Here is a 55,905-nt window from a genome sequence, read left to right on the forward strand (position 1 = left end):
TATAAATCATAATTGGCACTGGCTTTACAAGCACCCTGTTGAGTTCTCAAAGAACAACCACACACCGACCAGAAGCCCCACCTCAGTGGAACCCCGTTTCGGGGCAACCGCTCAAACCTACTTGGTCGAGTTTTCATTGTCAACCTCGCGTTTGAGGTGATCAATGTGGCTCGTCCGGATCCACGATGACGCACGCCGAACTCGGCGGTCGTTTCTATCGTGGGAAGCCGCAGACCGGCCGATCGCCGCTTCGCGGCTCTCCGCCCGGCTCCTGCCGGCTTCGAAACTCTACCCGGTCGGCTTCGCGTTCGCAACCCCGTATCCGGAGTGTTCCGCACCGCCCGATCCTCAGTCTCGCTCGGCGTCTCCGCCACGAGCCTGGCGCCCGTTCTCGGCCGGTTTGTCCGACCTCCCCCGTGCAGAGAGAAAGTTACGCGGACAGCCCGGAGAAGGCAAATCAGGGTTCATCACTGGTTTGGACGAGCGACGCGCAACCGACCCCGGCGCTGCCCGGGACGCGGGCCGCCTCGACGTGCCAGAGTGTCAGACATGGATGAGTCCGGGCGCGGTGCCACGGTGTTCGCCGAGGAGGCACTACTCGGCCTCCTCGGGTCGTTCTGGCAGCTGGTCATCGGCGCGCTTGTGCTTGTCGTACTCGTGCTCTCGGTGGGACGGCTGGCCCGACGGGGCAAGTCCCGCATGACCACCGCGCTGCTGATCACCGCGGCGGCCATCGCCGGCTTCGCGGTGATCGGCGTTCTACTCGAAGGCTGAGGGCTCAGATTCGGCAGCCCAAGGGTTCAGAGCCGTCGGTTGGCCAGGCTGGGCAGCTCGGCCCGGATCGCGGCGAGCCGGTCGAGGTCCAGGTCGACGACGGAGACCCCCGCGCCGTCCGGCAGCTGGGCGATCACCGTCCCCCACGGGTCGACCACCATGCTGCGCCCGAAGCAGGTACGACCAGGCTCGTGGTCACCGGTCTGGCCGGCCGCCGCCACGAAACACTGGTTCTCGATGGCCCGGGCTCGCAGCAGGACCTCCCAGTGGTCCCGCCCGGTGTGCATCATGAACGCGGCCGGCACCACCAGTAACTGCGCCCCGCCGTCGGTGGCGAGCAGCCGGTACAGCTCGGGGAAGCGCAGGTCGTAGCAGATCGACAGACCGACCCGTAGCCCCTCGACGTCGACCACCACCGGTTGCGCCCCGGGCGCGACACTCGCCGACTCCCGGTAGGAGACCCGACCGGGGATCTCCACGTCGTACAGATGGATCTTCCGATAGCTCGCGGCCAGGCTGCCGGACCGGTCGAAGACCAGCGAGGTGTTCCAGGTGTGGTCTGGATCCGGGCCGGCCTCGTGGAACGAACCGGCCACCAGCCAGATGCCGAGCCGCCGGGCGACCCCGGCGAAGAAGTCGCCCACCTCCCCGTCCACCGGCTCCGGTTCGGGCAGTCCAGCGGCGGGGCCGAGGTAGTCGACGTACTCCGGGAGGACGGCGAGATCCGCCCCGCCGGCGGCGGCGCGCTCCAGCAGGGCCTCCGCCGCCGCCAGATTGGCCTTACGGTCGTCTCGGGCGTTGAGCTGGCAGACGGCGACACGCATGAGCCAAGGGTACGGCGGAAAGGCCGCAGGCGGACAGCCTCAGGGTGGCGGACAGGCGATGTGGTGCTGCCGCGGTGGCCACGGTCGGGCAGCTCCGAACGCGGTCACGCCGGCCGGCTCATGACTGAGCGGCCGGCGTGACGCGGGGAGGATCAGGCGGACTTCTCTTCGCGGTCCCGCCGGGCCCGTCGGCCGGTGAACTCGCGCGGCACGATCGTGGGGTTGACGTTTTCCAGGACGACCTCGCGGGTGATCAGCACCCGGGCGGCGTCGGGGTTGCTCGGCACCTCGTACATCGCGGAGAGCAGGACCTCCTCGATGATGGCCCGCAGACCGCGGGCACCGGTGCCGCGCAGCATCGCCTGATCGGCGATGGCTTCCAGGGCCGGCTCGTCGAACTCGAGCTCGACCCCGTCCAGCTCGAACAGGCGCTGGTACTGCCGGACCAGGGCGTTGCGTGGCTCGGTGAGGATCCGCACGAGTGCGCTGCGGTCCAGGCTCCGAACGTTGGTGATCACCGGCAGCCGGCCGACGAACTCCGGGATCAGCCCGAACTTGAGCATGTCTTCCGGCATGACCTGGCTGAAGATGTCGTCGGTCGACCGCTCGGACACCGACCTGAGCCGGGCGCCGAAGCCGGTGCCGCCCTGCCCCGTGCGGGACTCGATGATCTGGTCGAGGCCGGCGAACGCGCCACCACAGATGAACAACACGTTGGTGGTGTCGATCTGGATGAACTCCTGGTGTGGGTGCTTACGGCCACCCTGCGGCGGCACGTTGGCCACCGTGCCCTCGAGCATCTTGAGCAGGGCCTGCTGCACGCCCTCACCGGAGACGTCGCGCGTGATCGACGGATTTTCCGACTTGCGGGCGATCTTGTCGACCTCGTCGATGTAGATGATGCCGGTCTCGGCGCGCTTGATGTCGTAGTCGGCGGCCTGGATCAGCTTGAGGAGGATGTTCTCCACATCCTCGCCGACGTAGCCCGCCTCGGTCAGCGCGGTGGCGTCGGCGATGGCGAACGGGACGTTCAACATCCGGGCGAGGGTCTGCGCCAGGTGGGTCTTACCGCAACCCGTCGGGCCGAGCAGCAGGATGTTGGACTTGGCCAGCTCGACGGCGTCACTGCCGGAGCCCGGCGCGCCGGCCGCCTCGGCCTGGATCCGCTTGTAGTGGTTGTAGACCGCGACGGCGAGCGCCTTCTTGGCCTGATCCTGGCCCACCACGTAGGTGTCGAGGAACTGGCAGATCTCCATCGGCTTGGGAAGCTCTTCCCACTTCACCTCGCCGGACTCGGCCAACTCCTCTTCGATGATCTCGTTGCAGAGATCGATGCACTCGTCGCAGATGTAGACCCCTGGGCCCGCGATGAGCTTCTTGACCTGCTTCTGCGACTTGCCGCAGAAGGAGCATTTCAGTAGGTCGCCGCCGTCACCGATCCGTGCCACCTACGTTCTCCCTGCACTCATCGGCCGGAGACCCGGCCCTGACCTGCGGACGCTGCGCGCCGCCCGGCTTAGTTCGCCTCACCGGCCCAACCGGCGAAGCGGTACGGACCCGACGTTACCCGCTGGCGGGGCATTCTCCGACCCCCAAAACGGGTGTGTCAGAGGTCGGCCGGGAACGGAGCCCCGGCCAACCTCTGACCCGGTACTGCTCAGCGGGCGGCGTTGGCCGCCAGCAGACCCTTCTTACGACTGGTCAGGATCGTGTCGACCAGCCCGTACTCCTTGGACTCCTCGGCCGTCATGATCTTGTCACGGTCGATGTCCTTGCGGACCTGCTCGATCGGGCGGTTGCAGTGGCGGGACAGCATGTCCTCCAGCTGCGTACGCATTCGCAGGATCTCCCGAGCCTGGATCTCGATGTCCGAGCCCTGCCCGTAGCCGCCCTCGGTGGCCGGCTGGTGGATGATGATCCGCGAGTTCGGCAGAGCCATCCGCTTACCCGGGGTGCCCGCCGAGAGCAGCACAGCCGCCGCGCTGGCGGCCTGCCCGAGGCAGACCGTCGAGATGTCCGGACGGACGTACTGCATGGTGTCGTAGATCGCCGTCATGGCGGTGAACGACCCACCCGGCGAGTTGATGTACATGATGATGTCGCGGTCCGGATCGGTGCCCTCGAGCGTCAGCAGCTGGGCCATCACGTCGTTTGCCGACGCGTCGTCCACCTGGACGCCGAGGAAGATGATCCGGTCCTCGAAGAGCTTGTTGTACGGGTTCGACTCCTTGACCCCGTACGACGTGCGCTCGACGAACGACGGCAGCACGTAGCGGTTGTGCACGGCCGCGAACTGGGGCGGCAGGCTCAGATCAGTCATCGTCAGCTCCTCAGCTCAGGGTCCCGGCGCCATCCGGAACCTGAGCGGCTCCGATGATCACCTTGTCGATGAAGCCGTAGTCCATGGCCTCCTGCGCGGTGAACCAACGGTCCCGGTCCGAGTCGGCCTCGATCTGCGACTGGTCCTGACCGGTGTGGTGCGCGACCCGCTCCTGGAACATCCGCTTCGTGTAGAGCATCTGCTCCGCCTGGATGGCGATGTCGGACGCCGTGCCGCCCAGACCGCCGGACGGCTGGTGCATCATGATCCGCGCGTGGGGCAGGGCGTAACGCTTGCCCTTGGTGCCCGCGCAGAGCAGCAGCTGGCCCATCGAGGCAGCCATGCCCATCGCCACGGTCGACACGTCGTTGTCGATGAACTGCATGGTGTCGTAGATCGCCATGCCGGAGTAGACCGAGCCACCCGGCGAGTTGATCCACAGGTTGATGTCGCGGTCCGGGTCCTCCGCGGCGAGCAGCAGCAGCTGCGCGCAGATGCGGTTGGCGACCTGGTCGGTCACCTCACTGCCCAGGAAGATGATGCGTTCCTTGAGCAACCGGTTGTAGACCGAGTCGTCGAGGTTGCCAATGGAGTCGCCACCGCGCGCGTCAATCGCCCGGAGCGACTTCTTGGGGATGTGCATGTCGGTCATGGCAGCCCTTCGCTCTCCGTACCGTCTTTCCCGACACTAACCGCTGTGCGAGGCGGCAGAGTCCCGGTCGGGGCAGTGTTCGCTCTCAGCGCAGCTGTCGGGCGTACCCGCGGCGCGGGCTTCCGGGCGTACCCCCGGCAGTGCTTGCTGCCCGGACGTACCCCGGCAGTGCTTGCTGCCGGGGCGTACCCCGGAAAGGGAAACGGCCGCCGTCCACCGCTCAGCGGCGGACGGCGGCCGCACCCGACGATCAGTGGTCGTGGTTGTGCTCCGCCTCGTTGGCGGCGCGCAGGGCGTCGAGGGTGACCTCGTTGCCGGCGGAGTCCTTGATCGTGATCCGCTCCATGACGGCCGCGAGCGCCTTGCCCCGCCGCACGTCGCCGAAGACGGCGGCCGCCGCGCCGGAGCGCACCAGCTGGTCGTAGTACTGCTGCGGAGCCATCCCGGCACGCTGCGCCCGGTGCACGATCTCGTGCCCGAACTCGTCGTCGGAGACCTGCACGTCCTCCGCGTCGGCGAGCGTGTCCAGCAGGAGCTGGACCTTGACGCCCTCGGTCGCCGCCTCGGTCAGCTCGGCGTCGATCTGCTCCTCGGTCTTGTCCTCGGCGGCGAGGTACTCCTCCATCGAGGCGCCGATCCGCTCCAGCTGGTCGACCATCGCCTGCTTGCGGCTCTCGACCTCCTCGCGGACGACACCCTCCGGGGCCGGGATCTCGGCGGCCTCGACCAGCTGGGCCAGCGCCTTGTCCCGAGCGGCGTAGATCTGCTCGACCTGCTTGCCCTGGGTGACCCGGGCGCGCAGGTCGCCGCGCAGCTCCTCGATCGTGTCGAACTCGCTGGCCATCTGGGCGAACTCGTCGTTCAGCTCCGGCAGCTCCTTCTCCTTGACCGTGCGCACGGTCACCGCCACCTCGGCGTCCCGACCGGCGAAGTCGCCGCCGACCAGCTGGGTGGTGAAGGTGGTGTCCTCGCCGGCGGCGAGGCCGACAACGGCCTCGTCGAGGCCCGGCAGGAGCTGCTTGCTGCCCACCTCGTGGGAGATGTTGCTCGCCTGGCCGCCCGGCACGTCCTCGCCGTCGACGGTGGCGTTGAGGTCGATCTGGACGTAGTCGCCCTCGACGGCGGCCCGCTCGACGGTCTTGAGGGTCGCGAAACGCTCCCGCAGGTTCTTCACCTGCTCGTCGATCTCGCTCTCGTCGATCTGCAGCTCGTCGACGGTCACCTCGATGGTGCTCGCGTCCGGGATGGTGATCTCCGGACGGACGTCGACCTCGGCGGTGAAGTTCAGCGAGTCACCGTCGTTGAACTCGGTGATCTCGACCTCGGGGCGCCCCAGCGTCTTGAGGTCGTGCTCGCGCACGGCGGCGAGGATGTTCTCCGGGATGGCCTCCTGGACCGCCTCGTTGAGGACGGTGCCCCGGCCCACCCGCTGGTCGATCACCGCGGTCGGCACCTTGCCCCGGCGGAAGCCCGGGACCTGGACCTGCGAACCGATCTCCCGGTACGCCTTCTTGAGGCTCGGCTCGAGCTCGACGAACGGCACCTCGATGGCGAGCCGCACGCGCGTCGGGCTCAGAGTCTCGACGGTGCTCTTCACAGGCGTACTCCTTGACGGATCTCAGTTGAGTCTGGGCGTGATTCAGCCCATCGAGTGTAGGCGAGCCGGCCTGACGCTCCGGCATCGCCCGGGGGCCGCACTGGGCGGCACCCGGTGCGGCCCGATCGCGGACGACAGTCGGGGTGGCGGGATTTGAACCCACGGCCCCTCGCTCCCAAAGCGAGTGCGCTACCAAGCTGCGCCACACCCCGTGGCGACGTGCAGTCTATGCCGTCGCCACGCCTCAGGTGGTGCCGGGGCATCCGCCACCCGGACAGAACGCCCGAAAACCACCATTCCTCCCTCACCGGGACCGTGCGGCCCGTACCGCCAAGATCCGCACAACATCCCTGACGTCGCGCGGATCTCAAGAGGGAGCGACGCGGCCTGGGGACGACGCGGCACCGCGGGGCGGTGGCACGGTTTCACGTCGGGCGACGGCATTGGGTACGCTGTAGGGGCGTCCCGTTTCGGCGGGGTGCACGCGGGCGTAGCTCAATGGTAGAGCTTCAGTCTTCCAAACTGACTACGCGAGTTCGATTCTCGTCGCCCGCTCCACACCCCTCCGGCCCAGGTCGGAGGGGTTTCTTTCCGATTCCGGTCCGCCCGGTGCGTTGTCTGCCGACACGGCCCCTGTCACCACGGGCGCGGGCAGCCGAGACTGTAACGATGTCGGACGATGGTGAAGGCGTGCTGGTGGTGCGACGCCTGCCGCATCTCGCCCTGCCCCCACGGGCCCTGTTCGGACTCGGCCTGCTGGCCGGTCTCGGCGCGGGGCTCCTGATCGCCTCGATCTTCTCGGATTCTTCTGGTGGTGGGCCACCGGCGCCATCGCGCTCGGCGTTGCCGCCCTCGTCCTGATGCCGCTCACGGCACGCCGCTAGCGGAGCGCCCACAGCTTCCCTTGACAGTTGTCGATCTATGCACTGGTGTAAGGACCAAGCACATCGACGTCCGTCACAGGAGGGCACATGATCGTCCGACGACGGTGGACAGCTGCCGCCACCACAGCGATCCTGTTCAGCGCAGTGTTGTCCCACCCCGCCCCCGGAGCGGCGGCCCCCGCCGCCCCGGCCGCCCCGATCACCCTGAGCGCCACCGAAACCGCGGTGGTCCGGGTCCAGCTCCGCGACCAGGCCCAGCTGGACCGGCTCGTCGCCACCGGTGCGGACCTGGCCAATCGGCCCCGTTCCCGAGACGGTCGGATCCTCGCCGACCTGGTGGTCAGCGGCACGCAACTCGCCGAACTGACCGCTCAGGGGGCGACGGCCGTGCAGATCGTGCAGCGCGCCGGGGACGGCAACCGGCACTACGCCGACAGCGTCCGCGCGGCGCAGGCCCGTACCGCCGCCGGACTGCGCGCCTCGGCCGCCGGCCAGCGGACCACCACCGCCGCGGCCGTGGACACCCTCCAGGTGCAGCAGGCGTACTGGTGGACCACGACCGGGCAGACGTTCCTCCAGGCCCAGGTTGCCACCACCGCCACCGACGACCCGGACGTGGAGATAACGGTCAGCTGGCGGACGGCGGACGGTGCCACCGGCTCGTTCCCGCTGTACCGGTTCGAGGACTCGGGCGAGTACCAGTACCACTACAACCTTCCCCAGCCGGTGCCGAACCGGCCGGTTCAGTTGACCGCCACCTCCAGCCTCGGTGGGGTCAGCCGGGCGGTCACGCCGGCGCTCTGGCCCAACGCCACCCCGCCGCCGCTGCCGGCCGGCTACCAGAAGGACTTCATCGACGCGTACCTGACGCCGGTGGACATCCAGGCACGGATCAAGCGGCTGGCCCGCCAGTACCGGGACCTCGTGGACGTGATCGACCTGCCGAACAAGACCCAGGGTTACCGGCGCACCGCCGCCGGCTACCTGGGCGACCCCGCGGTGGCCGCCGTGGTGGTCGAGTCGGTCCGCTTCGGCGACCAGAGCATGAACGGCGTGCAGGTGCGGACGGTCGACCCGGGCCGGCCGAACCGGCCGCTGACCGTCGGCTACCGCGACCGCGTCCTGACCGTGTCACTGGCCACCGACACCGCGGGCAAGACGGTGAGCACCACCGACGAGGTCGCGGCGGCGATCAACGCCCGGCAGCCGGACCGGTTCCGGGCCGTCGTCGAGGACGGCTCGGCCGGGCTGCCGATGCCCGTCGCCGGCCCGACCCGACTCGACGACGGCCTCCAGGGCACCGAGGTGCCGGCCCGACCGTGGACCGTGCAGGCGCTGCGCCTCGGCGTGCACCGGGACGGCTCCCGGGTCGGGGTGCTCGCGTACTCCCAGGAACACGCCCGGGAGTGGGCCACCCCACTGGTGACGCTGGAGTTCGCCGAGCGGATGCTGGCCAACGCCCGGACCGACCCGGCCACCCGTGAGCTGCTGGAGCAGGTCGACATCTTCGTCATCCCGACGGTCAACCCGGACGGCGCGAACTACTCGTTCAACGACTTCAACTTCCAGCGCAAGAATCTCGTCAACCACTGCACCGGGGCGGCCCGCGACCCGAAGAACCGCACCTCGTGGGGCGTCGACGTCAACCGCAACTACACCGTCGGGTCGTACTTCGACGGTTACGTGGGCGCCAGCGCCAACTGCCTGTCCGGCAACTACGCGGGCACGGCGGAGCTGTCCGAGGCGGAGAGCCGCAACGTGATCGCGCTCGCCCAGGACCACCCGAACATCAAGTTCGCGATGAACGTGCACTCCTACGGCGGGTACTTCATGTGGCCGCCGGGGGCGTACCGGGCCGACGGCAGGGTCACCCTGCCCCGGCCGTCGATCGACGAGTCGACGCTGTTCCTGAACAGCGCCCGGCGGATCGTCGGCGCCATCGCGCAGGAGCGCGGGACCGTCACCTGGCCGTCGCAGACCGGGCCGGTCGCCGACGTGCTCTACTCCGCCGCCGGCAACTCGGCCGACCAGCTCTACTACGAGCTGGGCATCTTCGCCTGGGACTTCGAGGTCGGCAACGACAGGTGGAACCCGGCGACCGGCCAGTGGGAGAGCGTCGGCTTCCAGCCGCCGTTCGACGAGGCGCACGGCGAGTCCCAGGAGTACGCCGGCGGCTTGGTGGAGCTGGTCCGGGTCGCCCGCGACTACGCCGCCGCCGAGGCGGCCGCCGGCTGACCCCGGGGTTCCCGTACCGCCGTCGGGGGTGGCCGACGGCGGTACGGGACCGCAGCGGTGCCGGTCGGTAAGCCGATGGTGATCACAGAGGTTGACGTGTTTTCATGTCAGGACGCCTGCGCCAACCCGGGACATTGATGACTGAGCAACCCGCACCTGATCACCTCATTGTGGTTGACGTGTTGCCGCAGGGCCTGAGCCACCTGCTACGCGACGAGGATCCGGAACTGGCCCGATGGATCGAGGAACTGGTCGCGACGCTGAAGAGTCCCCGGCAGACGACGCTGACCGGTTGGAACAGCTTCCTCGACCCCGGCGCCGACTCCACCTGACCCGGTCGGAGTTCATCCGGCTGGCCGACGGGCGGTCGGACCCGGCCTCCATCCGCGGTCTGCGGCGCGCGCAACGCAACCGCACGATGCTCATCCTGAAGAACCTCGCCGACACCGACGACGCGTTGGCGGCGTCGGCGCACCTGCTCGGCCAGGTCCACCGTCTCGATCCCGCCGCCGCGGACGTGCTGCTCGACCACCCGTGGCTGGCCGCCTGGGCGGTCGACCGCGTCCGGCACGGCGTCACCGGCCGACCGGACTACCTCCCGTTCGCGGCACTCGCGGCGGCCGCTCTCACCGGCTGGTCGGACGCAGCGGTACCGGTCACGCCGTACGCGGGGCTGGTGCCCGTGCCGGGGCTCGGAGTGCTGCGCCGACGCGGCGGCGGCACGACGGTGACACCGGCCGACCTGACCGGACGACAGTGGACGGCCACCCGCGGGTGGCGCTACGCCGACCAGTCGGTCACCCTCGACCTGCGCGTCGACGACCTGGACCCCTACCGCGACTGCTTCGGGTTGCCGGTCGCCGGCCGGCTCCCCACCCGGCGGGCCACGGAACTGGAGCGGTCCGTCGGGCACGCCTGGCACCTGCTCGTCGGGTACGCCCCGGGGCACGCTGCCGAGGTGGCCGCCGGGATCGGCACGCTCGTGCCGTTGGCCGGGGGCGCCCGGAGCGGGCACAGCGTCACGCACGCCGACGCCTTCGGGGCGTTCGCCGCCGACGTCGACCTCGACCCGGTCGATTTGGCCGTGACGATGGTGCACGAGCTGCAACACAGCAAGCTCAACGCCGTCCTCGGCCTGGTCCAGCTCTACGAACCGTCCGATCCGGCGCGCTACTTCGCGCCCTGGCGTCCCGACCCGCGCCCGATCGGCGGGCTGCTGCACGGCACGTACGCGTTCACGGCCGTCGCCGAGGTGTGGGCCGCGCTCGGCGCCCATCCCCCACTGGCAACCCAGGCCGTCGCGCGGTTCGCGGTGGTGCGGGCGCAACTGGAACGCGCTCTGCTGGAACTCGCCCGCGCCGGAAGTCTCACCGAGGCCGGGCGGCTGTGGACGGATCTCCTGACCGAACGAATCGGTCGTCTGGCGGCCGTGCCGGTTCCGGTGTCCGCCGACGCCGCCGGGCGGCGGACGGTGGCGGAGGCGGAGCGCGTACGTCGGCGGACGATCACCACCGGGTGAAAACCGCCGCTTCCCGGCGCGCGCTCGGCGGCGATCGACGCCGCCGGCGAGCGCGACGTCAGGTCAGCCCGACGGTCTCGATGTCGCACTCGATGCGCCGCTGCCCCCGCGCGGCGTCCACCTCCGGGTGGTCCGGCCCGAACAACGCCTCCAGCGCTGCGGCGGCCTCGTCGAGCAGCTCGCGGCCCCGGGCCTCCTCGCCGACCTCGATCAGATCGACGGCGGCGTTGACCGCGCAGTAGAGCGTGTACGGGTGCTCGGGCCCGCGCAGGCGACGCGAGTCCGCGAGGATCGCCTCGGAGAGCACCTGCGCCTGCTCCAGTCGGTGCGAGCGGACCAGATTGATCGCCTGCGCCGAACGGGCGCTCAGCAGGTACGGGTGGGTGGGCGGCAACGCCTCGCCCATCGCCTGGAGGGTGGCCGCACCCAACTCCCGGGCCTCCCGGTCGAAGTTGCGGGCCCGCAGGATCACCCCGAGGTTGACCGCGGCGCAGAGGGTGACCGGGTGCCGTTCCCCGAAGACCGCGCGGAAGGTGGCGTGCCCCTGGGAGGCCAGGGTGTACGCCTGCGTGGCGTCGCCCGCGGCGCGCATGGCGTTGGCGCAGGTCATGGCCGCCTCCGCAGTCAGCACGTGGTCGGTGCCGAAGCGGCGGGTCACCAGCCGGTAGTTGGCCGCGCCCTCGGTCACGGCGGCGTCCAGTCGACCGGTCTTGCGCAGGCAGGCGATGTGGATGCAGGTGGCACGCAGCACGGTGAGGTGTTCCGCGCCCAGCAGCGACCGCTGCACCGGCAGCGAAGTGTCGAGCAGTTCCAGCGCGTCGGCGTACCGGCCCAGCAGGTAGAGGTCGCGGGCCTGGGCCTCCTGGGCCAGCACCAGCGCGTAGGTGCCGTCCTCGGCCGCCGCGCCGGCGTGCCGTGCCACCTCGAGGTTGAGGGCGTACGCCCCCTCGAAGTCGCCGGTCAGGCGGAGGTTGATCGCCATCGAGTTCATCACGCGCAGCGTGCTCGGATGCCCGTCGCCGAGCACCCGCCGGTGCACGTCGAGGTTGCGCCGGTCCAGTTCGGCGGCGGCCGCGAAGTCGCCGATCCGTCGTAGGTCCGCGCCGACGCTGTTCGCCGCGCCGAGCGTGTACTCGTGTTCCTCACCGAGGCTGGTCCGCATCCGCTCCAGCGCCTCGAGACCGAACTCGGCCGCGCGCGGGTCGGCGAGCAGCCGCAGGGCGTCCGCGTACCGGCGCATTGCCAGCAGGGTCAGCGGGTCGCCGCTGCGTTGGCCGTCGGGACCGGGCTGGTCCCAGGCGGCCAGGATCTCCTCCGCGAAGTCCCGGCAGCCCTCGAAGTCGCCCAGGTTGTAGATGTAGCGCAGTTGGTCCATCGCGGTCCGGCGGGCGTCGAGGTCACCGTGGATCAGGCCGGCGACGCGGACGTGCGGCGCGATGTCGGCGTGGCGTGGCCAGGTGCTCCGGTCGTCCGGGAAGCCCGGGTTGGCCGCGGCCAGCAGCCGTCGGGCGTTGGTCAGCGCGCTGTCGTCGCCCTGCTCGGCGAGCCCTTCCCGCAGGACCGCCTGCACCAATCGGTGCACCTGCACGTGCCGGCCGGCGTTGTCCGCCTTCGCGAGCCCGAACGAGGCCAGTTGCCGGATGGCTCGGGCGATGTCGTTGCGCTCCTGCAGGCTGGTGCGCAGGGGTTCGTCCAACTCGGCCCGCCGACCCTCCCACAGCAGCCGCATCGGGACCGGTTCCGGGCTGAGGAAGGACAGCATCTGGATCAGCTGCGCGGCGGCGCGACTCTGCTCGCGTACCGCGGCGAGCGCCATCGACACCACCGTCAGCACGGTGCCCCGGTACTGCCGGGGCTGGCCCTCACCCAGTAGCTCCCGGGCGTGCTGCTTCAGGTCGAGGAGATATTCGTCGACCGACGACAGCATGGTGAGCAGCCAACTGGCGGCCTGTTCCAGGGCGAGCGGCAGGTCGCCAAGCTCCGCGGCGAGCCGCCGCGCGTCGTCAGCGGTGGTCGCCGGGCGCCGCTTGAGCAGCAGTTCCACGCTCTCGGCCCGGGTGAAGACATCGACGTCCAGGGTCAGGGCGCTCGCCGACCAGGCCATGTTCCGTGAGGTGACCAGGACGTGCCCCCGCTCGCCGACCAGGTTGGAGGAGGGCATGAGCGCGGCCAGCTCGTTCGGGTCGTCGGCGTTGTCGTAGACCAGCAGCCAACTGAGCGAACTCGTCGACAGGGAGTCGAGCACGGTCCGCACGGTCTGCTCCAGGCTGGTGCTCGCCGCCAGGCCGAGCCGTTCGCCCAGGGCCGCGATGGAGGTACGCACCGCGCTGAGGTCCTCGGCGGCCATCCACCAGATCAGCTGGTAGCGGTCCGCGTACCGGTAGGCGAACTCGACCGCGAGCTGGGTCTTGCCGACCCCACCGACACCACGCAGAGCCGCTTCCGGCAGCACCGAGGCCCGGTGCTGTGACGAGAGCAGCTCGTCGAGCTCGACGAGCTGCTTCTCCCGGCCGGTGAAGTACAGGTTGCGCGGTGGAACGCCGCCCCGAATGAGAGTCCGGGATCGCTGGGGCGTCGTCTCCTCGATGATGATCGTCCTGCGCATGTCGGATTCAGGTTCCTCTCCACCGGCCTCGACCGGTGCCGCCTGGTGCGGGGATCGTAGCGACGTCCAGTGCGCCTTCGCAGCCACGCGCACATCGTCGAGGTCGGCGGGGGTGAGCCGCAGGGCCGCTGCCGCCTCCCGCAACCACTGCTGCACCGGCTTCCCGTCCGACTCCAGGCCGGCGAGGACCAGGCCCGCCAGCGCCACGGCGGCGGGGACCTGCCAGTCGCCCACCGGCTGCCAGCCGACGGCCTCCACCAGACCGGGCAGGTCCTCCGGCGACAACGGGTGATCCGACACCCCCGCGACGGCTCCGGCCAACACCTCGGCCGGGACGTCGCTCAGCGACTGCGCGAGCAGCCAGGAGAGGTAGACCTGCTGCGCGGTGGCGACCCCGGCGGCGCCCGGATGGAAGTTGCCGATGACCTGCAACAGCGTCGACATGCCCCGAGGCTCCTGCGCGCAGGCGCGCACGATGCGGTAGACGTCGTAGCGGACCTCGGAGTGCCGGGGCACCGACAGCGGTTTGCGCAGCTCTCCCTCGACCTCGTCGAGGTAGAGCGACCGGGTGTTGCCGTCATTGATCGATTTCATCGACAGCAGCGCGTCGCAGATGGCTTGCACCTGGGCGCTCGGCATCCGGGGCGTCGTCACCGATTGTCCTCCGTACCGGTCAGCAGACCGAGGCTCTCCGCAAGGTCACGGAAGGCCCGCAGTGGCCGACTCTCGGCCCCTTCCGTCAACAGCAGGACGCGATAGAGAGCCGCGATCCCATCTTCGTATTCTAGGCTCGTCCGAATCAGACCGAACATGTCGAGACCCAATGGTCCGAATAGGTGCACCATTCGACTGATGTGTGCCGGCAGCGACTGAATGACCAATTGACGGCTGTCGGGATTCCGGAGTAGTGGGATTTCCTCCAGCAGCCGGGCCAACGCCATCTTTTCCGCGAAGGAGAGCGCCGCCGGCACGGTGCGCGGCGCCGACCGGACCAGGCTCGGCAGCAGGCCGGGCGGCAACAGGGCAGGGGGCAACAGGGCACGCCACTGCCCGACCGGAAGCATCCAGGCGACCAACTGCTGGCCGACGCTCGCCCGAGCCAGCACCATGCCCACCACGGCGCCGTCCGAGGCGTACACCCCGGAGCCGCTGAACCCCCGGTCGATTCCCGCCGTCGCGGAGGAGATCCGGTCGAGTTGCCGCCACCCGGTGTGCGGATCGACCGGACCGACGGTCCGCGCCAGCACCAGCACGGACGCCGGGGTGTTGGCCGGGAAGCCGACGATCCGCACGTCGAACTCCTCCTCGCCGCGGTCGGCCAGGCTGGCGGGGGTGGATGGCAGCGGCGTGGCGCAGCGCAGCACCGCCAGGTCGCCGTCGCCCGCCGGGCCGACGCCACGCGACCAGGCCACCTCGGCGGCGACCCCGGTGCCGGGGTCGTTCGGCGTGTCGACGGAGAGCCCCGGTTGGTCCGGCCCGGTGCCGTCGTCGACGACGTGCCGGCAGGTCAGCACCAGATCGGCGGTCAGCTGGATGCCCGCGCCGACGACCGAGGACGACTGCCCGCCGCGTATCCGCACCCGGCCGGCGAGCGACCGGATGCCGGTCATCCGTGCTCCGCCGACCAGGCGACCCGGACGGTTGGCGGCCGGCGACCGGCGCCGCGGTCAGCCATCGGCGGCGCCTCCCGGTGCTACCGGCCCGCTGTCGCCGCGCGGTGACCCGGCGGTGGCGTCCCCGGCCCAGATCAGCTTCACCGTGAGGTGGCCCTGCGCGCTGGTACGAGCGACGACGGCGCCGGCCTCCGCGGTGAGGGTGACGCCGATCTCGACCTCCACCTGGTCGGGCCGCACCGACATCCCCCGGACCACGCCCAACGCCGCGTCGAGGGCGGGTTTGATCTGGGCCAGTGACATTTCCAGCGTCTGTCGGGCGGGGCGGATCCGGTCGAGCAGACCGACCCGTTCCAGATCGGTGCCGACATGTTCCTCGACGAGGAGGACACCCTGATCAGTCTCGAAACGCAGGAGATCCGCCACCCGCAAATTCTCGCCGAAAGATCGTTCGGAATTCGTGTCGGATCACTGACAGGGGTCATTGGATGGCACCCCGTGCCGACACCGGACGATTCTGCTTGCCATCCCGACCGTGGGCTGTCAGCCTGGCGGAATGCAGGACACGGCAACCTTCGAGGATCTTCTCCGCGAAGGCGCTAACGCATCCGTCGACGGCTGGGATTTCTCCTGGTTCCACGGCCGCGCGACCGAACAGCGTCCGTCCTGGGGCTATCTGAAGCTCATGGCGGCCCAGATGAGGGTGGCCCGAGCCGCACTGGACATCCAGACCGGCGGCGGCGAGGTGCTCTCGGAGGTGCCGGTGTTTCCCCCGGTGACCGTCGCCACCGAGCACTGGCCGCCCAACCTCCAGCTGGCCCGGCGCGCGCTCGAACCGCGCGGTGTACGGGTGGTCGACGTCGCCGAGGACGCTCCGTTCCCGTTCCCCGACGAGACGTTCGACCTGGTGGTGAGCCGGCATCCCAACGTCGTGCTGTGGGACGAGATCGCGCGGGTCCTCACCCCCGGCGGGTGCTACCTGGCCCAGCAGATCGGCCCCGGCACCAACCGGGAACTGGCCGAGTTCCTCACCGGTCCCCGCGAGGTCGGCGACGAGCGCAGCGCGGCCCGCGCCGCCGCGTCCGCGCAGGCCGCCGGCCTGGTCGTCGACGAGCTGCGGCAGGAGGCGCTGCCGACCACCTTCAACGACGTCGCCGCGGTGGTGCACTTCCTCCGCAAGGTCATCTGGACGGTCCCGGACTTCACCGTCGACCGCTACCGGGCCCGCCTCGCCGATCTGCACGAGCACATCCGCCGGCACGGGCCGTTCGTGGCCCATGCGCAGCGCATCCTGGTCCGGGCACACAAACCCCAGGACTGACCGGGGCGCGCTGCCGGCGCCTGCCCAGGTCCCCGAACGAGTACCAGTCGGACCGGTCCGCCACGGATGAACCGCGCCCGGTCGGGTAAGCGGCGACCCTGCCTGGTGGGGAGACGACCGATGGCGCGGCGTGCCGCGACCGGGCGCACGGGCGGGCGGCGAAGGCCGGCCCGCCCGGCGTTCCCCGGGTATCAGTTCGAGGAGATCCAGTTCCAGGCCGAGACGACCCATTCGGTCTGCTGGAGCCATGCCACACCGAGGCCGGCGAGGAACACCGCCGTCGCCAGGTGGGCGCCTCGTGCGCCGCGCCGGACCCGACCGAGCTGCCGCTCCAGCACCACCCGACCGACCAGCCGGAACAGCGCGAACAGGCCGACCGCCACCAGCAGGCTGAGCAGCAGGACCAGCAGCGGGCCGCTCAGGTCCCCCTGGCCGGACAACGCCCAGATCCCCCAGCACACGAACGCGAAGAGGCCGGCCGCCGAACTCCACTCACTGCCACGCCGCAGCTGCGCCATCCGCGAGCTGAGCGAGCGGTGCGGGGCCGGTTCGCCGGGCCAGCCGGTGCCGGTCGGCTCCTGCTCGACCACCGGGAACGGCTCGGTCCGCGGGCTGCGCGGCTGGCCTACCGGAGCGACACCCCGGCGGAACCCGTCACGCTGCGGCGGCACCCCGACGCCGGCCTGCGGTGGCACCTCCACGGTCCGCTCCGCCCACGGCTGCGTCTGGTCTGCCATCTCGTCCTCCCCCTGACCGACGGCAACAGCACCGCCTGGATTCGAGGGTAGCCAGCCGGCAAATCGGTCGCCGACCCCGGCCGAGACCCGAGCCCGCGCGACGGTGCGCCGGCACGCCCGGACGGGTACGGTCGGCTGATGGGTGACCCCGACCGACGACGGCGACGGCTGCGCCACCACTCCGACACCGAGCCGTCCAGGCAGGGTGCCCACGGCCCGACGGCCAGCACACCGGGTGTGCACGACGGTGACGACCCGCCGCCGCGGCGCCGGAGCGCAGGCGAGGAACGCGACGGTGAGCGGGGGCTGCGCGGGTTGGTCGGTTCCGGCTCGTCCCAGGTGGGGCTGAGCGCCGCGCTGCGGGCCCGGGACGCGGCCCGCCCCGACGACGACGACCTGGCCGAGGCGGAGGCCCGGGTGGTGGTCGTACGCCGCAACTGGGTGCCCCGGGAGGAGCTGCCCCGCTCACCGCGCTGAACCGTCGAGGTCAGGGCAGCTCGGGCAGTTTCCGGGTCCGCTCGTACTCGGCCACCTGGTTGATCCGGCGGGCGTGCCGCTCGTTGCCGGAGAACGGAGTGTCCAGGAACGCCTCGACGATCCCGGTGGCCTCGTCCAGGGTGTGCTGGCGGGCGCCGATCGCGACCACGTTCGCGTCGTTGTGCTGGCGGGCCAACTGTGCGGTCTCGACACTCCAGGCCAGCGCGGCGCGCACACCGGCGACCTTGTTCGCGGCGATCTGCTCACCGTTGCCGGACCCACCGATGACCACCCCGAGGCCCGTCTCGTCGGCCACCACCCGGTCGCCGGTGTGCAGGCAGAACGTCGGGTAGTCGTCGTCCGGGTCGTAGGCGTGCGGGCCGACGTCGACCACGTCGTACCCCTGCATGGCCAGGTGGTTGGCCAGGTGCACCTTCAGCTCGAAACCGGCGTGATCGGATCCCAGATAGACGCGCATACCGGGCAGTCTGTCAGGCCGTGCTCGGGGACGTCGCGGGGGCGGCGTCCCCGAGCCGGGTTCGTCACACGGTCGGGGTGGCGGCGCTCAGCGCGGCAGCTCGGCGACGACCAACCCGCCACGCGCCTTCGGGGTGAACCAGGTGCTCTTGCGGGGCATCTTCTCCCTGGCCAGGTTGACCGCGACGAAGTCCGCCACGGTCACCGGGGCGATCAGGATGGCCAGCTCGGCCCGCCCGGCGTCGACCTCACCGGTGAGCCAGCTCGCCGGGTAGTCACCACCGACGTAGGTGATCCGCTTGTCGCCCGGGTCCAGACCGAGCGCGTCGCGCAGCAGCAGTCGCTCGACCAGGGCGTGGTCCAGGTTTTCCAGGCGGGCGGCGGCCGTGGCGGGCAGGCGCACCGCGTACCCCTGGTCGGCGAGGCGGAGGTGCACGGTGCCGCCGGCCGCCGGGACCTCGACCGGGCCGTCGATCGGCTCGACCTCGGCGCCGGCGGCCCGCAGTCGGTCGAGCAGCTCGGCCGGAGTGGTGGTCAGCTCGCTGACCAGCCGGTTGTAGGGCTGGATGGCCACCGACGCGGGGGTGGTGATCACGGCCAGGAAGCGCGGCAGCCCGCCGGTCTGGGCGGCCAGGCTGCGGTGGTTGCCGTCGGCGACGACCAGGTCCCCGCCGGCGGCGAGGGCGGTCAGCGCGGTCTGCTCCGGGCCGGGGCCGAGCAGCCAGATGGCGTGCGTGCGGCCCGCCTGGTCGGTGTCGGTCGCGGCGGGCGCGCCGGCCGCGTCGGTCGCCGCCGCGAGGGCGGCATGCAGCTCGTCGCCACGCCCGGTCTGAAGCAGGAGTACGGGTGAGAGCAGGTGACCCAGCGCCTCGGCGAGCGCCACCCGCTCGCGCACCTTGGCGATGAAGACGTCCTCGTTGCGGATGACCAGGCCCGGCTCGTCCGCCCGGGTGGAGATCTGGTCGGTGTCCACCATCGCGAACAGCCCGTACGCCGGCTCCTCGCCGGGCGCGCTGATCCGGTAGAGCACCACCACCTGCTCGGCGGGGGTGTAGCTGCCGTCGGCCTTGGCCTCGGCGAGGCGGGCCACCGCGTCGGGCAGCGCGTCGAGGAACGACTTGCCCAGGCTCTGCGGAGCGCGGTGCGGCATCTCGATGCCGAGGGCACTGTGCGGGTTCGACTCGATGATCGCGGTGATCTCCGCGTCGTCGGCGAACTCGTCGTAGTTTTGCGCGCCGGTGCCGCCAGTGGTGACCCAGGCCCGGGAGATCGGATGCACGACCGTCATGCCGACTGACGCTACCGGCGACGGTGTGGCCGCCGCCGGGGACCCGCGGGGCGTCCACCAGATGAAAGCGCCCAGCTGGTCAGCCGGCGCGGTCGGAGGTGCCCCGGCGGTGCCTACCCGCGCTCGCCGGCCCGCCGTTCCCCCGCCGACCGGTGCCGATCGGCCCGGTGTTCAGGGCACGGCGTGGCGATGCCGGCGGCGTCGGCACCGGGCGTTCGGGCGGCGGCGCCGGAACGGGCCGGGGGTTCGGCGGCGGCGTCGGCACCGGGCGCGGCGGCGCCGGCGGTGGGGGCGCGGGTTCCGCCGGTGCCGCTGCCGCCGGCACCAGCGCCGGCACCAGCGCCGGCACGGCGTCGACTGCCGGCACGGCGTCGACGGCCGACGGCAGCGGGTCGGCCGACGCGGGCGGGGTGAGCCGGGAGGTCACCGGGACCCGAGCCACGCCCACCACGATGGGCGGCGCGAGCAGGTCCACCAGGTGGGCGGGTAGGTCCGGGCGGACCGTCGGCCAGCGGGAGTCGTCAACGGACCAGTAGGCCGCGCCGGGAGTCTCCATCACCCCCTGCCGGGTCAACTGATCGTCACCGGACGCACGGTGCTTGGCCATTGGGATTGCCTCCACGAACTGCGGCGTGCGGCCCTACGGGTCGCTGCGGCGGACACCGAGGGAAACGACGCCGCCCGCCCACCGGTGACGCCACGGCCCTCAGTCGAAGATCGGGCCCTGCTCGCGGGTGCGCTTGAGCTCGTAGAAGCCCGGGGTGCCGGCGACCAGCAGCACGCCGTCCCAGAGGCGACCGGCGGCCTCCCCCTTCGGCGCCGGCGTGATCACCGGGCCGAAGAAGGCGACCGGGGCGCCGTCCGGGCCGGGCGCGTGCACGACCGGGGTGCCGACGTCCTGCCCGACCGGGCGCATGCCGGCCTCGTGACTCGCCCGCAGCGCCTCGTCGTAGTCGGTGCTGTCGGCGGCCGCCGCCAACGCCGGGTCGAGGCCGGCCTCGGTCAGCGCGGCGACGTACAGCTCCGGACCCCGCGGCTGCTGCCGCAGGTGGATCCGGGTGCCGAGCGCGGTGTAGAGCGGGCGCAGCACGTCGTTGCCGTGGCGCTGCTCGGCCGCGATGCAGACCCGCACCGGGCCCCAGGCGGTCTTCAGGAACTCCTTGTAGTCCTCGCTCAGCTCGTCGCGGCCCTCGTTGAGCACGGCCAGGCTCATCACGTGGAAGCGGATGTCCACGTCCCGGATCTGCTCGACCTCCAACAGCCAACGGGAGGTGATCCAGGCCCACGGGCAGGCCGGGTCGAACCACATGTCGGCGGTGACTCGATCGCTCACGGTGAGGTCCCTTCGCGACGGGTGGCGCCGACGGTCGGCGTCTCAGGAGAATCCTCACCCCGCAGCGCACCCGCCGGCAGCCGAATGAGAGCGTGACCTCGGCCACCGCGGGCTGCCCGTACATGGAAGACTCGAAACGGGCCGGCCGTCACGAGCGGTAGGCGAACGGGCGCCGCCGGGCGTACGGCGACATGTGGGATGGAGACGAACAGTGCCGGGAGTGCGCAACCTGACGCAGGTCGAGGCGACCGAGCGGGCACGCCTGCTCAACGTGACGGGGTACGACATCACTCTGGACCTGTCGACCGCCGTGCTGGCGGCCGACGGCCGCACGTTCCGGTCGACGACCGAGGTCCGGTTTCGCTGCTCCGAGCCGGGCGCGAGCACATTCATCGAGTTGGCCGCCGACTCGGTGCGGTCCGCGACGCTGAACGGCACGCCGGTCGACCTCTCCGCGTGGTCGGCGGAGAAGGGCCTGGTCCTGTCCGGATTGAACGCCGACAACACCCTGGTGGTCGACGCCGACTTCGGCTACTCCAACAGCGGCCAGGGTCTGCATCGAACGGTCGATCCGGTGGACGGCGAGACGTATCTCTACAGCCAGTTCGAGACGGCCGACGCGCAGCGGGTCTTCGCCTGCTTCGACCAGCCCGACCTGAAGAGCGTCTACACCTGGCACGTCACCGTGCCGGCGCACTGGCGGGCCGTGTCCAACATGCCCGTGCAGCGGGAGGAGCCGGCGGGCGAGGCGCTCAAGACGCTGCACTTCACCGAGTCGCCCCGGATGAGCACCTACATCACGGCGATGTGCGCCGGGCCGTACCACGAGGTGCGTGACTCGCACGACGGCATCGACCTGGGGGCGTTCTGCCGGGCGTCGATGGCGCGTTATCTGGACTCCGACGACCTGTTCCTGATCACCAAGCAGGGCTTCGACTTCTTCCACGAGAAGTTCGGCGTGCGCTACCCGCTGCCGAAGTACGACCAGCTCTGGGTGCCCGACTTCAACGCCGGCGCCATGGAGAACTTCGGCTGCGTGACGCACGCCGAGTCGCACTACCTGTTCCGCTCGCAGGTCACCGACTTCGAGTACGAGCAGCGGGCCAACACGATCCTGCACGAGCTGGCCCACATGTGGTTCGGTGACCTGGTCACCATGCGCTGGTGGAACGACCTGTGGCTGAACGAGTCGTTCGCCGAGTGGGCCAGCCACTGGTGCAACACCAACGCCACCCGGTTCACCGAGGCGTGGACGACGTTCCTGTCCATCCGCAAGAACTGGGGCTACCGGCAGGACCAGCTCTCCTCCACCCACCCGGTCTACACCGACATGCCGGACATGGAGGCCGTGGAGGTCAACTTCGACGGCATCACGTACGCCAAGGGCGCGAGCGTGCTCAAGCAGCTCGTCGCGTACGTCGGTGAGGAGCCGTTCGTGGCCGGGCTGCGGGCCTACTTCGGCAAGCACGCGTGGGGCAACGCCACCTTCGACGACCTGCTCACCGAGCTGGAGGCGGCGTCCGGGCGGGAGCTGCGCAAGTTCGCCGCGCAGTGGTTGGAGACCGCACAGGTCAACACGCTGCGGCCGGAGGTGACCATCGCGGCGGACGGCACGTACGAGCAGGTGCTGGTGCGGCAGGAGGCGCCGGCGTCGTACCCGACGCTGCGGACGCACCGGATCGGCGTCGGCCTGTACGACCTGACCGACGGGCGGCTGGTCCGTCGTGAGCGGTACGAGGTGGACGTTACCGGCGAGCACACCGATCTCGCTCCGCTGCGCGGCGTCCGGGCCGCCGACGTGCTGCTGCTCAACGACGACGACCTCAGCTACACCAAGCTGCGGCTCGACGAGCGTTCGATGGCGACCGTGGTGCAGCACATCGGCGGCTTCGACTCGTCGCTGGCTCGTGCGCTGTGCTGGACCGCCGCGTGGGACATGACCCGCGACGCCGAACTGTCCGCCCGGGACTACGTGGCGCTGACGCTGAGCGGGCTCCCCGCGGAGACCGACATCAACCTGGTCACCGCCACCCTGCGCCAGGCGACCACCACGCTCACCCTCTACGCCGACCCGGCCTGGGCACCGACCGGCTGGGCCGACCTGGCCCGTACCGCCCGGGACGCGCTCGCCGCCGCCGAGCCCGGCAGCGGTTTCCAGCTGGCCTGGGCCCGCGCGTTCACGTCGGCGGCCCGATCCGAGGAGGACCTGGCGACGTTGCGCGGTTGGCTGGACGGCAGCGGGATGCCGGCCGGGCTGACTGTGGACACCGAGCTGCGCTGGTCGGTCCTTGCCGCGCTGGTGGCCAACGGCGCCGCCGGCGCCGCCGAGATCGAGGCGGAGCTGAGCAGCGACCGCACGGCCAGTGGCGAGCGGGAGGCGGCGTACGCGCACGCGTTGATCCCGACCGCCGAGAACAAGGCCGCCGTGTGGGCCCTGCTCACCGGCCCGGACGCGCTGCCCAACTGGCGGCACCGGGCGCTGTTGCAGGGCTTCGCCCACCCGGCGCAGGTGGAGCTTGTCGCCCCGTACCGGGAGCGGTACTTCGCGGCGGTCGGCCAGGTGTGGGCCACCCGGGACAGCGAGCCGGCGCAGGAGTTCGCCCAGCTGGCGTACCCGACCTACCTGGTCGAGGACGACACGGTGGCGGCCACCGACGCGTGGCTGGCCGGTGACGGGCACCCCGGCCCGTTGCGTCGGCTGGTGGCCGAGGGCCGCGACGGAGTGGTGCGGGCGCTGAAGGCCCGCGCGAAGGACGCGCAGAGCGCCTGAGCATGGCGTACGCGGCCCGGGGCCGGCGTGGGTGTGACCCCGCGCCGGCCCCGGGCTGTCAGTTGGGATGATCGTGCTCGAACAGGGAAACAGGGGCCTCAGCCGCAGCCGAGACCCCTGTTTCCTGGTTCGAGCACGATCATCGTGCCTGCCCGCACGTCGTCTGTGCGTCTGTGCAGCTCAGCCCTTGCCGGCGTGGCTGGCGAGCTGGTCGAGGCCGTTGATGATGCCGCCGGCCAGGTCACCGCCGCTGAACGCGCCAACCATGGAGAGCGCGGCCAGCTTGGCGTACGTGTCGGGGATGCGCTTACGGGCGTACCGCCCGGTGATGATCTCCAGCTGGCGCTGGTTGGGCGACACGGCGATCAGCACCGACTTGTCCGGGTCGGCGAGCTGCCGGTGCAGCCGCTGGGCGTGCTCGCGGATCGGCTCGTCGAGGCCACCGACGAAGACCGAGAAGACCAGGCCGGTGCCCTGGTCGGCCAGGCGCAACGCCTCGTCGATGCGCAGCAGCTGACGGGTCGAGAACGGCCCGTCCAGCACCTCGGGCGGGTTTTCCGACCCGGTCTGCTTCTCACCAACGGTCACTTGCGCCTCCGGTTCCACCGGCCGGCGCCTCGACGCTGGCCTGCTCAAGCTTGTGGCTGGTCAGCGCGGGCGCCTGCGCCCCCGCCGTCAGCGCGGTGCCGGCCGAGTCGGCCAGCTGCTCCGGGCGGCCCAGGAACCAGACCGGAGTGAAGTCGAAGGGCCGGCCCGGCCGGTAGCGCTTGGCGCCACCGCCACCGCCGGTGGCACTCCCCCGGCTACCGGCGTACGACAGGCCGGCGATGACCAGCACCGCGGCCAACGGGATGCCGACGAAGACCAGCAACGTCTCGGTAACAGACAATCCCAACGCCCCCAGGCGGAAGAAGGACGACCTCGAACAATCGGGTCGGATGGACGATCACGCTGCCGACCGCCCGACCCCGTCGCCATTCACGTTAGCGGAGTCGACGGCCCGCCAGATTGCGGGGTGCCGATCCCATCCGTCACTGGAGTTCTCCAGTTGCGCAGCGGTCGCGATCAGCCGCGCGTCGTCGCCGTACCGGCCGGTGAGCAGCACCCCGACGGGCAGGCCGTCGATCGTGACGCCCACCGGCAGGGAGACGGAGGGATCGCCGGTGACGTTGAAGATGGCGCAGTAGGGCGAGAACCGGCGTTGGCGGTCGAAGTCGGTGGCCGGGTCCGCGGCGGCGGCGAACCAGCCGACGGGCGCCTGCGGGGTGGCCAGCGTGGGACAGAGCAGCAGGTCGCACCCGGCGGTGCGGCGGGCGCCGAGGCGGACCTGCGCCTGCAACTCCCCGAGGGTGGCGGCCAGGGTGCCGGCGGAGACCTCGGCACCCCGGGCCCGCAACAGCCGGGTCAGGGGCAGCAGCTCCACCTCCCGCTGCGGCGGCACCGGGGCGAGCGCCAGCACGTACCAGAGGATCTCGAACAGCGGCCACGCCGCCGGCCCGAGCGGCGGCGGCACCTCGACCACCTCGTGACCGGCCGCCGTGAGCAGCGCGGCGGCCCGGTCCACGGCGGCCACACAGTCAGGGTGCACCGGTTCGTCGGCGAGCATCGGCGCGGTGAACCGGCCGATCCGCAGCGGGCCGGGCTCGGCGCGGCGCGCGACGGCCAGGTAGCCGCCGGGTGGCGCGGGCGGCGGCAGGTAGGGCTCGCCGGGCACCGGCACGGCCATGACGTCGAGCAGCGCGGCGACGTCGGTGACCGTCCGCCCGAGCGGGCCGCTGATGGGCAGGCCGAACGCGCCCGAGCCGATCGGCCCGCCGGAGACGAGGCCCCGGCTGGGTTTGTAGCCGACCAGGCCGCAGAGCGACGCCGGGATGCGCAGCGACCCGCCGCCGTCGGAACCCTGGGCGACCGGGACCAGCCCGGCCGCGACCGCCGCCGCCGCGCCGCCGCTGGAGCCGCCGGCGGTGTACGCCAGGTGCCACGGGTTACGGGCCGGCGGCGCGACCCGGCCCTCCGAGTAGAGCGAGCAGCCCAGCTCGGAGGTGGTGGTCTTGCCCACACTGACCAGACCGGCGGCCTTGATGAACCGGACCACGTCGGCGTCGACCGGTGGGACGAAGTCGAGGAAGGCGGCCGAGCCGAAGGTGGTGCGGACCCCGGCGGTGAGGGTGAGGTCCTTGATCGCGGTGGGCACCCCGTGCAGGGGGCCGCGCTCCTCGACCGGCACGGCGTCGGCGGCGCGGGCGGCCTGCCGGGCGAGGTCCGGTGTGACGGTGACGAACGCGCCCACGGTGTCGCCGAGCGCCGCCACCCGGGTCAGGGAGTGCTCGACCAGGTCGACGCTGGACAGCTCGCCGCGGGTCATCGCGGCGGCCTGCTCCAACGCGGTCAGGTCGTGCGGCTCGGCCATTCCGTCATCCTGCCGGCCGTCGGCCCTTCGCGCAGCCGACACGCGCGGACGACACCGCCCGCGGACCTGGGACGGTTTCCGTCAGCGGCGGGTGGAAACCGTCCAACGTCCACCCACGCCGGGACCCGGCGCGGTGCTCAGCCGTGCAGGAAGCGCAGGGCGTTGGCGGACAGGAGCTTGCCGCGTTGGTCGTCGGTGAGGAAGTCGGCCGCGCGGACCACCGCGCCGGCCGGCCGTTCGCCAAGCGGGTACGGGTAGTCGCTGCCGACCAGCACCCGGTCCTCCCCCAGCGTGTCGACCAGCAGGCGCAGGGCGGGCGGCGCGAAGACCACCGAGTCGACGCTGAACCGGTCGAGGTAGCTGCTGGGCGGGCCGGCCGACGCGCCCCGGACCAGGTCGCCACGGCGGTGCCAGGCGTTGTCCGCGCGGCCGAGCCAGAACGGGAAGCTGCCCCCGCCGTGCGCGAAGCAGATCCGCAGCGTTTCGGGCACCCGGTCGAAGACGCCGCCCAGGATCATCGCCAGCACCGACAGGTGCGTCTCGGCGGGCATTCCGGTGAGCCAACGGGCCATCCAGCGGTCCAGTCGCGGCCCGCCGGGCATGTCCCACGGGTGGACGAAGACGGGGGCACCCACCTCGGCGCAGTGTTGCAGGAAGGTGACCACGCCGGCGTCGTCCAGGTCCCGGTCGCCGACGTGGTTGCCGATCTCCACGCCGACGTGCCCGGCGGCGAGGCTGCGATCCAACTCGGCGCAGGCGGCGTCCGGGTCCTGAAGCGGCACCTGGCAGAACGGCACCAGTCGGTCGCCGCCGGCCGCGGTGACCTCCAGGGTCAGGTCGTTGAAGATCCGGGCGACCCGTACGGCCTGGTCGGCCGGACGGTCGTAGCTGAAGAAGACCGGGGTGGGTGAGACCACCTGCACGGCCACGCCGTCGGCGTCCATGTCGGCCAGTCGGCGCGACGCGTCCCAGCACTCGGCGCCGACCGGGCGGAACTCCGTCTCCCCCACCATGATCATGGCGGCGCGTTCGGAGTCGACCCGCAACCACGGCCAGCCGGACCCGCCGCACGCCGCGCCGAGGTCCGGCCAACCCTTCGGTACGACGTGCGTGTGCACGTCGACCACACCTGCGGGCATCAGCCCTTGCCCGGGTGCAGGGTGCCGCAGTTGGCGCAGGTGCGCGCCGCCTCGTCGGCGTAGAACGCCTGGAACACCGGGGGCAGGTCGGCGGCGATGTCGCGGACCTGCAACTCCACCTCGTGCACCTTGTCGCCGCACCCGGGGCAGTACCACTGGAACGTCTCCAGGGTGCCCTCCTCGCGGACCCGCTCGACGACCACGCCGATCGAGCCGGCCTCCGGCCGCTGCGGCGAGTGCGGCGTGTTGCGCGGCAGCATCCACATCTGGCCCTCGCGCACGTGCACCGTACGCGGCCCCTGCGGGGTGACCAGGTTGATGTGCATGTTGCCCTTGACCTGGTAGAAGAACTCCTCGTACGGGTCCACGTGGAAGTCGGTGCGCTGGTTCGGCCCGCCCACCACCATCACGATGAAGTCGTCCCCGCCCGGGAACATCTCCTTGTTGCCCACCGGGGGCTTCAACAGGTGCTGGTTGTCCGCGATCCAGCCCGGAAAGCTGAACGGCTCGGCGATCTCACTCACGACTGACCTCCCGAGGGAAGAAGGGCCACGGCCTGGATTTCGATGAGCAGGTGCGGATGCGGCAGCTGGTGCACCGCCACCGTCGTACGGGTCGGCCCGGACGCGTCGAAGAACTCGGCCCACACCTCGTTGTAACCGCCGAAGTCGTTCATGTTGACCAGGTAGGTCGTCACCTGCACCAGGTCGGTGAGGTCCGCGCCGACCGACCGCAGCAGGTCCCCCACGTTCTCGATGACCGCGCGCGTCTGCACCCGGATGTCCAGGTTGGTGGTGCCGAGTTCGTCGACCTCGACGCCGGCGAGGCTGTTGTCCGGCCGCCGCGACGACGTACCGGAGACGAAGACGAACCCACCCGCGACCTTGACGTGCGGAAAGGCTCCCCGCGGCACGGCCCTGCCGGGCACCACCCGAGCACCGTCAACACCCATGACGACCCACCCCAGGCACCGTCGTGCGAACCCCGACCGGGTCAGGGGTTCCGGGCAGCCCGCCCGGCGCAGGGATCAAGCCTGACCGCCCGGAGCCGGGCGGGCTGCCCGGAACCCCCACCGCGAGCACGACGAAGCTCACGACGAAGCCCGCAACGACGCCGTGCCGAGCTTCTCGACGACCGCACGGACGTGGGCGCCGGGACGCAGCGGCACCGCGGCGGTGGCGGCGCCGGCCAGGAAGACCCACCCGGACTCCAACCGCACCCCGTGCCGACCCGCCAGCCGGATGCCCTCGTCGAGCGCCCGGCGCGGGTCGCCGAGGATCGCCGCCGTCGAGCCGACCTGCGCCACCCGGCCGTCGACCTCCAGCAGCACGCCCAGGTTGTCCAGCCCCGCCGGCACCGGCGACCACGGCCCGATCACGAACGCGGCGGCCGAGGTGTTGTCCGCGATCACGTCCGGCAGCGAGAAACGGAAGTCCGCGTACCGGGAGTCGATCAGCTCGATGGCCGGGGCGACCGCGCGGACCGCCGTGGCGAAGTCACCGACCGGCTCGCCCGGCTCGGGCAGCCGGTCCAGCAGGAACGCCACCTCCGGCTCGACCCGGGGGTGGATGTACGCGGCCGGATCGACCACGCCACCGTCGGGCACCCGCATCGCGTTGGTGAGCCGCCCCCAGATCACCTCGTCCACGCCGACCTGGGCCATCTTCGCCCTGCTGGTCAGCCCCATCTTCAACCCGACCAACCGCTCACCGGCGTTCAGCCGGCGTTGCAGCAGCGCGGCCTGCACGGCGTACGCGGCGTCCACGTCGAGGCCGGTCTCGGCGGCGAGTTGCGGGATCGCGGTGGCCGTGTCGGCCGCCGCGCCCAACTTCTCGGCGATCCCCGCGATGTCCACGCCGATCATGCTGTGCCACCCTTCGGTCGCGACTGCGGGGCTCGCAGACCCGGCTCACTCCTCGCGTTCACAGCTCCTCCTGGTCGGCCAGGTCGAGTGCCACGTCCACGATCATGTCCTCCTGGCCGCCTACCATCCGGCGACGACCCAATTCGACGAGGATCGAACGCACGTCCACGCCGTAGCGCTCCGAGGCCCGCTCGGCGTGCCGCAGGAAGCTGGAGTAGACCCCGGCGAACCCCAGGGAGAGGGTTTCCCGGTCCACCTGCACCGGCCGGTCCTGCAACGGGCGGACCAGGTCGTCGGCCGCGTCCATCAGCGCGAACACGTCGCAGCCGTGCTTCCAGCCGTGCAGCTCGGCGACGGCGACGAAGACCTCGAGCGGGGCGTTGCCGGCGCCCGCGCCCATTCCGGCGAGGGAGGCGTCGACGCGGACGGTCCGGCCGTGGGGCGCGTCCGGGCCGACCGGCGCGGACCCGGTGACCCGGCCGTGCTCGACGGCGAGCACGCTGTTGGCCACCCCGAGCGACAGGTTGTGGTGGGCGTGGATGCCGATCTGCGTCTGCGGGGCGAGGACCTGCCGGTACGCGTCGACCCGCTGCGCCACGTCGGACATCAGCAGCCGACCGCCGGAGTCGGTGACGTAGACGCAGTGCGCCCCGTACGACTCCATGAGCTTGGCCTGCCCGGCGAGCCCGGCCGCGTCGAACATGTGCGACATCATCAGGAACCCGGCCACGTCCATGCCGTTCTCCCGGGCCCAGGAGATGTGCTGGGCGGAGATGTCCGCCTCGGTGCAGTGGGTGGCGATCCGGACGCTGGTCACCCCGAGCGCCTTCGCGGCCTTGAGGTCGGCGATCGTGCCGATGCCGGGCAGCAGCAGGGTGGTGAGCTTCGCGTTCGTCAGCACCTCGGCGGCTGCCGAGATCCACTCGGCGTCGCTGGCCGCGCCGTGGCCGTAGTTCACGCTGGAACCGGCCAGCCCGTCACCGTGCGCCACCTCGATGGCGGCCACCCCGGCGGCGTCCAGCGCGGCGGCGATGGTGCGGACGTGGTCGACGGTGTACTGGTGGGCGATGGCGTGCATGCCGTCGCGCAGCGTCACGTCCTGGATGTACAGGTCGGTCATGGCGCGGCCACCTCCGAAGAACGCAGGGCGACCAGCCGCTCCGCGGTACGCAGCGCGGCCGAGGTCATGATGTCCAGGTTCCCGGCGTACGCCGGCAGGTAGTGGCCCGCGCCGGAGACCTCCAGGAATACCGACACCTGCAACGCGGTGAGCCGCCGCCCGAGCGTCGGCAGGTACGCCCGCACCCGTTCGAACTGCACGTCCTGCTTGAGCCGGTAGCCGGGGACGTACTCCTGCACGGCCGCCACCATCTCGGCGACCGAGGCGGCGATGGCCTCGGTGTCGGCGTCGGCGTCCGGGCAGAGACAGTAGACGGTGTCGCGCATGAGCAGCGGCGGGTCCGCCGGGTTCAGCACGATGATCGCCTTGCCCCGCTCGGCTCCGCCGACCACCTCGATGGCCCGAGCCGTGGTCTCGGTGAACTCGTCGATGTTGGCCCGGGTGCCCGGCCCGGCGGACTTCGACGCGATCGACGCGACGATCTCCCCGTACGCCACCGGGGTGACCCGGCGGACCGCCGCGACGATCGGCACGGTCGCCTGCCCGCCGCAGGTCACCATGTTGACGTTCGGCTCGTGCAGGTGCTCGTCGAGGTTGACCGGCGGCACCACGTACGGGCCGAGTGCGGCGGGGGTCAGGTCGACCACCGTGCGACCGTGGGCGCGCAGCACCTCGTCGTGGTGTCGGTGCGCGCCGGCCGAGGTCGCGTCGAAGACCAGCTCGACGTCGGCGAACTCGGGCATCGCCACGAGCCCGTCCACCCCGTCGGCGGTGGTGGCCACGCCGAGCCGGCGAGCGCGCGCCAGGCCGTCGGAGGCCGGGTCGATGCCGGCCATCGCCACCATCCGCAGGCTGTCGCTCAGCCGCAACACCTTGATCATCAGGTCGGTCCCGATGTTTCCCGATCCCAGCACCGCCACGTTGGTGGTCACTCGCCGCCCCTGTCGCTGAAGGATGTGCGCACCGAGCCGAGGCCGGAGATCCGGGCCTCGTACGCGGCACCGGGGGTGACCGGCACCATCGGGCCGAGCGCCCCGGAGAGCACCACGTCCCCGGCGCGCAGCGGTTCACCGGCGCGGGCGAGGGTGCCGGCCAACCACTGCAGGGCGTGCAGCGGGTTGCCCAGGCAGGCGGCGCCCGCGCCCACCGAGACCGGCTCACCGGCGTGTTCCAGCACCATTCCGCACAGTCGCAGGTCGACGTCGCCGAGCCGGCGCGGGGTGGTGCCGAGCACGAAGAGCCCGCTGGAGGCGTTGTCCGCGACGGTGTCCACGATGGAGATGTCCCAGGCGGCGATCCGCGAGTCGACGATCTCGATCGCCGGCAGCACGTGGTCGACCGCGCGGATCAGGTCGACCGTGGTGAGCTGCGGGTTCGGGAGGTCCTTGTCGAGCACGAAGGCGATCTCCGCCTCGACGCGGGGCTGGAGCAGCCGGTCGATGGACACCTCGACCCCGTCGCCGACCGCCATGGCGTCGGTCAGCATGCCGAAGTCCGGCTGGAACACCCCGAAGGTCTCCTGGACGGCCCGGGAGGTCAGCCCGATCTTCGCGCCGACCCGGCGTTCGCCCCGGCCCTGCCAGGCCCGCGCCTGGAGCTGCTGCACCCGGTACGCGGACTCCACGTCCCCTTCCGGCAGCAGCCGGCCGCGCAGCGGCGGGCACGGCTTGCCGGTGCTGCGGGCGTCGGCCAGCTCCCGGTTGGCGGCCTCGATGTCGGCGTCCATGCCCGCTCCCTCGCTGCGGCTGATCACGACAGGTCCACGCAGACGTTGGTGAGTTCGGAGTAGAAGTTCAGCGAGTGCACGCCGCCCTCCCGACCGATGCCGGACGCCTTGACCCCGCCGAACGGGGTGCGCAGGTCACGCAGGAACCACGTGTTGACCCAGACGATCCCGGCGTCGAGCCGGGCGCCGGCCCGGTGGGCGACGCCCACGTCCCGCGTCCACACGGTCGCCGCCAGGCCGTACTCGGTGCCGTTGGCCAGGGCGTACGCCTCGTCCTCGGTGTCGAACGGGGCGACGTGCACCACCGGGCCGAAGACCTCCTCCCGGTTGGTGCGGGAGTCCGGGCCGAGCCCGGTGAGCACCGTCGGCTGCACGTACGACCCGCCGTCGCGGGCGTCGCCGAAGGTGGGCGTGCCGCCTCCGACGAGCACCTCGGCGCCCTCGGAGCGGGCCAGCTCGTACGCGCCGAGCACCTTGGCCCGGTGTTGCTGGGAGATCAGCGGCATGGTGGCGGTGGCCTCGTCGGTCGGCCAGCCGTACGCCAGCTCGCCGGCCCGCTTGGCCAGTCGGGCGGTGAACTCCTCGAAGACCGGGCGCTGCACGTAGATCCGTTCGGTGCAGAGGCACACCTGCCCACCGTTGGTGAAGCTGGACCGCACCGAGCCGGCCACCGCGGCGTCCAGGTCGGCGTCGGCGAAGACCAGGCCGGCGTTCTTGCCGCCGAGTTCGAAGCTCACCGCCTTCACCCCGTCGGCGGCGGCCCGCATGATCGCGCCGCCGGTGGCCGACTCGCCGGTGAAGGTGATCGCGTCGACCCCCGGGTGCCGGGTGAGGAACTCACCCGCCGAGTCCGGCCCGAACCCGTGCACCAGGTTGAACACCCCGGCCGGTACGCCGGCGGCGGCCATCACCTCGGCGAGCACCGTCGCCGAGGCGGGGGTCTCCTCGCTGGGCTTGACCACGACCGCGTTGCCGCAGGCCAGTGCCGGGGCCACCTTCCAGGTGAGCAGCAGCAGGGGCAGGTTCCACGGCACGATGACGGCGACCACGCCGACCGGTTTGCGCAACGCGTAGTTGAGGGCCCGGCCGCCGGTCGGGGTGACCGTCGTGAACGACTCGGTGGGCGCGGTCGCCACGATCTCCGCGAACGCCCGGAAGTTCGCCGCACCGCGCGGAATGTCCAGTGTGCGGGCCTGGGCGATGGACTTGCCGGTGTCGGCGACCTCGGCGGTGACCAGGTCGTCGAAGCGGCGCTCCAGCTCGTCGGCGACCCGGCGCAGCACCTCGGCGCGCTCGCGCTCCCCCATCCGGCCCCACGGCCCGCGCAGCGCCTCCCGGGCGGCGGCCACCGCGTCGTCCACCGTGGAACGCGACGCCTCGTCCACCTCGAAGACCTGCTCGCCGGTGACCGGGCTGGCCTTGGTGAACGTCGGTCCGCCGTCGACGAATTCGCCGGCGACGAAGTTGCGCAACCGCTGCGGGCCACCGGGCGCCTGGCCGGCCATCAGTCGCCGATCCCAGTTGCCGGTCATGCGCGCCTCCCTCGGCTCAGGCCCGCGCCGATCGCGCCGGCCAGCAGCAGCGCGGCCCCGCCGACGACCGCCCCGAGCACCCGGTGCTGGCGGCGCACCCGGCGGCGCACCTCGGCGTACGGGGTGGTGGAGAAGGACACCAGCTCGTACTGGGAAACGTACCGGCCGGGCAGGGCCCGTTCCAGTGCGTGCTCCACCCGCCGCCGGGTCTGGAAGACCGGGGAGGCGACCTTGTCCCGCATCTCCACGAAGTTGGTCAGCGCCATCGCCGCGATGGCCTCGGCGTTCTCCTGCCGACGTCGCTGGAAAAGCGGCAGCGCCGCCAGCCAGTCGTCGGCGCACTCGTCCAGGCAGCGGTCCAACTCCACCACGTCCTCGAACGCGCAGTTGGCGCCCTGGCCGTAGAACGGCACGATGGCGTGCGCCGCGTCGCCGAGCAGGCCGACCTTGCCGTTGACCTGCCAGGGGGCGCAGCGCACCGTGCCCAGCACGCCCACCGGGTTGTGCTGGTAGTCGTCGACCAGGTTCGGGGCCAACGGCACCACGTCCGGGTAGTGCTCGGTGAAGTGCCGTTCGATCTCCGCCGGGCCGGTCAGCGCGGCGAAGCTGCCGGCACCGTCGTTGGGCCAGAACAGCGTGCAGGTGAACGAGCGGTCCGGGTTGGGCAACGCGATCATCATCGAGGTGCCCCGGGGCCAGATGTGCAGGGCGTCCGGGTCCAGGGCGAAGTCCCCGCCCAGCGGCGGAATCGTCAGCTCCTTGTAGCCGTAGTCGAGGAAGTCGACGCTCTCCTCCAGCAGCCCGTACGCCAGCAGTTGCCCGCGCACCGCCGAACCGGCGCCGTCGGCGCCCAGCACGACCGACGCCTTGGCCGCGACCGGGCCCCGCGGGGTCTCGAAGCTCAGCGTGCCGTCGGTCGGGTCGAGCCCGACCAGCCGGTGGTCGAAGACGACCCGCACCCCGGGCAGCGCGGCGGCCTCGTCCAGCAGGGCGTTGTTCAGCGCGCCCCGGCTGATCGAGTTGATGGCCCGGTCGCCGGCCGCGCTGTACGACTGGAACTGCTGCTCCCCCTCGACCGGGTGGATCATCCGGCCGCGCATCGGCAGCGCGTCGGTCATCACCTGCTCGGCCAGCCCGATCCGGCGCAACGCGTCCAGGCCGCGCTCGGAGAGCGCCAGGTTGATCGAGCGACCGCGCTCGGCCGTGCCGGCGCGCGGGTCGGACCGGCGCTCGTAGAGGGCCACCGGGTAGCCGCGCCGGGCCAGGAAGCAGGCCGCCAGACAGCCGGCCAACCCGGCGCCGATGATCGCGATCTCGTCGCGTCGCACCGTCATGAGGACTCCTGCCCGACCGTCGCCGCCAGCGCCGCCGCCGCCCGCCAGCAGTCGAGGTACGTCGAGTACAACGGCACCGGGGCGAACCGGACCACGTCCGGTTCGCGGGCGTCGGCGATGACACCGTGTTCGTACCGTAGGCGTTTGGTCAGCTCGGCGGCGCTGCCGGCACCGATCCGCACGGACAGCTGGCAGCCCCGGCGGGCCGGGTCGCGGGGGGTGACCACCCGCAGCGGCCGGCCGACGGTCACCTCGTCGAACAGCGACTCCAGCCAGCCGGTGAGGCGCTGGCTGCGCGCCCGCAGCGCGGTCATCCCGACCGTGTCGAACAGCTCCAGCGAGGTACGCACCGGGCCCATCGCGAAGATCGGCGGGTTGGAGACCTGCCAGGCCTCCACCGTGGCCGGTGGCCGGGACACCGGGTTCATCTCGAACCGGGTCGCCGCCGCGGTGCTCCACCACCCCTCGAAGCGGGGCAGGCTCTCGTCGCCGAGGTGCCGCTCGTGCACGAAGACGCCGGCCAGGGCGCCCGGCCCGGAGTTCAGGTACTTGTAGGAGCACCACGCGGCGAAGTCGATGTCCCAGTCGTGCAGGGCCAGCGGCACGTTGCCGACCGCGTGGGCCAGGTCCCAACCGACCACCGCGCCGGCGGCCCGACCGGCCGCCGTGATCGCCGGGATGTCCAGCAGCTCGCCGGTGAGGTAGTTGACCCCGCCGAGCAGCAGCAACGCCACCCGGTCGCCCTCGGCGGCCAGGTAGTCGGTCACGTCCTCGGTGCGCAGGGCGTCCTCGCCCGCGCGCGGACGCAGTCGGATCACTGTGTCGTCCGGGTCCAGGCCGTGGAACCGCGCCTGGCTGCGCACGGCGTAGCTGTCCGAGGGGAACGCGGAGTCCTCGATGACGATGCGGGTGCGCGCGCCGGCCGGGCGGTAGAAGCTCACCATCAGCAGGTGCAGGTTGACCGTGAGCGAGTTCATCACCACGGTCTCCGCGGGGCGGGCGCCGACCAGTCGCGCGGCCGGCGCGGTCAACAGCTCGTGGTACGGCAGCCAGGCGCGCTCGGCCTCCAGGTGGCCCTCGACGCCGAGCCGCCCCCAGGCGTCCAGGTCGGCCAGGAGTTCGTCGCGGGTGGCCCGGGGTTGCAGGCCGAGGGAGTTGCCGGCCAGGTACGCCGACTCGGGGTGGTCGCCGCCGTCGGCCGGCGGCACGTGGAACAGGTGCCGGTGGCCCGGGTCGGCCTCGTCGAGGCGGTGGGCTTCTTGAGCAGGGGTGCGCATGTCTCGCTCTCCGGTCACATCGCGGTGCGGGCCGACCACAGCTCCGGGAAGACCACCCGGGCCATGCTGCGTTGCAGCCAGGCCAGGCCGGCGGACCCTCCGCTGCCGACCTTGGCGCCCATCGTCCGCTGCACCGCCTTGACGTGGTTCCACCGCCAGTCGCCGAACTCCTCGGCGACCGCGCTCAACGCCTCGCCGAGCAGCCGGAGGTGGTTGTCCGGGCCGGCGTCGTCGTAGATGCGTACCCAGGCCGCCTCGACCAGCGGCTGCGGCTCGTGTTCGACGGCCACGTCCCGGGCGAGCAGGTCGGCGGGGAGGTCGAAGCCGTGCCGGGCCAGCAACGCGAGCACGTCGTCCCAGAGGCTCGGGGTCGCCAGCGCGGCGGTCAGCGCGGCGTGCACCTCGGTCTGCCGGCGGAACGGGCGGATCAGCGTCTGGTCGCGCAGCCCGAGCAGGAACTCCAACTGCCGGTACATGGCCGACTGGAAGCCGGAGCCTTCGCCGAGCAGGTTGCGGAACCGGTTGAAGTCCGCCGGGCTCATCCAGCGCAGGCCCTGCCAGGCGGCGTTGAGCCCCTCCAGGTGCAGCTTGGCCCGGCCCAGCGGGGCCAGCGCCTCCCAGACCTGGTCGGCGCGGATCAGCCGTTGGGTCTCCCGCAGCTCGTGGCAGGTCAGCCCGAAGTACAGCTCCATGATCTGGCTGACCATCAGGAAGGACATCTCGCCCGGGTCGCTGCTCAGTGGCTGCTGCAGCTGGTGCAGGGTGCTGGCCTGCACGTACGCGTCGTACGGCACCCGCTCGGCGAACTCCAGCGTCGGCTCGCCACCGTTGCGCGCGGCGCGGGCGGCCCGCTGCCGCGGGGTCACCGGTCGTACCGAGGCAGGGCGGTTCGGCGCCTGCCGGCCCGTCTGATCCACCATCTGTCTCCCTCCCCTGACTGGCGACGTCATGATCTCGCGGTCGGATCGGCCTGCGGAATGCCGGATCAACGGCTCTGGTCGCCTTCTCCTGCCAAACCAAAGGCAACTAGGCGAGGTTGGTTCACGAAAGTAAGGTCTGAGCGTGGACGACATGGACTGGGCGCTGCTGCGCGAGTTGCAGGCCGACGCGCGGCTGTCCTTCAGCGAGTTGTCCCGCCGGGTGCACCTGTCCCCACCAGCGGTCGCCGAGCGGGTCCGCCGCCTCGAGGAGACCGGCGTGATCACCGGTTACCACGCCCACGTCGACCTGACCCGCGCCGGCCGTACGGTGGTCGCCCTGATCCGGATGTCCTGCTACGGCGCGCGCTGCATCCTGCACGACCCCGAGGTGTCCGGCTGGCCGGAGATCCTGGAGATCCACCGGATCACCGGTGACGCGTGCAGCATGCTGAAGGTGGCCGCCGGCTCGATCGGAGACTTCGAGGCGGTGATCGACCGACTCGCCCCGTACGGCCAGCCGTCGAGCACCATGGTCCTGTCCTCCCCCCTCCCCTGGCACCCCATCACCCCCCACCCCTGACCCACCCCCACCCTCCCCACCCCACCCCACCCCCACCCCGCCCCCGGGGTCGATCATGGAGTTGTGGTGGGTAGATGGTGGTGGGATGCACCTTTCGCGGGGCACCACAACTCCATGATCGACGCCGGTCGGGGGCGGGGGGCGGGGGCGGGGCGGGGTGGGGCGGGGTCGGGGTTTGTCGTTGGGGTGGGGGGAAAGCAGCGCGCGTGCCCAGGGGAGGGTTCCGGCGGTCGTCGCCGGTTGGGGGGAAATCATGCAGCGAATCCGCACGATCAACCGCGCGCTCTCGTCCGTACTGACACTGCTGGCGCTGGTCGGGGCGTTCGTCCTGTTGTCGGCCGCACCGGCACGGGCCGGCGAGAACACCTTCGTCGAGGTGACACCGAACAGCGCCCAGGCCGGCAGCCGGGTCTCCATCAAAGCGAGCTGCGACAACGACAACAACAACCGCCAGTCCAGCGTGCACTCCGACGCGTTCGGGAACGTGATGCTCAGACCGGACAGGGGGTTCCTGACCGGACAGGTCACCATTCCCGGCGACAAGCCGGCCGGCAACTATGCGGTCGACCTGCGCTGTGACAACGGCCAGACGGCCTCGACCACGTTGACCGTGCTGAACATGGCCTCACCCAGCAAGGGGCCGGCGACCGGGGGCGGCGGAATGGCCGGCGGTCACCGCACCGGCTCGCTGCTGGTGCTCGGCGGCGTGGCGCTGGTGGCCACCGCCATCATGCTGGGCATGGCCGGCGGTCGACGTCGACCGGGAGCCGGCTCCTGAGCCGGATCACCCATGACCCGCAGATCCGCGCGTGCGCGGCGGGATCGCCGCGCCCGCTTCCGGGCCGGGCCGGCGCTGCGCGCGTCCGGCCGGCTGGTGGCCCGCGTGTCCGGGCGGCTGCGCCGGGTCGCCGGGCAGGCCGTCTCGGCCAGCGTCGCCACCACCGATCCGGCCGCCCGCCCGCTGCCGCCGAGGCGTTCGGGCGGGTCACCGTCGGCCCGACGCCGTTTCGGTACGAGCCCGGGGCTGCCGGTGCTGGCCATCGCCGCGCTGATGGTGTTGATCGTGACGATGCTCGGCGTCGAGCAGGTGACCGGAATGACCCTGCTACCGGACCGGCTCAGCGCCGGCCTGCGCCCGCCGCCGAAGAAGTTCCCGGTGCTGCCGGCCAGCCATCCGACCAGTCTCGCCATCGACAAGATCGACGTGCGGGCGCCCGTGCACGACGTGGGGATCGCCCCGGACGGCACGATCGCCGTACCGGACGTGGCCCGCGCCCAGGAGGCCGGCTGGTACGACCAGGGGCCCACCCCGGGCCAGTACGGCCCAGCCGTGATCGTCGGGCACGTCGACACCACCACCGGGCCGGCCGTCTTCCACAAACTCCGCGAACTGCGCCCCGGTGACCAGATCGAGGTCACCCGCACCGACCAGCGGGTGGCGATCTTCGAGGTGAACTCGGTGGAGAAGTTCGACAAGGGGCGACTGCCGGTGGACGAGCTGTACGGCGACTTCAGCCGCCCGAGCCTCCGACTGATCACCTGCGGCGGCCAATGGGTCGGCGGCGAGACCGGCTACTCGGACAACGTGGTGGTCTTCGCCTCGTTGGTCAAGGCCCGCCCCGGTTGAGCGCAGGTGTCGACGTACTCGGCGAGCCGGGCGGCTCCGGTGAGCATGGCCCGTCCGCGCTCGGTGAGCCGTTGCCGCCACTGGCGCAGGGACGCGGCGAGCGGTTCGGCACCCCCCGCGTCGCGCACCTGACGCAGCACACCGGCGATGTGGTCGAGTCGGTACCCACCGCGACGCAACAGGTGGGCGAGCTCGGCGTCGCGGACGTCGTCCGGCGAGTAGACCCGGTGGCGGGTCGCCGGATCGCGTGCCGGTCGCAGCACCCCGGCCCGCTCCCACTTGCGCAGCGTCGCCGGCCGTAGACCGAGCCGGTGGGCCAACACGCTGACCGGCACCGCTGTTCGACCCGGTGGTTGCGGCCTCGCTCCGGTGAGCGTCGCCACCGCCGCCTCGACCGCGTCCAGGGTCTCCCGATCGCGCTGGAGCAGGGCGTGGCCCTGGTCGATGGTGCGCAGCGCCGCGTCGATCTCACCCCGGTTGACGGCCCGCATGATCTCGCCGCTGGCGGGATAGCCGTAACCCGTGATCAACGCGAGGTAGGCACTCAGCGCCTTGGCGTGCGCCTCGGTGAAGCGGCGATAGCCGTTCGGGGTGCGCGGGGCCGGCGGCAGGACGCCGTCTCGTTCGTAGTTACGCACGGCCTGCGCGGACAGGCCGTGGGCGCGCGCGAGGTCGACCGGTCGGCGTACCCCCGGGTTTGAAGGTTTTCGGGTTGTCACCGTGCTCCGTCGCTCGTAGGTCTCAACCGCGAGTTCAACGATACGGTTCATGGAATGCCACCTCTTCTCGACCTGCTCACGGTCACTCCGGACCTACTGGCCCTCGGCGAACCGACCCATGGTGAGTCCGCCTTCCTCCAGCTCCGCAACGAGGCGTTCATGACGCTTGCCGAGCACGGCTACCGGTCCATCGCGCTGGAGAGCGACCGGGCGGCAGGGTTGATCGCCGACGAGTTCGTGCAGGGCGGCGCGGTGCCGCTCGACCGTGCGCTCACCGAAGGGTTCAGCCACGGGTTCGGCGCGGCCCCGGCCAACCGTGACCTCCTGCTCCGGATGCGCGAGTGGAACGCCGGACGGCCGATCGCCGACCGCCTGACGTTCCACGGCTTCGACGCGCCGGTGGAGCTCGAGAGCGCCCCGAGTCCGCGCCGCCATCTCCACCAGGTCTGCCACTTCCTCGGCCTGGACCGGTCCGCCGAGATCGACGACCTGGTCGGGGACGAGGCGCGCTGGAGTGACCCGGCCGCGATCTGGGAGCCGGGCCGGTCGGTCGGGCTCACCACCGACGCCCAGCGGCTGCGGGTGGTCGCCGACGACCTGCTGACCGAGTTGTACCTGCGGGCGCCCTGGAAGTCGGCGGGCTGGCCGGCGGCGTTCGTGCACGCCACGTCCGCGGTCGCGTTGCTGCGCTACCACGCCGCGGCGGCCGCCCCGCTGGCGCGGCAGCAACGCTTCGCCCGCCTGGCCGGTGTCCGGGACGCGCTGATGGCCGAGAACCTGCTCGCGATCCGGGCGGTCGAGGCGCATCGCGGACCCACGCTGGCCTTCGCGCACAACACGCACCTCCAACGCCACCCGAGCACGATGACGATGGACGGCACGGAGGTGTCGTGGGCCGGCGCCGGCGCGATCGTCGCGGCGCTGCTGGGCGACCGGTACGCGGTGGTCGTCGGTAGCCTCGGCGCGAGCCCGGCGCTCGGCATCGGGGAGCCCGCGACGTCGACCTACGAGGGCAGACTCCAGCAGGAGACCCGCGTTCCCCGGTACCTGCCGGCGTCCGACATCGCCGCAGCCGAGCAGCGGACGCACGACTACCGCTACTTCCCGCTCAACCAGGCCACGATCGACCACGCCGACGTGGTCCTGCACATCCCGACCGGTGTCGACGCGACCGTACTCGCCGACCGGATCGTCGCGCTGCCGGGCGTCGAGCAGGTCGTGGCGAGCGAGGAGACCGGATCACCCGAGGCGGCCCGGGGCGACCGGTTCTTCTACGTCGGCCCGGACCGCCGCCAGCCGTTCGCCACCATCGTCGAGCACGACGTGCCCGGCTTCGACGAGGCCGGGCAGCTTGACCGCCCCGGGGTCTTCCGCCTCAACCTGGACCTGGGCCGGGCCGAGTTCGAGCGACAGTTCGGCTTCCCGCCGAAGGCGTTCGAGGAGCACCGGCACGAGTTCGACTTCGCCCGGCTGGACACCCTCATGCCGCACCCGGGCTACGCGCTGTACGGCTTCGGCAGCATCGTCATGCCCGGTCCGCAGCTGCTACCCGAGATCGACCGGCTACTGGCCGTCGCGCACGGCCGCGCGGTCGACCGGCACGAGCGTGCGGCGCGCCGGACAACCCACCCGCAATCCGGAGCCTGACCGCCCCGTCGGACTCAGGCGGCTGCTTCGGGCTCCCGCAGGTCGAGCCAGTCCGCCCAGCGGGGGTCCGGGGCGCGGTGCCCGAGCACCCGCCAGGCGGTGCCCTTCGGCGCGGCCGGCAGCGCGTGTAACCGCCACCCCATCTCGGCCGGCGTCTTGTCGCCCTTCGTGTGGTTGCACCGCGCACACGCAGCGACCACGTTCTCCCAGGCGTGCCGGCCACCCCGGCTGCGCGGAAAAACGTGGTCGATGGTCTCGGCCGGGCCCCGGCAGTAGGCACACCGCCACCCGTCCCGCGCGAAGATCGCCCGCCGGGACAGCCCGACATGTGTTCGGTACGGCACCCGGACGAAGCGGGTCAGCCGGACCACGGAGGGCACCGGCAGCGCGTCCCGGGCGCTGTGCAGGATGCCGTCACCGTCGGCGACGCAGACCGCCTTGGCGGAGAGGACGAGGATGGCGGCGCGACGCACCGACACGACACACAGCGGCTCGTAGGTGGCGTTGAGGACCAACGCGCCGGAGCCCACCGTGGGTCGTATGTCAGGCATCGCGCTCACCCTCCCGGTTCAGCGGCTGCTGCGGACCGCCGTCGACCGGGGCCGGGCACGAGGGCCCACACGGTCGACGCCGGGCCGATCACCGACGTCCGTTGCGCCAATAGTCCCTGATCGGACCCCGGATTGCACGTACTAATCCCGCATGGGGTATGAGGATCATCCGCAATCGGACGGATCGCTGTTCCGGCCTGGCCGAACCCGCCGTTGCCGCGTGGTGGTCGATCACCATCGCCGGCCTCGGCGCGGCGGTCAGCAGCGGTTACCGGTGACGGCAGGGGTGCAGCAGGCGTCCTCGGTGACCTTCTCCAGCTGGTCGGAGTCGGCCTTGACGGTGTAGACCTCCCAGGGCTCGCTGCCCGGACCGCGTACCCACACCTTGTCCTGGAGCGCGTAGCAACACTCGGTGCCGCTCTCCTCCAGTGTGATCAGACCGGCGTCGGCGAGGCGGCTGGTGGCGGCGTTGACGTCGTCGGTGCTGAACACCTCGACACCCAGGTGGTCCAGCACGGTGGGCTGGGCGGGCTCACCTTCGAGCAGGACGAGCTTCAGCGGCGGGTTCTCCAGCGCGAAGTTGGCGTAGCCGGGGCGGCGCTTGGCCGGCTCGACGCCGAACAGCTTGGTGTAGAAGGTGACGGAGCCTTCGAGGTCGGACACGCGTAGGGCGAGCTGGACACGGGACATGACTCTCCTTGGTCGCGGCGCGGCAGGACCGCCCGCTCTTGTCTAGATGGTTTTCGAATCAGGCCCCACGTTGCACCTTGTTTTGAAAGCTGTCAACCTAGAGGAATGTCGAAACAAGCTCTGCCGGTGGTGGACCCGGACAGGGTCGCCTGCTGCGCCCCGATCGCGGCTCGTCCGATGGACGCCGAACAGGCGGCAGCGGTGGCGCCCATGTTCAAGGCCCTGGGCGACCCGGTCCGGCTGCGGCTGATGTCGATGATCGCTTCGGTGCCGGAGATGTGCGTCTGCGATCTGACCCCGGCGTTCGACCTGTCCGGGCCGACCATCTCCCATCACCTGAAGGTTCTGCGCGAGGCGGGTCTGGTCGACTCCGAGCGGCGCGGCACCTGGGTCTGGTACCAGGCGCGCCCGGACGCCCTCCGGCAACTCGGCGCGCTGCTGGACCTTCCCGGCCCCTCCGCACCGGTCAGCCCGTGAGCCCGCTGGTCCGTCGTGCATCGGCGGAGTTCGCCGGTACGGCGATGCTCGTCGCCGCCGTCGTCGGTTCCGGGATCGCCGCCGTCCGCCTCTCCCCCACCGATGCCGGGCTCCAGCTCCTGGAGAACGCGATCGCCACCGCGCTGGCGCTCGGCGCGTTGATCCTGATGTTCGGACCGGTGTCGGGCGCGCACCTCAACCCGGTCGTCTCGGTCGTCGACTGGTGGCTCGGCCGGCGCGCCGGCACCGGGCTGACCGCTCGGGATCTCGCCGCCTACGTCCCCGCCCAGGTGTGCGGTGCCGTCTGCGGGGCCGTTCTGGCCAACCTGATGTTCGGGCTACCCGCCACCTCGTGGTCCCAGACCCGCCGCGCCGGCGGGCACCTGTGGCTGGCCGAGGTCGTCGCCACCGCCGGCCTGGTCTTCCTGGTCTTCGCCCTCGCCCGCACCGGCCGCCACGGTGCGGCCCCGGCCGCCGTGGGCGCCTACATCGGCGCCGCCTACTGGTTCACCTCGTCCACATCGTTCGCGAACCCCGCCGTCACCATCGGCCGCGCCGTCACCGACACCTTCGCCGGCATCGCCCCGACCTCGGTGCCCGGCTACGTCGGCGCTCAACTCGTCGGCGGTCTGGTCGCCGTCGCCGCGCTCGCCGCCTGGTACCCCGACGCCCGGCAGACCGCCGACGCCGCGCCCCAGCTCACCCCGGAGACAGCAGCTCGATGACCGAGAAACCCAGCGTCCTCTTCGTCTGCGTCCACAACGCCGGTCGCTCGCAGATGGCGGCCGGTTGGCTCCGGCACCTCGCCGCCGACACGGTCGAGGTCCGCTCGGCCGGCAGCGAACCCGCCGACCAGATCAACCCCGTCGCCGTCGAGGCCATGCGTGAGGTCGGTATCGACATCACCGACCAGGTCCCGGCCCGGCTCAGCTGGGACGCCGCCCAGGGCAGTGACGTCATCATCACCATGGGCTGCGGCGACGCCTGCCCGGTCTTCCCCGGCAAACGCTACGAGGACTGGAAGCTCGTCGATCCCGCCGGTCAGTCGCTCGACGTCGTCCGCCAGGTCCGCGACGACATCAGGGGCCGGGTCGTCGACCTGCTCGCCAGCATCCGACCGGTCCGCTGACCCACCCGGCTCGCCGACAGCGGCGGGCCGTCGAACGGGACCGGAACTCCCCCCGGCAGGCCACCGGGACGGTGGGTCGGCGGCGGGCGCTCCGGTTCCTTACGGTACGAAGACAGGGTGAGTGCCGCCAGCGTGACGCCCCTAGCCCTGCCCGACACCGTCTCGGTGAACTGCCAGGGCAGCACCTCCTGCGAGTGGATTTACGACATCACCAGGTCCGCCTGGTTCGCCGAGGGCAGTTACTGGATCCTGCTCAAGCCACTGCGGGTGCTGCTGATACTGGCACTGGCGATGGTGGCCCGCTGGGCGCTGCACCGCACGATCAACCGGTTGGTCCGGACGACCACCGACGGCGCGGTGCCGACGATGCTGCGGCCACTGCGCGAACGGGTACCCACGGCCGCGGTCGACCCGGCCGAGTTCGTTCCCGAGCGGCGGCGGCAGCGCGCCGAGGCGATCGGCTCGGTGCTGCGCAGTCTGACGACCGCGTTCGTCTTCGGCATCGCGCTGCTGATGATCCTGCGCGAGTTCAGCTTCGACCTGGCTCCGCTGCTGGCCAGCGCGGGGATCGCCGGCGTCGCGCTGGGCTTCGGCGCGCAGAGCCTGGTCAAGGACCTGATCGCCGGCCTCTTCATGCTGATCGAGGACCAGTACGGCGTGGGCGACAACGTCGACCTGGGCGAGGCGATGGGCGTGGTGGAGTCGGTCGGCCTGCGGGTCACCACCGTGCGCGACGGTCGCGGTGTGCTCTGGTACATCCGCAACGGCGAGATCATCCGGGTGGGCAACAAGAGTCAGGGTTGGGCCCTCGTGGTGGTGGACCTGCCGATCGGTTTCAACAGCACCGAGGAGGCGAGCGCCGTCCTGCGGACCGCCGCCGCCTCAATCGCCGTGGACCCGGAGCTGTCGCCAGAGATCGTGGAGGCGCCCGAGGTGCTCGGTGTCGAGCAGGTGACGGTGGACGGCGCGGTCATCCGGACGGTGGTGAAGACGACCGCGGACGGCCAGTTCGCGGTGGGCCGGGAGCTGCGTCGGCGCCTCGCGGAAGCTCTGGAGAACTCGGGGATCACCGCGCAGATCGCGGCCGCCCGTCTCTATCCGGGCCTGTCGACCCGGCCGTTGCCCGAGGGTGAGACCGGCCAGGGCGGCGCTACCTGACCCGGGCGACACTGTCCTCCGATTCAGGGGTCGCGAGCCGCCCGGCCCCTCAGGTATCGTCCGTTCGTTCAGTCGGGGAGGCGACGAACGACCCGTTCGACCTAGCTAGTTGTCAGACGATCGGGCAGAATCCGGAGCACGCGTTCCTGCCAAAGCGTGATCACATCCTCGCTGATCCGTAGATCTGACGAGAGCTTCCGGTCGGGCTGCCACGAGCGGCCGAGCCGGGGCCGATGGAGGCGACGGTGCCCGACGAGCGACCTTCCGCGGAAGGCCCCGCTACTTTTCGCGAGGTGTTCGCCCAGCACGAGTTCCGGGCTGTGTTCGCGGCTGGGGCTCTCTCCTGGGTCGGCGACTACGTGGCAAAGGCCGCCGTCACTCTGCTCGTCTACCAGCAGACCCGGTCCGTCGCGCTCTCCGCCACCGCCTTCGCGGTCAGTTTCCTGCCCTGGCTGCTCGGTGGTCCCCTGCTCGCCGCACTCGCCGAGCGCTACCCGTACCGGCGGGTGATGGTGGCGTGCGACCTCATCCGGATGGCGTTGATGGTGCTCATCGCCATTCCGAACCTGCCGTACCAGGCGGTGCTGGTGCTCATCTTCGCCGCCACGCTCGCCAACCCGCCGAGCCAGGCGGCGAAGTCCGCGCTGATGCCGCAGCTGCTCAGCGGGGACCGGCTGGTCGTGGGGCTGTCGCTGAACAGCAGCGTCGGGCAGGCCGCCCAGATCGTGGGGTACGTGTTCGGCGCCGCGGTCGCGGCGATCGACCCGGAGGTGGCGCTGCTGTTCAACGCCGCCACGTTCGGCCTCTCGGCGCTGCTGGTCCGCCTCGGCGTACGCAACCGTCCGGCGGTGACCAACCCGGCGCAGCGCAGCCACCTGCTGCGGGAGACTCGCCAGGGGTTCGGCATCGTGTTCCGCACGCCGGTGCTGCGGGCGATCGCGGTGCTGGTGTTCAGCGCGATGCTCTTCTCGATCGTCCCCGAAGGGCTCGCCGCTGCCTGGGCCAACGACGAGAGCCGGGGCACCGTGAGCGCGGGCACCGCCCAGGCGGCGATCATGGTGGCCAACCCGATCGGTTTCCTCCTCGGTGGGTTGCTGGTGAGCCGGCTGTTCGGGCCGGCGCGCCGGCTGAAGCTGATGCGACCGCTCGCGGTGCTCTCCCCGCTGGTGCTCGTGCCGGCGCTACTCGACCCCCCGCCGCTCGTGGTGGCGTTGCTCGCCGCCCTCTGCGGGTTCGCGGTCGCCGGCATGCTGCCGATGGCCAACGGGCTGTTCGTCCAGGCGCTGCCCAACGGGTTCCGGGCCCGCGCCTTCGGGGTGATGGCGACCGGCGTCCAGGTCATCCAGGGTCTCGCGGTGCTGGTCACCGGGGTGCTCGCCGAGCGGTTCCCCATCCCGGTGGTGGTCGGGGTGTGGAGCGCGGCCGGGGTGGTGCTCATGGCGGTCGCGGCGCTGCGCTGGCCGGACCGGCAGACGGTGGACGAGGCGATCGCCGCTGCCTCGGCGGCCAACGCCGACCCGCCCGCCGAGCCCGGCAGCCCGGCCGGTGACGGCACGGCAGCGGGTACGCCCGACTCGCGTGCCGGTGACGGCCACCGCCGGCACGCGGTCACCTGACCCGTCGCGTCGATCCGCGACGAGCGCGCCGGTGGCCGCATTCGGGGGCGTCGCTGCGGCGTGATTCGACGCACGCCGTGCGGGTCGGGTCGACACCGCGGGCACCTGGCAGGATGGAAGTGTGACTTCCGCAGGTGACTCCGACCGTCCCGGTGCGTCGATGACCCTCTTCGAGGCGGTCGGCGGCGAACCCACCTTCCGCAAGCTGGTCGACGAGTTCTACGCCGGTGTCGCCACCGACCCCCTGCTGCGGCCCATGTATCCGGAGGACGACCTGGGCCCGGCCGCGGACCGGATGACCCTGTTCCTGATGCAGTACTGGGGCGGCCCGAACACGTACTCCGCCCAGCGTGGCCACCCGCGACTGCGGATGCGGCACGCGCCGTTCCGGATCGGCGCGGCCGAACGGGACGCCTGGCTGCGCAACATGCGCCGCGCCGTGGACCGGCTCGACCTTGAGCCGGAGATCGCGGGCACCCTCTGGGACTATCTGGAGCGGGCCGCGTACTTCATGGTCAACGTCGAGGACGACCCGGCCGACGGCCGCTGACCCGCCCCATCCGAGGGCAGCGTCAGAGCAGCGCGCCCTCGTCGTGCAGCCAGTCCACGAAGCTGGTGGCGACCGCCGCGCCGCAGTCGAGCATCTCGACCAGCAGCGCGTCGTGGGTGCCGGCGCCGAGTGGCACCTGCAGCTCGGCGTAGATCGGTAGCTGACCGCGCTCGGTCGGGTCGCCGATGTACGCCTTGCAGAACCGGCGGGTGTGGTTCCACTCGTTGACCACCCGGTATGCCCGGTCGGCCCAGTCCGGGGGGACCGTGGCGTGCGGACGTGCCCGCATGACCAGGATCTCGTCCTCCGGACCTTCGAGGGTGACCAGCACGGCGTGCCGCTCCCACATGGCCAGCAGGTTGCCGTCGCCATCGGCCAGATAACGCACGTCGAGCAGATCGAGCGCGTCGCAGACCCGACGCAGACTCACCGGCTCGACGGTGGCGGGCATCTCGGTCAGCACGGGCCGCTGCTCGTTGGACGGGCAGTCGTCTCCCGGCTGGCGAGGACTGGGCGGCCCGATCCGGACCGCGCTCTCGACTGTGATCCCGCTTCGGGTTTCCGGATCGCCGCCGTCGGCGGGACCGGGGCGCCATGACCACCACGGCATCGCTCGCGCACCTCACTCCCCAGCGGATCCAGCCGCCTACGGTGCGTTGGATCCGAGGATGGACGGTACCCGGACAGCCGGGTTGAAGCACCCCCCCAACGACCGCCCCTGCCCAGAAGAATGAGCCGGGGTCATCCGTTCGGACGAGTAACGAGGGGTGTCACGGCAAGATCCGTGGCCTTCTGCAACCACGCCGCTCCGTGCGGTCCCACCAGGCCGACCCAACGACCGGCCACCCGTACCTGAACGGCGTTCGAGTCGTCGCCAGCCGCCGGGCCGTCGGCGGTGCCGAGGAAACCCATCCGGACCACCCCCTGCACCAGCCGCTGCGGCACCTCCACCGGCGCGGCGGGCGAGCCGTCCGGGGTGACCACCACCGCCACGTGGTCGAGCAACGCGTCGCGCAACGCCCGCTGGCCCACCGCACGGCCGGCGACACCCTGCTCGCTCGCCGTCCGCAGGGTGCCCGCCGCCGCATCCGCGATCCGTCGCAACTCGGCGACGGGCAGCGCCTCCACCTGACGGCTACCCGCCGGCGGCAGTGGCCACCGCCACTGGGCGTCCCGACGGGTCGGCAGGGCCGCGCCGCCGCGCGCCAGCTCGGCGAGCAACTCGGTGGCGGCCACCGTGACGTCCTCGGCGGCACCATCGGCTGGCCCACCGGCCACCGTGCGGACCACCAGGACCTGCCACGGCAGGCGGGCCCACAGGGCGACCCGGCCGGGCGCACCGGCCGGCCGCAGTCGGACCGGCGCCACCGGGTCCAGGCGGACCAGCCGGGCCAGGAAGGCGCCCGCGTCCGCCACCCCGGCGACGCCGTGCGTGGGCGTCGGCTCCGCCGCCCGGCCCGGCTCGGCGGTGTCGGGCCGGGTCACGCCACGCCACCCTGCGGCGCGTACGTGAGCAGGAAGTCCCGTTCCTCGGTGGTGATCCGGCGGGGCACCTGGCGGGTCAGGTCGAACGGCACCAGCACCGAACGGGCGCGGCTGGCCAGCACCTCCCCGTCGTACAGCTCGTAGGCGACGGTGAACCGGGAGGCCCGGATCTCCTCCACCCACAGCTCGATCCGCACGGTGGGTGCCGCCTCCGCGGTGGCCCGGCCGAGCGCGTAGTCGACCGGGCGCAGGTAGTCCACCTCGTGGCGGCGGATCACCACCCCGTCGGCGAACGAGCCGACTCCCCAGGCCCGGCCCCCGGCGAACATCAACGCCACCCGCGCCTCCTCGTAGAGGGTGAGGAAGCGCGAGTTGTTGACGTGGCCGTACGCGTCCAGGTCGGACCAGCGCAGTGTGCAGTGGTAGACGAAGCGGTCAGACACCGTCTCGGCCGGTCAGTCGCGGGTCAGCTTGCGGTAGGTCACCCGGTGCGGCCGGGCGGCCTCGGCGCCGAGGCGGTCGATCTTGTTCTTCTCGTACGCCTCGAAGTTGCCCTCGAACCAGAACCACTTGGACGGGTCCTGGTCGTCGCCCTCCCAGGCCAGGATGTGCGTGGCGACGCGGTCCAGGAACATCCGGTCGTGCGAGATGACCACGGCGCAGCCGGGGAACTCCAGCAGGGCGTTCTCCAGGCTGGACAGCGTCTCCACGTCCAGGTCGTTCGTCGGCTCGTCGAGCAGGATGACGTTGCCGCCGATCTTCAGGGTCAGCGCCAGGTTGAGCCGGTTGCGCTCACCGCCGGAGAGCACCTTGGTCGGCTTCTGCTGGTCCGGGCCCTTGAAGCCGAACGCGGCGATGTACGCCCGCGACGGCATCTCGACCTTGCCCACCATCAGGTAGTCCAGCCCGTCGGAGACGACCTCCCAGACGGTCTTGTCACCGTTGAGGCCCTCGCGGTTCTGGTCGACGTACGACAGCGAGACCGTCTCACCGACCCGGACCGACCCGCTGGTCGGCTGCTCCAGCCCGACGATGGTCTTGAACAGGGTGGTCTTGCCGACGCCGTTGGGACCGATGATGCCGACGATGCCGTTGCGCGGCAGCGAGAACGACAGGTTGTCGATCAGCAGCCGGTCGCCGAAGCCCTTGCTGAGGTTGTTCGCCTCGATGACCGTGCTGCCCAGCCGCGGACCCGGCGGGATCTGGATCTCCTCGAAGTCCAGTTTGCGGGTCTTCTCCGCCTCGCTGGCCATCTCGTCGTAGCGGTCCAGGCGGGCCTTGGACTTGGTCTGCCGGGCCTTGGCGTTGGAGCGGACCCAGTCCAGTTCCTCGGTGAGGCGCTTCTTCATCTTGGCGTCGCGGCGACCCTCGACGGCCAGCCGGGCGGCCTTCTTCTCCAGGTAGGTGGAGTAGTTGCCCTCGTACCCGATCGCCCGGCCGCGGTCCAGCTCCAGGATCCAGCCGGCCACGTTGTCGAGGAAGTACCGGTCGTGGGTGATCGCCATGACGGTGCCGGCGTACTTCGCCAGGTGCTGCTCCAGCCAGGAGACGCTCTCCGCGTCCAGGTGGTTGGTGGGCTCGTCGAGCAGCAGCAGGTCGGGCGCCTCCAGCAGCAGCTTGCAGAGCGCGACCCGGCGACGCTCACCACCGGAGAGCTGGGTCACGTCGGCGTCCGGCGGCGGGCACCGCAGCGCGTCCATGGCCAGTTCGAGCTTGGAGTCGACGTCCCAGGCGTCGAGGTGGTCGAGCTCCTCCTGGAGCTTGCCCATCTCCTCCATCAGCTCGTCGGAGTAGTCGGTTGCCATCTGCTCGGCGATCTTGTTGAACCGCTCCAGCTTGGCCTTGGTCTCGGCGACCGCCTCCTCGACGTTGCCGAGCACGGTCTTGGCCTCGTTGAGCGGGGGCTCCTGAGCGAGCATGCCCACGGTGTAGCCGGGCATGAGCCGGGCCTCGCCGTTGCTCGGCTTGTCCAGCCCTGCCATGATCTTGAGGAGGCTGGACTTACCGGCGCCGTTCGGACCGAGCACACCGATCTTGGCCCCCGGCAGGAAGCTCAACGTGACGTTGTCGAGCACGACCTTGTCGCCGTGCGCCTTGCGCGCCTTTTCCAGGACGTAGATGTACTGGGCCACGGTGCGGGCTACCTCCGTCGGTTGCTGTCGCTGATCGGCGGCGCGGCGCGGGCTGCGAGGACCGCCCGCCGCCGCCGGCCGGGAGCCGGCCGCGCGCACGCCATCGTCAATCCTGACAGGTACGGCGCGGTTCGCCCACATCACCCCGCCCGGGGAGTACGCGGGCGCGCCGCCTTGCCGACCGTGGTATTACCAAATAGCGTTCTTGGTATGACCAAGAAGATCGCCATCAGCGTGCCGGATGACGTGGCCGACCGGCTGGCCGAGGAATCCAACGTCTCAGCCTTCATCACCGACTGCGTTCGTCAGCGGATGGCTGGCGAGCGCACACGACGAGCACTTCGTCAGGTGGGCTTCCAACTCACTGATGAAGGTCTCGCCGAGGCGGGCAGGAAGCTCGACGAGGCGCATGCGAAGGTCACTCCGGAGTTGCGCGCGAAGGCAGCCGCCCTGCTGAGCGAGGCATCTCGCGGACGGATGACGATTCGTGACTGACGCAGGTCTCGTACTCGACACCGCCTGCCTTCTCGCCTACTCCCAAGGCGTGGAGGTGGTCGGGGAGCAGATCGCGAAGGTCGCGGACAAGCGACAGGCTGTGATCGTCCCGGCGCTCTGCCTGGCCGCCGCGTACCGCCAGGTGACGCACGACGGGTGGCCCCTGCTCGGCATTGTCGGCGACCTGGAGCAGGTCGTTGTGACACCCGTGGAGCACGACATGTGCGCGTTACTGGCCGGCTGGTCACGAACCCTCGGCGGCATGGATCTGGCCCAGGCCGCGATGGAGGCGGCTAGGGCGACCACACCGATCATGACTGATCGGCGGGAGCTGCTCGGCGAGGTGCTGCCCAAGGAGTGGCCGATCATCGACCTCTGACCGGTTGGATGTCGACAAGATCACCTCTAGGATTCGCGCATACCGAGGCGGGTAGGAGACTCCGGCACGGGGCACAAGACGCCGCAGCTACGCTCAGTACGCTCATCGCGGTGGACCCGTCAGTACCCGGAGGTGGCCGATCGTGACCGTCCGTAGCTCCTTTGTCGTAGTGGCGAACCGTCTGCCGGTCGACGAGGTGAGCACACCTGAGGGACGGCAGTGGCGACGCAGCCCCGGCGGGCTGGTCACCGCGCTGCATCCCGTACTCGCCGAACACCAGGGCACCTGGGTCGGCTGGGCCGGCGGCACCGGCGCGGCCCCCGAGCCGTTCGACCTGGAGGGGATCCGGCTGCACCCGGTCCCGCTCAGCGCGGAGGAGCTGGAGCGCTACTACGAGGGCCAGTCCAACGCGACGATCTGGCCGCTCTACCACGACGCGGTGGAGACGCCGGCCTACAAGCGCCGGTGGCGGGAGGCGTACCGCCTGGTCAACGCCCGGTTCGCGGAGGCCGCAGCCGACGTGGCGGCCGAGGGCGCGACGGTCTGGGTGCAGGACTACCAGCTCCAGTTGGTGCCGGCGATGCTCCGCGAGCTGCGCCCGGACCTGCGGATCGGGTTCTTCCTGCACATCCCGTTCCCGCCGATCGAGCTGTTCATGCAGATGCCGTTCCGCACCGAGATCCTGCGCGGTCTGCTCGGCGCCGACCTGGTCGGTTTCCAGCAGCGGCTGGCCGCGCAGAACTTCGTCCGGCTGGCCCGGCACCTGCTCGGGCTGCGCTACGAGGGGCAGATGATCCAGGTCGACGGTCGGCAGGTGAAGGCGGGCGCCTTCCCCATCTCCATCGACACGCAGGAGATGGAGCGGATGGCCGCCGACCCGGCGATCCAGGCCCGGGCCAAGCAGATCCGCGCCGAGCTGGGCGACCCGAAGACGATAATCCTGGGCGTCGACCGCCTGGATTACACCAAGGGCATCGAGTTGCGGCTCAAGGCCTTCCGGGAGCTGCTTGCTGACGGAAAGTTGACAGTTCCCGACGCGGTCATGGTGCAGGTCGCCACGCCCAGCCGCGAGCGCGTCGAGCACTACCAGGCACTTCGGGTCAAGGTCGAGCGCGAGGTCGGTCGGATCAACGGCGAGTTCGGCAGGGTCGGCGTGCCGGCGGTGCATTATCTGCATCAGTCGTACAGTCGCAGTGAGCTTGCCGCGATGTACGTTGCTGCCGACGTCATGATGGTGACCCCGCTGCGAGACGGAATGAACCTGGTGGCGAAGGAGTACGTAGCATCTCGTGCCGACCAGGGCGGCGCCCTCGTCCTCAGCGAGTTCGCCGGCGCCGCAACGGAGCTGCGCCAGGCATTTTTGTGTAACCCGCACGACCCGGACGCGGTCAAAGACGCCCTGCTCCGGGCAGTGCACGTGGAGAAAACCGAGGCACGCCGCCGGATGCGGACAATGCAACGTCACCTGCGTACCCACGATGTGGGCCACTGGGCCAAGTCGTTCCTCTCGGAGCTGGGAGTTCCCGAGGCGGAGGCCGAGTGAACACGACCGTCAACGATGGTGCGGCAATCGCCACCGGGGTCATGGACCCCGAGTTGCGCTCCGCCATCGGCCGGATCGCCCGGGTCCCCCAGCTCCTGATCGCCTGCGACTATGACGGCACGCTGGCACCGATCGTGGAGGACCCCAGCACGGCTGTACCGCTGCCCGAATCGGTGGCCGCGGTCCGCGCGCTCGCCGCGTTGCCGCAGACAACCGTGGCGGTGGTCTCCGGCCGGGCGCTGCGCGACCTGGCCGCGCTCTCCCGGCTGCCCAGCGAGGTGCACCTCGTCGGCAGCCACGGCTCGGAGTTCGACATCGGTTTCGTCGAGCGGCTCTCCCCCGAGCTGATCGCGGTGCGCACCCAGGTCCGCAACGCGCTGCGCGAGATCGCCGCCGAGCACCCGGGCATCCGGCTGGAACGCAAACCGGCAAGCGTCGCGATGCACACCCGGGGAATCGACCCGCAGGTGGCGGCCTCGGCCATCGAGGCCGTGCTCAACGGCCCGGCCACCTTCGACGGCGTCACGGTGACCCAGGGCAAGGAGGTCATCGAGCTGTCCGTCGTGGCCACCCACAAGGGCACGGCGGTCGACCAGCTCCGCACCCAACTCGCCGCCAGCGCGGTGCTGTTCATCGGTGACGACATCACCGACGAGAACGCGTTCGGCAACCTGCACGGCCCCGACCTCGGCATCAAGATCGGCCCTGGGGACACCCAGGCGGACTACCGGGTGGCCGACCCGCTGGAGGCGGCGCGCACGTTGGCGCTGCTGTTGGAGACCCGGCGGCACTGGCTGTTCGGCGAGCGGGCGGTGCCGATCGAGCGGCACTCCATGCTGGCCAACGGTCGCACCGTCGCGCTGCTCACCCCCGAGGCCAAGGTGAGCTGGCTCTGCCACCCCAAGCCCGACTCGGCGGCGATCTTCGCCGATCTGGTCGGTGGCAGCCCGGCCGGCCACTTCAGCGTCGCCCCGGAACGCGGCGGCATCCCGCTCGGCCAGCGCTACCGCTCCGGCACGATGACCGTGGAGACCCGCTGGTCCGGGCTCACCGTCACCGACTGGCTGGACAAGCCGGCCCGGGAGACCACCCCGGACGGCCCGGCGGTCGTCACCGGTGACTCGACCCTGGTCCGGGTGCTCACCGGGGGCGGCAAGGCCAAGGTGGAGTTCGCGCCGAGGCCGGAGTTCGGTCAGGTGGCCGTGCAGTTGCAGCCGCTCGGCGACGGTCTGCTGGTGCTCGGCTCCAACGAGCCGGTCGCGCTCTACTCCCCCGGCGTGCAGTGGGAGGTCCGCAACGACGGCGGGTACGAGACCGCGAAGGCGATCGTCGACCTCTCCGCCGCGGGCGGGCAGGTCGTGCTGGAGCTGCGCTTCGGCACACACAGCCTGGAGCACCACCGGGTGCCGATCCACGAGCGCCAGGCTGCCGCCGAGCAACCGTGGAAGGACTGGGTGGCGTCGCTGCGGCTGCCGTCCACCGCCCGGGACCTGGTCGCCCGCAGCGCCCTCACCCTGCGCGGGCTCTGCCACGAGGCCACCGGCTCGATCCTGGCCGCGGCAACCACCTCACTCCCCGAGGAGTTGGGCGGCGTCCGCAACTGGGACTACCGCTACTGCTGGTTGCGCGACGCCGCCCTGACCGCCCGTGCGCTCGTCGACCTGGGCTCCGTCGAGGAGGCCGAGGCGCTGCTGCGTTGGGTGGACGGCTGCATCGAGCGCACCGGCGGGCACCCGGAGCGACTGCACCCGCTCTACACCATCGACGGCTACGAGCTGGGTGCCGAGGCGGTCATCGACACGCTGCCCGGCTACGCCGGCTCCCGGCCGGTCCGGGTCGGCAACCTCGCCAACCACCAGTTGCAGCTGGACGTCTTCGGCCCGATCGCCGATCTGATCGCGGCCGTCGCCGACGCTCGTGGCTCGGTCCGCGACGACGAGTGGCGGGTCCTGGAGAACATGGTCGAGGCGGTCCGTCGGCGCTGGCACGAGCCGGACCACGGCATCTGGGAGGCCCGGCTGCCACCCCGGCACCACGTCTTCTCCAAGGTGATGTGCTGGATGACCGTCGACCGCGCACTGCACGTGATGCGCGAGCACGGCGGCGAGGACCGGCCCGAGTGGAAGGACCTGCGCGACCGGATCGGCGCCAACGTGCTGGAGCACGGCTGGCACTCCGACGTCGAGGCGTACAGCGTCGCGTACGGGGACGAGGACATGGACGCCTCGTCGCTCTGGATCGGGCTCTCCGGCCTGCTTCCGGGCGACGACCCGCGCTTCCTGTCCACCGTCCTGCGGATCGAGGCGGACCTGCGCAGCGGCCCGGTCGTCTACCGCTACCACTGGGACGACGGCCTGCCCGGCCGTGAGGGCGGCTTCC

The 55,905-nt window shown here is 71.4% G+C and carries 56 protein-coding genes and 2 tRNA genes (1 of these 58 only partly in view); 23 read left to right on the forward strand and 35 right to left on the reverse strand.

Features of this window, described 5'->3' with window-relative positions; genetic code table 11:
* The first annotated feature begins 549 nt into the window (after positions 1-549).
* Positions 550-774 (forward strand): hypothetical protein, encoded by a 225-nt coding sequence (locus AB0J33_RS26160; protein ID WP_363616909.1) that lies wholly within the window; start codon positions 550-552, stop codon positions 772-774.
* A gap of 26 nt (positions 775-800) precedes the next feature.
* On the opposite strand, the gene AB0J33_RS26165 is transcribed toward AB0J33_RS26160, so the two are convergent.
* From AB0J33_RS26165 to AB0J33_RS26190, 6 genes are all read right to left on the reverse strand, one after another.
* Positions 801-1,598, reverse strand: a complete 798-nt coding sequence (locus tag AB0J33_RS26165) for a carbon-nitrogen hydrolase family protein (protein ID WP_363616911.1) — start codon at positions 1,596-1,598, stop codon at positions 801-803.
* A 152-nt stretch (positions 1,599-1,750) separates the two neighbouring features.
* Positions 1,751-3,046: an ATP-dependent Clp protease ATP-binding subunit ClpX gene (gene clpX, locus AB0J33_RS26170; protein ID WP_030333537.1), complete on the reverse strand. Its 1,296-nt coding sequence runs from the start codon at positions 3,044-3,046 to the stop codon at positions 1,751-1,753.
* A 209-nt stretch (positions 3,047-3,255) separates the two neighbouring features.
* Positions 3,256-3,918, reverse strand: a complete 663-nt coding sequence (locus tag AB0J33_RS26175) for an ATP-dependent Clp protease proteolytic subunit (RefSeq protein ID WP_030333536.1) — start codon at positions 3,916-3,918, stop codon at positions 3,256-3,258.
* Positions 3,919-3,928: 10 nt separating this feature from the next.
* Positions 3,929-4,570: an ATP-dependent Clp protease proteolytic subunit gene (locus AB0J33_RS26180; protein WP_088988027.1), complete on the reverse strand. Its 642-nt coding sequence runs from the start codon at positions 4,568-4,570 to the stop codon at positions 3,929-3,931.
* 250 nt (positions 4,571-4,820) lie between these two features.
* The gene (tig, locus tag AB0J33_RS26185) at positions 4,821-6,167 is read right to left on the reverse strand and encodes a trigger factor (protein ID WP_363616915.1); all 1,347 of its coding nucleotides are present in this window, start codon (positions 6,165-6,167) and stop codon (positions 4,821-4,823) included.
* A 138-nt stretch (positions 6,168-6,305) separates the two neighbouring features.
* Positions 6,306-6,379 (reverse strand) — tRNA-Pro (locus AB0J33_RS26190).
* A gap of 272 nt (positions 6,380-6,651) precedes the next feature.
* Here AB0J33_RS26190 and AB0J33_RS26195 point away from each other — a divergent pair.
* From AB0J33_RS26195 to AB0J33_RS26215, 5 genes are all read left to right on the forward strand, one after another.
* Positions 6,652-6,725: transfer RNA gene (locus AB0J33_RS26195), tRNA-Gly, on the forward strand.
* Positions 6,726-6,836: 111 nt separating this feature from the next.
* Positions 6,837-7,028, forward strand: a complete 192-nt coding sequence (locus AB0J33_RS26200; protein WP_363616917.1) for a hypothetical protein — start codon at positions 6,837-6,839, stop codon at positions 7,026-7,028.
* A 110-nt stretch (positions 7,029-7,138) separates the two neighbouring features.
* Positions 7,139-9,286, forward strand: coding sequence for a M14 family zinc carboxypeptidase (locus AB0J33_RS26205; RefSeq protein ID WP_363616919.1), 2,148 nt, complete (start codon positions 7,139-7,141; stop codon positions 9,284-9,286).
* Positions 9,287-9,456: 170 nt separating this feature from the next.
* Entirely contained in the window at positions 9,457-9,618 is a 162-nt protein-coding gene (locus AB0J33_RS26210) for a hypothetical protein (RefSeq protein WP_363616921.1), read from the forward strand.
* A complete protein-coding gene (locus AB0J33_RS26215; RefSeq protein ID WP_363616923.1) occupies positions 9,579-10,805 on the forward strand; it encodes an HEXXH motif-containing putative peptide modification protein in 1,227 nt (408 codons plus the stop codon). Before AB0J33_RS26210 ends, AB0J33_RS26215 begins: the two co-directional genes overlap by 40 nt.
* Positions 10,806-10,863: 58 nt before the next feature.
* On the opposite strand, the gene fxsT is transcribed toward AB0J33_RS26215, so the two are convergent.
* From fxsT to AB0J33_RS26230, 3 genes are read right to left on the reverse strand one after another with little or no spacing between them, the layout of a single operon-like run.
* A complete protein-coding gene (gene fxsT / locus AB0J33_RS26220; protein WP_363616925.1) occupies positions 10,864-14,064 on the reverse strand; it encodes an FxSxx-COOH system tetratricopeptide repeat protein in 3,201 nt (1,066 codons plus the stop codon).
* A complete protein-coding gene (locus tag AB0J33_RS26225) occupies positions 14,061-15,020 on the reverse strand; it encodes a trypsin-like peptidase domain-containing protein (RefSeq protein WP_363616927.1) in 960 nt (319 codons plus the stop codon). Before AB0J33_RS26225 ends, fxsT begins: the two co-directional genes overlap by 4 nt.
* Before the next feature lie 57 nt (positions 15,021-15,077).
* A complete protein-coding gene (locus AB0J33_RS26230; protein ID WP_363616929.1) occupies positions 15,078-15,449 on the reverse strand; it encodes a CU044_2847 family protein in 372 nt (123 codons plus the stop codon).
* 130 nt (positions 15,450-15,579) lie between these two features.
* On the opposite strand from AB0J33_RS26230, the gene AB0J33_RS26235 reads away from it, so the two are divergent.
* Entirely contained in the window at positions 15,580-16,344 is a 765-nt protein-coding gene (locus tag AB0J33_RS26235; RefSeq protein WP_363616931.1) for a class I SAM-dependent methyltransferase, read from the forward strand.
* Between the two features lie 191 nt (positions 16,345-16,535).
* Here AB0J33_RS26235 and AB0J33_RS26240 read toward each other — a convergent pair whose 3' ends face one another.
* Positions 16,536-17,081: a hypothetical protein gene (locus AB0J33_RS26240; RefSeq protein ID WP_363616933.1), complete on the reverse strand. Its 546-nt coding sequence runs from the start codon at positions 17,079-17,081 to the stop codon at positions 16,536-16,538.
* Positions 17,082-17,219: 138 nt separating this feature from the next.
* Between AB0J33_RS26240 and AB0J33_RS26245 the strand changes: the two genes are divergently transcribed.
* Positions 17,220-17,558, forward strand: a complete 339-nt coding sequence (locus AB0J33_RS26245; protein ID WP_363616934.1) for a hypothetical protein — start codon at positions 17,220-17,222, stop codon at positions 17,556-17,558.
* A 10-nt stretch (positions 17,559-17,568) separates the two neighbouring features.
* On the opposite strand, the gene AB0J33_RS26250 is transcribed toward AB0J33_RS26245, so the two are convergent.
* From AB0J33_RS26250 to AB0J33_RS26265, 4 genes are all read right to left on the reverse strand, one after another.
* Positions 17,569-18,036 carry a ribose-5-phosphate isomerase gene (locus AB0J33_RS26250; RefSeq protein WP_363616936.1) on the reverse strand — a complete coding sequence of 156 codons (468 nt, stop codon included), beginning with the start codon at positions 18,034-18,036 and terminating at the stop codon, positions 17,569-17,571.
* 87 nt (positions 18,037-18,123) lie between these two features.
* Positions 18,124-19,323 carry a DUF1015 family protein gene (locus AB0J33_RS26255; protein ID WP_363616938.1) on the reverse strand — a complete coding sequence of 400 codons (1,200 nt, stop codon included), beginning with the start codon at positions 19,321-19,323 and terminating at the stop codon, positions 18,124-18,126.
* 79 nt (positions 19,324-19,402) lie between these two features.
* On the reverse strand, positions 19,403-19,930 hold the full coding sequence (locus AB0J33_RS26260; RefSeq protein ID WP_363616940.1) for a hypothetical protein: 528 nt from the start codon (positions 19,928-19,930) through the stop codon (positions 19,403-19,405).
* A gap of 99 nt (positions 19,931-20,029) precedes the next feature.
* A complete protein-coding gene (locus tag AB0J33_RS26265) occupies positions 20,030-20,656 on the reverse strand; it encodes a DsbA family protein (protein ID WP_363616942.1) in 627 nt (208 codons plus the stop codon).
* 220 nt (positions 20,657-20,876) lie between these two features.
* Between AB0J33_RS26265 and pepN the strand changes: the two genes are divergently transcribed.
* Entirely contained in the window at positions 20,877-23,426 is a 2,550-nt protein-coding gene (gene pepN / locus AB0J33_RS26270; RefSeq protein WP_363616944.1) for an aminopeptidase N, read from the forward strand.
* A 180-nt stretch (positions 23,427-23,606) separates the two neighbouring features.
* Here pepN and AB0J33_RS26275 read toward each other — a convergent pair whose 3' ends face one another.
* The 14 genes from AB0J33_RS26275 to AB0J33_RS26340 all read right to left on the reverse strand — a co-directional run bounded on the left by AB0J33_RS26275 (position 23,607) and on the right by AB0J33_RS26340 (position 36,745).
* A complete protein-coding gene (locus tag AB0J33_RS26275; RefSeq protein ID WP_363616946.1) occupies positions 23,607-24,014 on the reverse strand; it encodes a DUF5130 family protein in 408 nt (135 codons plus the stop codon).
* The gene (locus AB0J33_RS26280) at positions 24,001-24,297 is read right to left on the reverse strand and encodes a hypothetical protein (RefSeq protein WP_354970619.1); all 297 of its coding nucleotides are present in this window, start codon (positions 24,295-24,297) and stop codon (positions 24,001-24,003) included. Before AB0J33_RS26280 ends, AB0J33_RS26275 begins: the two co-directional genes overlap by 14 nt.
* A gap of 75 nt (positions 24,298-24,372) precedes the next feature.
* Positions 24,373-25,836, reverse strand: a complete 1,464-nt coding sequence (locus AB0J33_RS26285; RefSeq protein ID WP_363616948.1) for an amidase — start codon at positions 25,834-25,836, stop codon at positions 24,373-24,375.
* A 137-nt stretch (positions 25,837-25,973) separates the two neighbouring features.
* Positions 25,974-26,975 (reverse strand): amidohydrolase family protein, encoded by a 1,002-nt coding sequence (locus AB0J33_RS26290; protein WP_363616950.1) that lies wholly within the window; start codon positions 26,973-26,975, stop codon positions 25,974-25,976.
* Positions 26,975-27,499, reverse strand: a complete 525-nt coding sequence (locus AB0J33_RS26295; protein WP_363616952.1) for a 3-hydroxyanthranilate 3,4-dioxygenase — start codon at positions 27,497-27,499, stop codon at positions 26,975-26,977. Before AB0J33_RS26295 ends, AB0J33_RS26290 begins: the two co-directional genes overlap by 1 nt.
* Complete coding sequence (locus AB0J33_RS26300) at positions 27,496-27,927, reverse strand: RidA family protein (RefSeq protein WP_363616954.1); 432 nt, start codon at positions 27,925-27,927, stop codon at positions 27,496-27,498. The genes AB0J33_RS26295 and AB0J33_RS26300 overlap by 4 nt, the downstream gene beginning before the upstream one ends.
* Positions 27,928-28,065: 138 nt before the next feature.
* Positions 28,066-28,839, reverse strand: a complete 774-nt coding sequence (locus AB0J33_RS26305) for a fumarylacetoacetate hydrolase family protein (protein ID WP_363616956.1) — start codon at positions 28,837-28,839, stop codon at positions 28,066-28,068.
* Between the two features lie 58 nt (positions 28,840-28,897).
* Complete coding sequence (gene dmpG / locus AB0J33_RS26310) at positions 28,898-29,959, reverse strand: 4-hydroxy-2-oxovalerate aldolase (protein ID WP_363616958.1); 1,062 nt, start codon at positions 29,957-29,959, stop codon at positions 28,898-28,900.
* The gene (locus AB0J33_RS26315; RefSeq protein ID WP_363616960.1) at positions 29,956-30,891 is read right to left on the reverse strand and encodes an acetaldehyde dehydrogenase (acetylating); all 936 of its coding nucleotides are present in this window, start codon (positions 30,889-30,891) and stop codon (positions 29,956-29,958) included. The genes dmpG and AB0J33_RS26315 overlap by 4 nt, the downstream gene beginning before the upstream one ends.
* On the reverse strand, positions 30,888-31,685 hold the full coding sequence (locus AB0J33_RS26320; RefSeq protein WP_363616962.1) for a fumarylacetoacetate hydrolase family protein: 798 nt from the start codon (positions 31,683-31,685) through the stop codon (positions 30,888-30,890). The genes AB0J33_RS26315 and AB0J33_RS26320 overlap by 4 nt, the downstream gene beginning before the upstream one ends.
* Before the next feature lie 23 nt (positions 31,686-31,708).
* Positions 31,709-33,190: a 2-hydroxymuconic semialdehyde dehydrogenase gene (locus AB0J33_RS26325; RefSeq protein ID WP_363617102.1), complete on the reverse strand. Its 1,482-nt coding sequence runs from the start codon at positions 33,188-33,190 to the stop codon at positions 31,709-31,711.
* 23 nt (positions 33,191-33,213) lie between these two features.
* Positions 33,214-34,551: an NAD(P)/FAD-dependent oxidoreductase gene (locus AB0J33_RS26330; RefSeq protein ID WP_363616964.1), complete on the reverse strand. Its 1,338-nt coding sequence runs from the start codon at positions 34,549-34,551 to the stop codon at positions 33,214-33,216.
* The gene (kynU, locus tag AB0J33_RS26335; protein ID WP_363616966.1) at positions 34,548-35,828 is read right to left on the reverse strand and encodes a kynureninase; all 1,281 of its coding nucleotides are present in this window, start codon (positions 35,826-35,828) and stop codon (positions 34,548-34,550) included. Before kynU ends, AB0J33_RS26330 begins: the two co-directional genes overlap by 4 nt.
* Before the next feature lie 14 nt (positions 35,829-35,842).
* The gene (locus tag AB0J33_RS26340) at positions 35,843-36,745 is read right to left on the reverse strand and encodes a tryptophan 2,3-dioxygenase family protein (RefSeq protein ID WP_363617104.1); all 903 of its coding nucleotides are present in this window, start codon (positions 36,743-36,745) and stop codon (positions 35,843-35,845) included.
* A 145-nt stretch (positions 36,746-36,890) separates the two neighbouring features.
* On the opposite strand from AB0J33_RS26340, the gene AB0J33_RS26345 reads away from it, so the two are divergent.
* From AB0J33_RS26345 to AB0J33_RS26355, 3 genes are all read left to right on the forward strand, one after another.
* A complete protein-coding gene (locus AB0J33_RS26345) occupies positions 36,891-37,328 on the forward strand; it encodes an Lrp/AsnC family transcriptional regulator (RefSeq protein WP_363616968.1) in 438 nt (145 codons plus the stop codon).
* Positions 37,329-37,581: 253 nt separating this feature from the next.
* Positions 37,582-38,106 carry a hypothetical protein gene (locus AB0J33_RS26350; RefSeq protein ID WP_363616970.1) on the forward strand — a complete coding sequence of 175 codons (525 nt, stop codon included), beginning with the start codon at positions 37,582-37,584 and terminating at the stop codon, positions 38,104-38,106.
* 75 nt (positions 38,107-38,181) lie between these two features.
* Positions 38,182-38,955 carry a class F sortase gene (locus AB0J33_RS26355; protein WP_363617106.1) on the forward strand — a complete coding sequence of 258 codons (774 nt, stop codon included), beginning with the start codon at positions 38,182-38,184 and terminating at the stop codon, positions 38,953-38,955.
* Here AB0J33_RS26355 and AB0J33_RS26360 read toward each other — a convergent pair.
* A complete protein-coding gene (locus AB0J33_RS26360; protein ID WP_363616972.1) occupies positions 38,901-39,725 on the reverse strand; it encodes a MerR family transcriptional regulator in 825 nt (274 codons plus the stop codon). The two genes, AB0J33_RS26355 and AB0J33_RS26360, sit on opposite strands and share 55 nt — an antisense overlap.
* A gap of 3 nt (positions 39,726-39,728) precedes the next feature.
* Here AB0J33_RS26360 and AB0J33_RS26365 point away from each other — a divergent pair, with 3 nt between their 5' ends.
* Positions 39,729-41,321 carry a DUF6194 family protein gene (locus tag AB0J33_RS26365; protein WP_363616974.1) on the forward strand — a complete coding sequence of 531 codons (1,593 nt, stop codon included), beginning with the start codon at positions 39,729-39,731 and terminating at the stop codon, positions 41,319-41,321.
* Positions 41,322-41,335: 14 nt separating this feature from the next.
* Here the strand turns inward: AB0J33_RS26365 and AB0J33_RS26370 are convergent, their stop codons facing one another.
* Together AB0J33_RS26370 and AB0J33_RS26375 are read right to left on the reverse strand one after the other, a co-directional pair.
* Positions 41,336-41,872 (reverse strand): HNH endonuclease, encoded by a 537-nt coding sequence (locus tag AB0J33_RS26370; protein ID WP_030333470.1) that lies wholly within the window; start codon positions 41,870-41,872, stop codon positions 41,336-41,338.
* A 258-nt stretch (positions 41,873-42,130) separates the two neighbouring features.
* Positions 42,131-42,562 carry an ArsI/CadI family heavy metal resistance metalloenzyme gene (locus AB0J33_RS26375; RefSeq protein WP_363616977.1) on the reverse strand — a complete coding sequence of 144 codons (432 nt, stop codon included), beginning with the start codon at positions 42,560-42,562 and terminating at the stop codon, positions 42,131-42,133.
* Positions 42,563-42,667: 105 nt separating this feature from the next.
* Between AB0J33_RS26375 and AB0J33_RS26380 the strand changes: the two genes are divergently transcribed.
* The 6 genes from AB0J33_RS26380 (at position 42,668) to AB0J33_RS26405 (ending at position 47,492) form a co-directional block, all read left to right on the forward strand.
* Entirely contained in the window at positions 42,668-43,039 is a 372-nt protein-coding gene (locus tag AB0J33_RS26380) for a metalloregulator ArsR/SmtB family transcription factor (RefSeq protein WP_363616979.1), read from the forward strand.
* Positions 43,036-43,764: an MIP/aquaporin family protein gene (locus tag AB0J33_RS26385; RefSeq protein ID WP_363616981.1), complete on the forward strand. Its 729-nt coding sequence runs from the start codon at positions 43,036-43,038 to the stop codon at positions 43,762-43,764. The genes AB0J33_RS26380 and AB0J33_RS26385 overlap by 4 nt, the downstream gene beginning before the upstream one ends.
* Positions 43,761-44,168 (forward strand): arsenate reductase ArsC, encoded by a 408-nt coding sequence (locus tag AB0J33_RS26390; protein WP_363616983.1) that lies wholly within the window; start codon positions 43,761-43,763, stop codon positions 44,166-44,168. The genes AB0J33_RS26385 and AB0J33_RS26390 overlap by 4 nt, the downstream gene beginning before the upstream one ends.
* Positions 44,169-44,315: 147 nt before the next feature.
* On the forward strand, positions 44,316-45,326 hold the full coding sequence (locus tag AB0J33_RS26395; protein WP_363617108.1) for a mechanosensitive ion channel family protein: 1,011 nt from the start codon (positions 44,316-44,318) through the stop codon (positions 45,324-45,326).
* Positions 45,327-45,559: 233 nt separating this feature from the next.
* A complete protein-coding gene (locus AB0J33_RS26400) occupies positions 45,560-46,942 on the forward strand; it encodes an MFS transporter (RefSeq protein WP_363616985.1) in 1,383 nt (460 codons plus the stop codon).
* Between the two features lie 121 nt (positions 46,943-47,063).
* Entirely contained in the window at positions 47,064-47,492 is a 429-nt protein-coding gene (locus AB0J33_RS26405; RefSeq protein ID WP_363616987.1) for a globin, read from the forward strand.
* 22 nt (positions 47,493-47,514) lie between these two features.
* Here the strand turns inward: AB0J33_RS26405 and AB0J33_RS26410 are convergent, their stop codons facing one another.
* The 4 genes from AB0J33_RS26410 to ettA form a co-directional block, all read right to left on the reverse strand.
* A complete protein-coding gene (locus AB0J33_RS26410) occupies positions 47,515-48,102 on the reverse strand; it encodes a YbjN domain-containing protein (protein ID WP_363616989.1) in 588 nt (195 codons plus the stop codon).
* 131 nt (positions 48,103-48,233) lie between these two features.
* Complete coding sequence (locus tag AB0J33_RS26415) at positions 48,234-48,977, reverse strand: hypothetical protein (protein WP_363616991.1); 744 nt, start codon at positions 48,975-48,977, stop codon at positions 48,234-48,236.
* The gene (locus tag AB0J33_RS26420) at positions 48,974-49,420 is read right to left on the reverse strand and encodes a thioesterase family protein (RefSeq protein ID WP_112584127.1); all 447 of its coding nucleotides are present in this window, start codon (positions 49,418-49,420) and stop codon (positions 48,974-48,976) included. Before AB0J33_RS26420 ends, AB0J33_RS26415 begins: the two co-directional genes overlap by 4 nt.
* A 12-nt stretch (positions 49,421-49,432) precedes the next feature.
* Complete coding sequence (gene ettA, locus AB0J33_RS26425; RefSeq protein WP_363616993.1) at positions 49,433-51,109, reverse strand: energy-dependent translational throttle protein EttA; 1,677 nt, start codon at positions 51,107-51,109, stop codon at positions 49,433-49,435.
* Positions 51,110-51,319: 210 nt separating this feature from the next.
* On the opposite strand from ettA, the gene AB0J33_RS26430 reads away from it, so the two are divergent.
* From AB0J33_RS26430 to otsB, 4 genes are all read left to right on the forward strand, one after another.
* Positions 51,320-51,604, forward strand: coding sequence for a hypothetical protein (locus AB0J33_RS26430; RefSeq protein WP_363616995.1), 285 nt, complete (start codon positions 51,320-51,322; stop codon positions 51,602-51,604).
* Positions 51,597-51,983 carry a hypothetical protein gene (locus tag AB0J33_RS26435; RefSeq protein WP_363616997.1) on the forward strand — a complete coding sequence of 129 codons (387 nt, stop codon included), beginning with the start codon at positions 51,597-51,599 and terminating at the stop codon, positions 51,981-51,983. Before AB0J33_RS26430 ends, AB0J33_RS26435 begins: the two co-directional genes overlap by 8 nt.
* 142 nt (positions 51,984-52,125) lie before the next feature.
* A complete protein-coding gene (locus AB0J33_RS26440; protein WP_030488230.1) occupies positions 52,126-53,526 on the forward strand; it encodes a trehalose-6-phosphate synthase in 1,401 nt (466 codons plus the stop codon).
* A gap of 41 nt (positions 53,527-53,567) precedes the next feature.
* A protein-coding gene (gene otsB / locus AB0J33_RS26445) for a trehalose-phosphatase (protein ID WP_363617110.1) crosses the window boundary here: on the forward strand, positions 53,568-55,905 show its 5' portion. 224 nt of this gene lie beyond the right edge of the window; the window shows 2,338 of its 2,562 coding nt (coding positions 1-2,338); it begins with the start codon at positions 53,568-53,570; its stop codon lies beyond the right edge, outside the window.

Origin of the sequence: Micromonospora sp. NPDC049645, assembly GCF_040675155.1 — a bacterium.
Classification (GTDB): domain Bacteria; phylum Actinomycetota; class Actinomycetes; order Mycobacteriales; family Micromonosporaceae; genus Micromonospora.

Coding starts and splice junctions, on each gene's coding strand:
- AB0J33_RS26160 (WP_363616909.1), top strand. CDS start 550: ATGGATGAGTCCGGGCGCGGTGCCACGGTGTTCGCCGAGGAGGCACTA.
- AB0J33_RS26165 (WP_363616911.1), bottom strand. CDS start 1,598: ATGCGTGTCGCCGTCTGCCAGCTCAACGCCCGAGACGACCGTAAGGCC.
- AB0J33_RS26175 (WP_030333536.1), bottom strand. CDS start 3,918: ATGACTGATCTGAGCCTGCCGCCCCAGTTCGCGGCCGTGCACAACCGC.
- AB0J33_RS26180 (WP_088988027.1), bottom strand. CDS start 4,570: ATGACCGACATGCACATCCCCAAGAAGTCGCTCCGGGCGATTGACGCG.
- AB0J33_RS26200 (WP_363616917.1), top strand. CDS start 6,837: ATGTCGGACGATGGTGAAGGCGTGCTGGTGGTGCGACGCCTGCCGCAT.
- AB0J33_RS26205 (WP_363616919.1), top strand. CDS start 7,139: ATGATCGTCCGACGACGGTGGACAGCTGCCGCCACCACAGCGATCCTG.
- AB0J33_RS26225 (WP_363616927.1), bottom strand. CDS start 15,020: ATGACCGGCATCCGGTCGCTCGCCGGCCGGGTGCGGATACGCGGCGGG.
- AB0J33_RS26235 (WP_363616931.1), top strand. CDS start 15,580: ATGCAGGACACGGCAACCTTCGAGGATCTTCTCCGCGAAGGCGCTAAC.
- AB0J33_RS26240 (WP_363616933.1), bottom strand. CDS start 17,081: ATGGCAGACCAGACGCAGCCGTGGGCGGAGCGGACCGTGGAGGTGCCA.
- AB0J33_RS26245 (WP_363616934.1), top strand. CDS start 17,220: ATGGGTGACCCCGACCGACGACGGCGACGGCTGCGCCACCACTCCGAC.
- AB0J33_RS26250 (WP_363616936.1), bottom strand. CDS start 18,036: ATGCGCGTCTATCTGGGATCCGATCACGCCGGTTTCGAGCTGAAGGTG.
- AB0J33_RS26255 (WP_363616938.1), bottom strand. CDS start 19,323: ATGACGGTCGTGCATCCGATCTCCCGGGCCTGGGTCACCACTGGCGGC.
- AB0J33_RS26260 (WP_363616940.1), bottom strand. CDS start 19,930: ATGGCCAAGCACCGTGCGTCCGGTGACGATCAGTTGACCCGGCAGGGG.
- AB0J33_RS26285 (WP_363616948.1), bottom strand. CDS start 25,836: ATGGCCGAGCCGCACGACCTGACCGCGTTGGAGCAGGCCGCCGCGATG.
- AB0J33_RS26290 (WP_363616950.1), bottom strand. CDS start 26,975: ATGCCCGCAGGTGTGGTCGACGTGCACACGCACGTCGTACCGAAGGGT.
- AB0J33_RS26300 (WP_363616954.1), bottom strand. CDS start 27,927: ATGGGTGTTGACGGTGCTCGGGTGGTGCCCGGCAGGGCCGTGCCGCGG.
- AB0J33_RS26305 (WP_363616956.1), bottom strand. CDS start 28,839: ATGATCGGCGTGGACATCGCGGGGATCGCCGAGAAGTTGGGCGCGGCG.
- dmpG (WP_363616958.1), bottom strand. CDS start 29,959: ATGACCGACCTGTACATCCAGGACGTGACGCTGCGCGACGGCATGCAC.
- AB0J33_RS26320 (WP_363616962.1), bottom strand. CDS start 31,685: ATGGACGCCGACATCGAGGCCGCCAACCGGGAGCTGGCCGACGCCCGC.
- AB0J33_RS26325 (WP_363617102.1), bottom strand. CDS start 33,190: ATGGCCGGCCAGGCGCCCGGTGGCCCGCAGCGGTTGCGCAACTTCGTC.
- AB0J33_RS26330 (WP_363616964.1), bottom strand. CDS start 34,551: ATGACGGTGCGACGCGACGAGATCGCGATCATCGGCGCCGGGTTGGCC.
- kynU (WP_363616966.1), bottom strand. CDS start 35,828: ATGCGCACCCCTGCTCAAGAAGCCCACCGCCTCGACGAGGCCGACCCG.
- AB0J33_RS26350 (WP_363616970.1), top strand. CDS start 37,582: ATGCAGCGAATCCGCACGATCAACCGCGCGCTCTCGTCCGTACTGACA.
- AB0J33_RS26360 (WP_363616972.1), bottom strand. CDS start 39,725: ATGAACCGTATCGTTGAACTCGCGGTTGAGACCTACGAGCGACGGAGC.
- AB0J33_RS26365 (WP_363616974.1), top strand. CDS start 39,729: ATGCCACCTCTTCTCGACCTGCTCACGGTCACTCCGGACCTACTGGCC.
- AB0J33_RS26370 (WP_030333470.1), bottom strand. CDS start 41,872: ATGCCTGACATACGACCCACGGTGGGCTCCGGCGCGTTGGTCCTCAAC.
- AB0J33_RS26375 (WP_363616977.1), bottom strand. CDS start 42,562: ATGTCCCGTGTCCAGCTCGCCCTACGCGTGTCCGACCTCGAAGGCTCC.
- AB0J33_RS26380 (WP_363616979.1), top strand. CDS start 42,668: ATGTCGAAACAAGCTCTGCCGGTGGTGGACCCGGACAGGGTCGCCTGC.
- AB0J33_RS26390 (WP_363616983.1), top strand. CDS start 43,761: ATGACCGAGAAACCCAGCGTCCTCTTCGTCTGCGTCCACAACGCCGGT.
- AB0J33_RS26400 (WP_363616985.1), top strand. CDS start 45,560: ATGGAGGCGACGGTGCCCGACGAGCGACCTTCCGCGGAAGGCCCCGCT.
- AB0J33_RS26410 (WP_363616989.1), bottom strand. CDS start 48,102: ATGCCGTGGTGGTCATGGCGCCCCGGTCCCGCCGACGGCGGCGATCCG.
- AB0J33_RS26430 (WP_363616995.1), top strand. CDS start 51,320: ATGACCAAGAAGATCGCCATCAGCGTGCCGGATGACGTGGCCGACCGG.